Below are 48,828 nucleotides of genomic sequence, written 5' to 3'. Positions count from 1 at the left end.
CACGACCTCATCCACCACTCCCACTGGCAGATCCAGATGATCAGCGGCCTACCGCACTTCCGGCCGCCCGCGTTCATCGACCCACAACGAAAACCCCGGCAAAACCGAATACACACCGCCGCGTAACCACGACCCGGCGCCAACCACCACGCCCCCGCCCGGCGCCCCGCTACCGCCCACAGCCGGCGCGCCCACCGCTCACAGCCCTACCGCCCACAGCCCTACCGCTCACAGCCCGAACCCCTTGACGCGGACAGGCACCCAACCGCGCTGGCCAACCTCCAGCACCACCCAGCTCAGCCACCCCGAGCGCGTCAGGCCACCCAACAGCAGTGCACCTGCGGGGCACGTCACCTGGCCGCGCCCCCGTCGGCGAAAATCGCTGTCGCGCCAACGCCGGCGATGGTAGACAGCCGCGGTGCAACTGATGTTTCCCGACTTCCTGCGGCTGATCGGCGAGCGAACCGCCGCCTTCTGCGCCGCGGTCGCCGCGTCCGACCTCGACGCGCAGGTGCCCAGCTGTCCTGAGTGGACGCTTCACGACCTCGTGCAGCACCTGGGTGACGGACGCCGCAAGTGGGCCGCGATCGTCGGCGCGGGGCCCGCCTCTGCTCCCCCGGACAGGACTCCCTCGGTCGCCCCGCGGGAGCGCGATGCCGCTGTGGCGTGGATGACCGAGTCCACGCGGGAGCTGCTGAACGCGCTGGAGGAGGCCGGTCCGGAGCGCGGTTGCTGGACTCCCTGGGGCGACTCGCGGTCACCGCAGACCAGCGGTGCCGCCGCCCGGCGCCAGCTCCAGGAGATCTCGATGCACACCTACGACGCGCAGCTCACCGCGGGCGATCCGCAGCCGCTGCCGGCCGAGATCGCGCTCGACGGCGTCGACGAGTTCCTGAGCACCTGCGTCGCCACCACGAGCGCCTGGCCGCACGAACCCGCCGTCATCGACTACCACGTCACCGAGGGGCGTTCGTGGCGGCTCTGGCTCGATGCCGACGGTGCACGGGCGGGCGCCGTGACCGAGGCCGAGCCCGATGCCACCGGGCGCGGCGCGGCCGCCGATTTTCTGATGTGGTTCTACGGCCGCACGCAGGGGGAGTCGTTGCAGCTGGACGGGGACCTGCGGGTGCTGGACCGGCTCGTTGAGTGGGAACCCGCCTAGTGGAAGGCCGCCGGAGCCTACGGCTTCGGCGGCCTCACACGCGCGCTAGACGGCTTTGAGGCCGTCGGGGGTCTGCTCGTGCCTCGTACCGCATTCCGGGCACGACAGGTCGTCTGAGAGCCGCGCACCGCACGCGCAGACCCAGCCCTTCACCACCGCCGGGTTGCCCGCCACGAACGCGTGTGCGGGCACCGAGCGGGTGATCACCGAGCCGGCGGCGGCGAACGCGTACGAGCCGATCTCCGTGCCGCACACGACTACCGTGCCAGCGCCGAGCGTCGCGCCGCGGCGGACCAGGGTGGTCTCGAGGGCGTCGCCAGTCTTCTTGATGTGTGCGCGAGGGCGCAGGTCGTTGGTGAACAGCACATTCGGGCCGAGGAACACGTCGTCCTCGCACGTGACGCCGTCGAACACCAGCGTGCCGTTCTTGACGGTCACGTTGTTGCCCAGCACCGCGCGCGACTCGACGAACGCGCCGTCGCAGATGTTGCAGTCACGACCGATGCGCGCGCCTGGCAGCACGTGCGCGAAGGCCCACACGCGCGTGCCGTCGCCGACGTCGGTGGACTCGCACAGCCCGTGGGGGTGCACGCGCACACCGGTCATCGCGGCCTCTGTCACTTCAGGGCCTCCGTCAGCGCCTCCACCACGCGAGCCTGCTGCGACTCGGTGATCTCCGGGAACAACGGCAGCGACAGGATCTCCGCCGCGGACTGCTCGGCGACCGGGAACGAACCGCCCAGGCCGCTGAACGCGCCGGTCTTGTGCAGCGGCGTCGGGTAGTGGATGCCCGCGCCGATTCCCGCGGCGTGCAAGGAAGACAGCACGCGGTCGCGGTCCGGCACGCGCACGACGTAGAGGTGCCACACCGGCAGGTTGCCGTCGAGCACCGCGGGGACGCGCACCCGCTCCACGTCGGCCAGCATCTCGGTGTAGCGCAGGGCAGCCGCGCGGCGGGCCTGGTTCCAGCCCTCCAGCCGGCGCAGCTTCGCGGACAGCACGACGGCCTGCAGCGTGTCGAGGCGGCTGTTGAAGCCCAGCACCGGGTGCTCGTACTTGCGTGGCGAACCGTGCTCGCGCAGCAACCGCACGGACTCCGCCACCGCGTCCGACGTCGTCAGCACCGCGCCGCCGTCGCCGTACGCGCCGAGGTTCTTGCCGGGGTAGAACGAGGTCGCAGCCGCGACACCGAGACCGCCGACGGACACACCGTTGCGGCGCGCGCCCTGCGCCTGGGCGGCGTCCTCGACGACGGGCAGACCCTGCAGCTGCTCGACCGGCGCGGCCTGGCCGTAGAGGTGGACGGGCACAACGGCCTTGGTGCGTGAAGTGACCACAGAGGACACCTGGGACACGTCGATCAGCAGCGTGTCGTCGACGCAGTCCACCAGCACCGGCGTGGCGCCGCAGCGGGCCACCGCCTCGGCCGTGGCGATGAACGTGTTGGCGGGCAGCACGACCTCGTCGCCGTGACCCACGCCGAGCGCACGCAGCGCGAGCTCGATCGCGTCGGTGCCGTTGCCGACGCCGATGGCGTGCGGAACTTCCTGGTAGGCGGCGAACTCCGACTCGAACCGGGCGACCTGGGGGCCGTTGATGAAGGCTGTCGTCTTGAGCACCTCTGCCCAGCCGTCGGCCACCTCGTCGGCCACCTGCTCGTGCTGGGCACGCAGGTCCACCAGCGGAATCTCGATCACGCGCTCTCCCCACGCAACGGGCGGGCCGGCACGCCGGCCCACGTCTGGCCTGCCGGAACGTCCTGCAGGACAACGGCTCCCATGCCCACCACGGCACCGGCGCCGATCTTCACTCCCTCGCGCACCAAGGCTCCCTGTCCCAGGTACGCGGACTCCCCCACGAACACGCCCCCGCCGAGCGAGGCGCGGCCGGCGAACGTGACGCCGTCCGACACCTCGTCGTCGTGGGTGATCAGCACGTGCGGCATCGCCACCACGTGCCGGCCGACCGAAAGCGGGGTCGTGATCACGACACCCGCGAGCAGAACCGTGCCGGCGCCCAGAGAAGCACCGGACGTGACGGCCGCCGGATGCACGACGGTCGCCCACCGCTCGTCCGGCAGCCCGAGCCGGGACACCAGGTTCAACCGGGACAACGGCCGCCGCGCGTTCGCAACGCAACAAACGACGGCCGCGTCCGGATGTTCGTTCTCGAGAAGAGCAGGCAACTGTGCGAGCCCGCCCAGCACGGGCACCCCGTCGATCAGGGTGCCGTGCAGGGCAGCGGTGTCGTCCAGCGCCCCGACGGGGTTCCAGACGTCCGGGAGGAGGCGGACCGCCGCGAGCACCTCGCGGGCGAGTCCGCCTGCTCCGACGAGCAGCAGTGGCCGTGGAATCACTGGAACACCACGTCGACCCAGTAGTTGCCACCGTTGTAGGTCGTCGTCGGGAACCCGGACCCGGCCGTGAACACACCGGCCGACGCCGTGGCGCTCAGCGGCGGCGAGGTCACCGTGCCGAAGTAGCCGGCGTTCACCGCGTAGTGACCCGTGGTGGTCGTGTACGAGGCCACGTAGGTGGTCCCGGCCGTGATCGGCACCGGCGACGAGAACGTCAGCGTCTGCCAGCCCGACTCCGTTTCACCGGAGAACGTGCCGGTCGCCAGGCGGGTGCCGTCCGCGGACCAGAGCGACCCGGTGTGGGTGCCGGTGTTGCCGGCGCCCTTGTAGAACTTCACGCCGGTGATCTGGCCGTTGGCCGTGGACGTGAACTTCACGCCGAGCTCGTACGCGCCGCCGTCGTCAGCCGAGGTCACCGTGGGCACGGTCGCCGCGCTGAACAGCGAACACGGACAGGTCTGCGTCGTCGCCGAGGTGAACGACCACGTGACCGGGCCGGCCATCATGTTGCCGAACGTGTCCGCGACCCGGACGCTCACCGAGTACACGGTGGACGCCGCGAGCCTGGCAGCGGGCGTGAACGTGATCATCCTGCTGTCCTGCGACAACGCCAGCGTGCCCGCGATCCGCGCGCCACCGGGGTCGGTGACCGTGAACTGCGCACCACCCAGGTCGACCGGCTCGTCGAACGACGCGGTGACTGCCGACGTCAGGTCCACTTCGGTCGCTCCGGACAGCGGCGTGTGCGACTGCAGCACCGGGGCGTCGTTGTCCGCGTTCGGCTGGTAGACGACGTCGACCCAGTAGTTGCCGGAGCCGTACGTCATCGTCGGGAACCCGGAGCCCGGCACGAACACGCCGTTCTGCTCCTGCGGTGCCGTCAGCGGCCCCGAGTTCACCGGACCGGTCGAGAAGTACCCGCCGTTCACCGCGTAGTGGCCGGTGGTGGTCGTGTACGACGCGGTGTAGGTCTGCCCGGCGCTCACGACCACCGGCTGCGAGAACGTCAGCGTCTGCCAGCCGGTCGCTGTCTCGTTCGAGAACGTGCCGGTGGCGAGGCGCTGGCCGGACGCGCTCCACAGCGAACCCGTGTGCGTGCCGGTGTTGCCCGCGCCCTTGTAGAAGCGGACACCGGTGATCTGGCCGGACTGGGTCGGGCTGAAGCGCACGCCCAGTTCGTAGGCACCGGAGTCGTCGGCCGACGTCACGGAAGGCACCGTCGCCGTGCTGAACAGCGAGCACGGGCAGGTCGGCGTGGTCGTGGTGGTGAAGCCCCACTCCGCGGGCGTCGGCATCGCGATGCCGTTGACGTCCGCGATGCCCACGCGCGCCTGGTACCGCGTGCCGGGCACGAGCTTGCCGGCCGGCGTCCACGTCACCGTCTTCTGGTCCGCGGACAGCGACACCGAGCCGGTGAGCTTCCCGCCCTTGGGGTCGGTCAGCCAGATCTGCGCCGACGCCGGGTCGATCGGCTCGCTGAACGTCGCCGTCAGCGGGGTCTGCAGGCCCACGTTCGTCGCGTCGACGCCCGGCGTGCGGTTCGTCAGCGTCGGCGGCGTGGTGTCGCCGTTCAGACCGTTGCGATAGATGACGTCGACCCAGTAGTTCGTCGCGTTGTAGGACGCCGTCGGGAATCCCCCGCCAGTGCCGTAGCGGTAGACGCCGTTGCCGCCGTCCACGCCGTTCTGCAACGCGTGCAGCGACTGGTAGTCCGCGCCCTGGCCGTTGAAGTAGCCGGAGCTGACCGAGTACCGGCCGTTCGGGGCGTAGTACGACACGATGTAGGTCGTGTTCGCGTCCACCGCGACCGGTGAGTTGAACATCAGCTTCTGCCAGCCGGACGTGGTCTCGCCCGTGAACGTGCCCTGGGCCTTCAGCTGGCCCGACGCGGTCCAGAGCGAGCCGATGTGCGTGCCGGTGTTGCCGGTGCCCTTGTAGAAGCGGACGCCGAGCACCTCGCCCTTGCCGTCGAAGCGGACCTTGGTGCCGACCTCGACGGGGGTGGTGTCACCGGCGTCGACCACGGCGGGCGCCGCGAAGTCGTCCCAGATCGTGCAGGGGCAGGCCGCCGGTCGGGGCGAGCCGGTCGTGAACGTCCAGCTCGCCTGCGTGGACATGTTGTTCGACGCGTCCGCGGCCCTCATCGTGACCGTGTAGGACGTCGCGGCCGCCAGCGGAGCGGACGGTGTGAACGTGATCGTGCGGGCGTCGTTCGAGATCGACTTCGTGCCGGACACCGCGCCGGCCGGGCCGGTCACCGTGACCTGCGCGGAACTCAGCGTGACGTTCTCGTCGAACGTTCCGGACACCGTGGTGTTCAGCGCGACCGAGCCGGCGTTGGACACCGGGGACATCGCGGTCTGGATCGGCGCGCGGGTGTCGGGGCCGGGGTCCGGTGCCCACACCACGTCGACCCAGTAGTTGGTGTGGTCGAACGAGTTGTTCGGGAAGCCCGCGCCGAAGCGGAACACGCCGTTCGGCCCGTCCACACCGGACTTCAGGCCGGTGACCGGTTCCATGTACGCCTGCTGGCTGTAGAACCCGCCGGAGTCGTACGCGAAGTGCCCGGTCGGCGTGAAGTACGAGACCACGTAGGTCGTGTTGGCGTTCACGGCGATCGGCGACGGGAAGAGCAGCGTCTGCCAGCCCGTCGGCGACTCGTTGGTGAACGTGCCGGTGGCGAGCAGATCGCCGTTGGCCGACCACAGCGAGCCGGTGTGCGTGCCGGTGTTGCCGGCGCCCTTGTAGAACTTCACGCCGCGGACGTAGCCGCTGCTCGCGGCGCGGAACTTCACGCCGAGCTCGAGCTGCGAGCTGTCGTTGGCGGAGGTGACCTTCGGGACCTCCTGGCCGGAGAACATGCCGCACGGGCAGGTGCGGGCGGCCACGTTCGGCGAGGCCTGCACCGGCGTGGACAGGTTCAGCGAGTCGTCGACCGCGCGCACCCGCAGGGCGGCGGCGCCGGACTGCGACGGTGTGTAGGTGTAGCTCCACGTCGTCTGGCCGGCCTGCCAGTTGGCGTAGTGCCAGCGGTTGCCGCCGTCGGTGGAGACCTCGACGCCCGCCACGCGGCCGGACGCGTCGATCACCGTGCCGCTGAACGTGTACGGCTGGCCGACCGTCGCCTGCGAGGGCAGGTTCGTGATCAGCACGGCCGGCGCCGCGTTGTCGTTGATGGCGCCCGAGATCACCAGCTCGTCAGGTCCCCACAGCTGGTAGGGCTGCACGCCCATGTCCGCGAGGAAGTTGACGGTTGCCTGCTTGATCCGCTTGTCCGACGTCGGCGTGTTCGTGAGGAAGGCGTGTTCGTCGTCCACACCCCACGCCCACTGGACGGTGCCCGCGCCGAACACCAGCGCACCGGAAGGCGCGCGGTAGTAGGTGATCGCGTGCGTCTCGGTGCTCGAGCCGTACTCGTCGCCGTAGTTCTTCAGCGCGTAGTAACCGTCGAGGTTCACCGTGGTGCGTGACATCTGGGCCACGCCGGCGGGCTGGTGACCGTTGTCGTACACGGTGTTCCACTCGTAGCCCAGCGTGCCCGGCTGGAACGTGTACGTGGTGCCGGACGCCATGTTCTGCAGGTCGGTGTTGCGCCAGAGCCGCATCTTGCCGTACTCGGCGGGCACCTGCAGCGAGTCGTCCCGGCGTCCGTTGACGGTGAACATGTTGCCCAGCAACGCGTTCTCCGGCCTGCCGCCGTCCTGCGGCGGGCTGTAGCGCGGGTCGCGCCAGGTGCCGGTCCAGTCGTTCAGGCCGTCGTTCTGGGTGCCCTTGGTCTCCTTGAAGCAGGCGAGCGTGCGCCAGTCCGTCTGGGACGAGTCGATGCTCTTCTCCCAGCGGGTCTTCCAGAAGATCTCGTTGCCGGTCAGGAACGCCATGTGCACGCCCGCGTCACGAGCCGCCATCACGTTCGCCATCTGCTCGTTCGACCAGTACTCGTCGTGACCGACGGCCATGAACACCTTGTGGTTCTTGATCAGGTGCCCGCGCCGCGCGGAGTCCACATCGGTCGTGTAGCTGACGTCGTACCCGTTGCGCTCCAGGAACCGCAGCATCGGGTACTCGGCGTTGAAGATGAAGTTCTCGTCACCGTCACCGCCGGTGTACGGACGGTTGTAGCTGACCTTGTACGACGAGCCGCCCTGGCCGGGGCCGTCACCGAAGTAGAGGCTGTTGCCGCCGTAGCGGTTGTAGGCGACCCAGGTGGCGTCGGAGGTCTGGAAGAGGATCTTCGAGGTCGACGAGTCGTCGCGGACGACGAACACGATCTCGTTCTCCGCGCCGGTGTCGTTGCGCGTCAGACGGGCGTAGTACAGACCCGACACCGCGGTGGACGGGATGTTCCAGCTGACAGACACGGCCCAGTTGCCGCAGTCGATGAGCGCGGTCGGCCCGTCCCGCAGACACGGTGGCTGGTTCTGCGGGGTGTTGCGGCTGACCGTGTCCATGTACCGCGCGCCCTTGCCCCCGTACCAGCCGAGCCGGTAGATGTCGAGCTTGTAGGACGGCGCCGACGTCAGCATCTTGAAGCTGACGGTCTGGCCCGGCGTGTAGCTGATGTCCGTGGTGTAGCCGAGGATCGCGTCGTCGCGGTACTGGGCCTGCCAGCTGTCGGCACCGGGCCGGGTGTTCTCGCACGCGACCTTGTTGGTGACCGGGAAGTCACACGGAGCAGCGTGTGCGTTGGGGGCGTTGAACACCCCGAGCACGAACATCGTGGATGCGATTAGTGCCGTGATCACAAGCACCCGCACGAGACGCGACTGCTGAGCCACCATTGGGTTTCACCTCTCGGACGGAGTTACCGTGTGTGATCCGCGCACTACGCTGGACAGCACAGGGCTGCTACTCCGAACGTCGGCGATCTCATTGGAACCGTTACGTGGCAACACAAAAATGTTCCGGAACAACCTGAATCTTTATCTTTCAACCACGGACGGTCAGACGGGATGTGTGAAGAGTTTCCGACAACGCTGACACGACGGTGTCCTGCTCGTCGTTTGTCATGTCGTGGAACAGCGGGAGGATCAGCGTCCTGGCGGTGAAGGCCTCCGTCACCGGCAGCGGCGCGCCGGGGTGCCCCTCGTAGGCGGGTTCGAGGTGTGACGCCATGATTCCGCGCCGTGCCGACACTCCGCGTTCGGCAAGGCCCGCAAGGATCTCCTGACGGTCCGGCGCCTCTTCCGGCAACCAGACCCAGAACGACTGGTAGTTCGTGGTGCCGTACTCGGGGTCACCGACAGCGGTGACTCCGGGAACATCGGCCAGCAACTCGTGGTAGCGAGCGGCCAGCTCGCGGCGGCGGGCGATGATCGCGTCCAGTTTGGACAGCTGCACCAGGCCGACGGCGGCCTGGATGTCGGTCATCCGGTAGTTGAACGCGGTCTCCAGGTACTGCTCGATGACCGCGGAGCCGCCGTTGTGGCGATCCGCCGCGGACACGCTCATCCCGTGCTCGCGCAACCGCCTGAGCCGAACGGCCCAGTCCGGGTCGTCCGTTGTGACCATTCCGCCCTCACCGGTGGTGAGGAGCTTGCGCGGGTGGAACGACCAGGCCGCCAGCAGCGCGCCGGCGCCTACCGGCTTGCCCTGGTAGGTGGAGCCCGCGGCGCACGCCGCGTCCTCGATCACCGGGATGCCGCGGGGCTCGCACAACGCCTTGAGCGCGTCGACGTCCGCGGGCACACCGGCCTGGTGCACGACCATCACCGCACGCGTGCGGGCGGTGATGACCGGTTCCACTGTGGACGCGGTGAGGTTGCCGGTCGCGGCGTCGACGTCGGCGAAGACCGGGGTCGCGCCGGTGTAGCGCACCGCGTTGGCGGTCGCGATGAACGACAGCGACGGCACCACCACCTCGTCACCGGGGCCGACGCCGAGCAGGTGCACGGCGAGGTGCAGGCCGGTGGTGCAGGACGAGACGGCGACACCGTGCCGGGCGCCCACGGAGCCGGCGAAGGCCTCTTCGAACTCCCGGACCCTGGGCCCCTGCGCGACCCACCCGGACCGCACCGCCTCGGCGGCGGCGAGCGCCTCTTCCTCACCGAGCAACGGCCGCATAACCGGAATCACAGCTCTACTGCCTTTCAGTGGCGTGCGCCGGGGCGCACGTCGACCTGGCGGTCGGCGGTTCTGGCGTCCGCAAGTACCACCAACCGCGAAGCGGTGGTACTTGCGGACGCTCCAACTGGGGTGCGGCGCGGCGCCACGCGGACCTGGGGGTGTCAGCGGGCGCCGGCGCCGCGGCTCGGCGAACGCTCAGGCGTTCTGCTTCTCGGCGCGCCACCACGCGACGAGGTCGCGCAGCCCGCCGTCCATCTCGATCTCGGGCTTCCACCCGAGGTCGGTGGCCGCGGCGCTGATGTCGGCGAGCCGGCGGGTCACGCCGTTCACCTTGCGCTCGGGGCCGTGCTCCAGCGGCAGGTCGGAGTCCATCGCGGCAAGCAACGCGAGGGCGAGCTCCTTGAGCGAGGTCTCCTTGCTGGACGCGATGTTGTACACCGTGTCGGTCACCGGCGCCTTGGCGGCGAGGATGTTCGCGCGGGCGATGTCGTGCACGTGCACGAAGTCCATCGTCTGCGCCCCGTCACCGAAGATCAGCGGCGACTTGCCGTCGGCGATGCGCTCCATCCACCGGATGAGCACCTCCGTGTACAGACCGTGGACGTCCATCCGCGGGCCGTACACGTTGAAGTAGCGCAGCGCCACGTAGTCGAGGTCGTACATGGCCTTGAAGCTGCGCAGCATGCCCTCGTTGAACGCCTTCGCGGCGCCGTAGAAGGTGTCGTTGTTGTACGGGTGGTGCCGCTCGTTGGTGGGGAACTGCTCCGCGAGCCCGTACACCGACGCGGACGACGACGCGATGACCTTCTTCACGCCGGCGGCCGCAGCGGCCTCGATGACCGTGAACGTGCCGTCGACCAGGCACTCCAGCGCGAGGCGCGGTTCCTCCGCGCACTGGGTGATCCGGATGGCGGCGAGGTGGAAGACGAGGTCCTGGCCCTCGGTCAGCTCGCGGACGAGCGCCTTGTCGTTGATGTCGCCGTCGACGATCTTGACGACACCGGACTCCAGCGCACCTGCCAGGTTCTCCCGGCGGCCGCGCACGAAGTTGTCCAGCACGACGACCTCGGCGGCGCCCGCCTCGACCAGCTGGTCGACCACCGACGACCCGATCGTGCCCGCGCCACCCGTGACGAGTGCGCGCTGCCCCGAAATGGGCTGTGCCGTCATGCCGAAACCCTGCCTTCAACTTGTTGAACGGGAACGAAAACTCCGCCGGAGCGCAGCGACTCCGACGCCGCCTCCAGCACCGCCAGCACGCGCAGGCCCGCGCGGCCGTCGGTCAGGGGCGGGCGCTGCTCGGTGATGGACGCCGCGAACTCGGCCATCATCGTGCGCAGCGCCTCGCGCTCCACCAGCGCCGGCGCCACCATGTCGCCGGTGCGGTAGGAGATCTTCTGCTGCTCGACCGAACGATCGACACCGCGGTCGTAAATGGACAGTCGCTGCGCCGGATTGTTGTCGTCCCAGACGGCCGTGCGCTGCGAACCGCCGATGACCATCGTGCGAATTTTCGTCGGCGACAGCCAGTTGACGTGCACGTGCGTGATCGCCCCGTTGGACAGCCGGACCGTCAGGTGGCCGACGCACGCGACGCCCGCGCCGATCGGGTCGGAGCCGTGCGCCGCGACCTCCACCGGGGTGACGTCGTCGGGCAGGATCGCCTCGAAGATCGACAGGTCGTGCGGGGCCAGGTCCCACAGGACGTCCACGTCCGGCTGCACCAGGCCGAGGTTGATGCGCACCGAGTCGATGTACTGGATGTCACCGATCTCACCAGCGCGGATGATCTTGCGCAGGTGCTGCACGGCCGAGGTGTACGCGAACGTGTGGTCCAGCATCAGCGTGAGGCCGCGCTGTTCCGCGGTCTCGACGAGCTTCAGGCCGTCCTCGAAGGTGGCGGCGAGCGGCTTCTCCACCAGGACGTGCTTGCCGGCCTCCAGCGCCGCCAGTGCGACGGGCAGGTGCGTGGCGGCGGGTGTCGCGATCGCGACGGCCTGGACCCCCGGGTCGGCGAGCACCTCGTCCAGCGACGCCGTGGCGCGCACGGTCGAGTACTCCCCGAGAACGCGCCGGGCCTTCTCCACGTCGAGGTCGCACAGGTAGCGCAGGCGCAGCGTGGGCGTGGCCTGCGCGTTGCGCACGAGGTTCGGCCCCCAGTACCCGGCGCCGATGACGGCGATGCCAATCACAGGAGTGTTCTCCATCAGTAGGCCCCCTGGCCGCCGAAGACGGCGCGGAAGGTCTTCCACAAGATCACGGCGTCGAGGGCGAGCGACCAGTCCTCGACGTAGCGCAGGTCGAGGCGCACCGACTCCTCCCACGAGAGATCGCTGCGTCCGCTCACCTGCCACAAACCGGTCAAACCGGGCTTCACGAGCAAACGGCGCCGCACGTCCGAGGAGTACTTCGCGGTCTCCTCCGGCAGCGGCGGGCGGGGACCCACGAGCGACATGCTGCCCGCGAGGACGTTGAACAGCTGGGGCAGCTCGTCGATCGAGTACCTGCGCAGGAACGAGCCCACCTTCGTGATGCGCGGGTCCTTCTTCATCTTGAACAGCAGACCGTGGCCCTCGTTGGCGGCGGCGAGCCTGGTGCGCAACGCGTCGGCGTTCGTGACCATGGTGCGGAACTTGATGATCGTGAACGGCTGACCGCCCTTGCCGACCCGCTTCTGGCGGTAGAAGACGGGACCGCGGCTGTCGATCATCACGAACGCGGCGACGGCGAACATCAGCGGTGCCAGCGCGACCAGGAGCACGAAGGCGCCCACGCGGTCGACGACTTCCTTGACCAGACGGCGGAAGCCGCTCAGTGCCGGTTCGCTGACCCGCAGCAACGGCATGCCGAGCACGGCGCTCATGTGCAGGCGGGGTCCCGCGACCTCCATCAGACCGGGAGACACGACCATCTCCGCGCCGGAACCCTCGAGGGCCCAGGCGAGCTGCTGCAGCCGGCGGGGTGTCCAGTAGGCGTCGGGTGTCACGGCGACGATGCGGTAACCGCCGCGGCGGACGTGCTCGGCGAGCTCGCGCAGCTGGCCGACGACGGGCACGCCGTCGACATCGGTGCCGGAGCGGCCGCGGCCGTCGATGGTGCAGATGGCGTCCACGCGCCAGCCCAGGTGAGCGACGCGCTTGGTGCGGTGGATGAGGTCCTCGACCGTGTCGAGGTTGCCGGCGGCGAGGACCGGGAGCAGGAAACGTCCTTCACTGCGGCCGCGGTGCAGGGGGCGGCGCAGGAGGTAGCGCATGGGGAACGCGACCAGGGCGATCGCGGGTACCACGACGAAGACCCACAGGCGGGCGCCGGGGATGTCGACGGCGAGCGCTCCGAGGCCGAGCGCCACGACGGCACCGAACAAACCCCGGCCGAGTCTTCGGAACTCCTCGGCCCCCTGACCGAGAACCGTCGACGTCCACACGCGGTTGATCGCGAGCGAGCCGACGACCACGACCACTGTGAGTAGATCCAGCAGGACAAGGGAAAGCGGGCCGAAAGCGGCGTGGCGGATGCTCATGACGGCACCGACGGCGATGACGACCAGGGCGACGGTCAGCACATCGGCGGTGATCACGGCATAGCGGTAGCGGCTCTCCCAACGGGCAACAGGTGGGTGCGTCTGTCTGTGTTCCGACAGAGGATTGAGCGTGGAGCGCTTCCCATCTACGTCACGGGCAGCGCGGACCTGCTCACTCATCGTTCTGTTCTCCCCGGCTCAGCGGCGATTCCGGACGTGCTCGTACGCAGGTCACCCCGAGGACCTCGAGTCTTCGATCTCCGGCAACGCCTCATTCGGGCTCGGCGGCCGAAGCTCGCAACCGGTGATTCGCCCGTCCCGGCATCCGCGTTACAGGCCACGGAAAAAACCTTCCCGTTCGGCCGAACATCGGACGTGACGCGCGTCTCACCGTCTGGAAACCACAGTCCTGCAAGACGATTCCGCATGTCCACAAGGGACATGGTGGTTACGTATGCCGGGCGAGAATCGTTCAGAACAGGTCTTCAGACTCTAGTCGGATCGTCTGCACATGTGCATGTACTTACCGCTGAACGGAGTAATGCTCTACCTTCGCACAGAAATGCGCACTTCGTCACCCTCGACGACCACTACGTCACCGTCGCGCAGCTGGGCGCCGCGGCGCAGCTCCACAGCGCCGTTGACGTGGACTTCCCCGTCCTCGATCAGCTCCTTGGCGTGGCCGCCGTCCTCGGCCAGCGCGGCCAGCTTGAGGAACTGCCCTAGCCTGATCGGCTCTTCGGAGATCTCCACCGTCCGCATGAGCCACATCATCCCAGCAGGGCGCACCCCACCGCTTGCTCGGGGGCGCGCACCAGCGCATCCGGGTGAAGTCGTTGGCAGCCTTGCCGCATGAAAACTTCTTGGGGGTATGTCGCCTGGCTGGCGGTGTCCGGAGTGGTCTGCGTCGCGACAACGATCTTCGCCGCGAGCGCGTACGTGACGCTGGACATGGGCATGGCGCGGCCGGATCTGCACGGACCGGTCCATTACGGCCTGCTGGTCGCGCACATCTTCACCGGAACGGTGGCGATCCTGGCGGGTGTCTCGCAGTTCTGGCCCGGCCTGCGCGCGCAGCATCCACGGGTGCACCGAGTGCTCGGGCGCGTCTACTTCGGGGGTGTGCTGCCGTCGTCACTGCTCGGCGTCGTGTGCGCCCAGCTCTCATTGAACGGGCTGGCCGCGTCGGCGCCGCTGACGGTGCTGTCGGCGTTGTGGTTCGTGAGCGCCGTGTACGGGCTGCGGACCGCACGGCAGCGCAAGTTCGGCGAACACCGCATCTGGATGATCCGCGGGTTCGCCCTCACCAGCGCCGCCGTGACCGGCCGGCTGTGGGGCCTGCTGCTCGGCGGCCTGCTGCCCGACGAGAAGGGGATCGTCGTCTTCGCCACCGCGAACTGGCTGTCGTTCGTGGTGAACCTGCTGGTGGCCGAGTGGTGGATCCAGTCGCGGGGCTACGCCCGGACCTTGCCCTCCGCAGCGCTGAGGCCCAGCATCTCGAGCAGGTCAGCGCAGTCGAGCGCGTCCGTGGCGTGACAGGCCACGGTGCGTGCCGCCTTGCTGTTCTGAATCGTGCTGTGCTCCTTTTCCAGAGCCTTTGCCTCGGCGAAGGTGCCGGTTTCGGGCTCGGCGATCGCGGGACGCGCCCAAGTCATGTCGTGCCTGCTTCCGCATCGGGGGATGAGGTCATCATGACAACGGGGTGGCCGAAACACCAGCGCAGGTGCTTTCCGTAATCGGCCACCCACAGCGCGTCAACAGGGCGGACAAACTCAAAAAGCGTTTTCCCGGCCTCGAACTTTGATCGATCGCCGGGAATGGCTTCACCGTCCGTACCGCAGCACCGACTCCACTTCGGTCACAAATGCGACGAGCCTTTCGTCGTCCACGTCGTCCGGTGTGGGACCGTCCACCGCGAGCCGTTGCAGTGCAACGGAAGTGGTGGCGTTCTCCCTCGCCAGGCGGCGGAACCCGAACGTGGCCTCGTAGAGCGACACCGCGGTGGCCAGTGCGGCGAGCGCCGTGGCGGCGAAGCCCCACAACGCCCTGCGCGGCCCGTCCGCCATCCCCACCGCCGCCACGGCGGCCGCGGCGATGAAGAGCGCGGCCGAGATCGCGACCGTCCACGTGCGAGCGCTGGAGTACCGCTTGCGGCCGCGTTCGAAGTGGTCGAGACGGTCGGAGAAGCGGTGCCGCAGGTAGGCATCGACGAACTGCGCCTGCCGCTGCTTGACGGTCGCCGCCGTCGGGCCCGCGGGAGCGACGCCGACGGTCTCCTGGCGCTCGACCTCGGTCGGCGTTGTCATGTCCTGACCACCTCGTGCTTGCGGTCGCTGACCGCGGCTTCCAGATCGGCCACCTTGTCCTGCCGCTCCTCCTCCGTCACCGGCGCGGGGGCGGCGAGGTGGGCGAAGTACAGGGCCCTCAGGCGTTCCGCACGCGACCGCGCGGTGAGGTACTTGTCGAGCGACTCCCGCTTGCGCGCCACGATCGTGATGGCGGCGGCGAACGCACCGCCCGCCACGACGAGAACTCCTGGCCACGGCGTGTCCTTGAGCCACGTCTGCAGCGCGCCGAAGACCGTTGTCGTCAGTCCACCGGCGATCGCCAGCACCGCCATGAGCCGGTAGCGGTTCTGCTCGACGTCGGCCTGCGCGTCGAGCTCGTGGAACGCCGGCGCGACCACCGCGTTGGCGTCGTGGATGGCGTCGGCGAGCAACGGGTACGCGACCACGAAACCGGGATCGATCAGCGGCCGCGGTTCCGGTGCCCGGTAGCGGACCTTGGGCCAGATCCTCGGCGGCTTGGCGGGCTTCTCCTTGCCCAGCAACCGTTCCAGCGCGGTGACGACCTTGCCTGGCCCCTCGTCCACGTGGACGATGAAGATCTTGCCGCTGCGCACCAGCACCGCGAGGTCGCCGGTGAGGTCACCGGTCGCGATGCGGTCCGCGAGACCACCCGTGCCGGCGAGCACCAGGAGTGCGTTGTCGCCGCTGAGGTGGTCGACGACTTCCTTCTCGTTCTCGCCTCCGACGACGAGAGCGACCACGGGCTTCTTGTGGCGGATGGCGTCGGCCGCGCGGAACAGCACGGGGGTCGCGTCCGTCCACTCCGAACCGGGCACGATGACGGCGACGCTGTGGTTGGGTTCCAGCGCGACCTGACCGTTGGTGGAGGTTTCGGTGAGGTCGTGCACCTTGCTGCTGGGCGCGACGCCGACCACGAAGGGCCAGCGCTGCTCGCACGCCTGCAAAGCCAGGCCCAGCAAGTGGACAACGCCTCTGTCGGTGCCTTCGGTGACGAACACCGCGCCGTTGCGGGCCGCGGTCACCACGACGGATCTGAGCACCGGCAACAACTTCGCGGCGAGATCCGTCTCGATGTCTTCTGTGGAGCCGAAGACCGAGATCACCGTCCGCCCCCTGGGCAAACCGAGGGCCTTGGGTTTGATGTCGGCGTCCGGCTGGGACAGCCGTTTGACTGTCGGGCCGCCTGCTGTGGGCATGCCGCGCACGATAACGCCGTGATCCACGCCAGACCAGAGCCCGTTAGACCTCAACAGCGCCCGTCAAAACTCGTCCTCTTCGTCCATGGGGACTTCCTGCAGCTGTTCGTAGGCGTCCGCCTCGTTCGCCTCGAGCGGTGCGTCCGGCGTCTCAGGTGGTTCGTGCGGGACGACTTCGCGCTGCTGCTCCTGCACGTCCGCGTCGGGTGCTTCGGGGTTCATGCGGTGCGGTTTCCCTGCGGGGCGTTCCTCCACACCTGCCTGGTCAGTTCGTCGAGGTCACTGAGGTCTGGGAGGACCACGGTCGCGCCGGCCAGGCGGAGGTCGTCCGCGCTGCTGCGCCCGGTGGCGACGGCCACCAGCCGCACGCCGGAGGTCACCGCTGCGTGGACGTCGTGCGGGGTGTCGCCGATGAGCACCACTTCGTCATCTGTGAAAGGGCGGAGGTGCCGCGCGCGGCTGCGGGCGAAGGTCACCAGCTCCGCGCGGTCCGCGTGGTCGTCGCCGAACGCGCTCACGTCCCAGTCGACGAGGTGCGCGAGCCCGAACGCCTCCAGCTTGATCCGCGCGACGCTCGCCAGGTTCGCGGTCAGCACGCCCTGGTGCACGCGGGGGTCGTCCGCGAAGTGCCGCAACGCGCGCAGTGCGCCCGGCAGGACCTCGGCGTGACCGGGCAGGTCGCCGCGCCGGCTCTCGAACGAGTTGGCGAGCGCGGTCGCCAGGAGCTGCGAGGCCTCCTCCGTGTGCTCGATGTCGTGCTGACGCAGGATCTCGCCGATGACGTCCAGCTCCGTGCGTCCGCCGAGGTCCAGCGAGCCCGTCAGCTCCCTGCCGAACGCGTCCAGGAACGCCTGGCGGTACATCAGCTTGCCGAAGCCGCGCGCCGAGATCAGCGTGTTGTCGATGTCCCACAGCACCAGCAGTTCGGGCCCCGTCACCGGACCACCACCCCTCAACCCGTAAAATGCCTGCTCATGACCTCGATCGACCCCGCAGAGCTGGAAGTCTGCCTGCGCGTGCTTGCCCAGGTCGAGGACCTGCCCGCGGAGCACGAGGACGCGGTGCGCGTCCGCCGGGCCACCGCGAAGATCTTCAAGGCCGCGAAGAAGTTCCGGAAGTCCGAGCGCAAGGCCGCCATCACGGCCAACGACCGGGCCGTCACCGCGCTGACCGCCACCGGGTCACCCGACCGCATCGACGACGAGACGCAGGGCCTCCCCCTCGTGTCGAACGCCCAGGGCGCCACGGCGGGCACGCTGATGCGCGCGCGGTCCTGCTACACGTGCAGGCAGCGGTTCGTCGAGGTGGACGCCTTCTACCACAACCTCTGCCCCTCGTGCGCCGCGTTCAACCACGGCAAGCGGGACGCGCGCACGGACCTGACCGGCCGGAACGCGCTGCTGACCGGTGGCCGCGCGAAGATCGGCATGTACATCGCGCTGCGCCTGCTGCGTGACGGCGCGCACACCACGATCACCACCCGGTTCCCGAAGGACGCCGCGCGCCGGTTCGCCTCCATGCCCGACGCGGCGGACTGGATCGACCGGCTCAAGATCGTGGGCATCGACCTGCGCGACCCGGCCCAGGTGCTGGCACTCGCGGACGAGGTGGCCGCGCACGGCCCGCTGGACGTCCTCATCAACAACGCCGCGCAGACCGTGCGCCGCTCCCCCGGCGCCTACGCGCCCCTCGCCGCCGCCGAGCACGAGGCGCTGACCGGGGACGCGTGCAGGCCGGAGCTGATCTCGTTCGGCGGCCACGGCCAGCTCGCCCTGCCCGGCACCGCGGTGCCCGAGGCGCACTCGGTGACGACGCTCGCGCTGATGGCGGGCTCGAAGGACATCGACGCGGGCGGCCTGGTGCCGGACACCGCCGCGACCAACTCGTGGGTGCAGAACGTCGACGAGGTCGACCCGGTGGAACTGCTGGAAGTGCAGCTGTGCAACTCGACGGCGCCGTTCCTGCTCATCTCGCGGCTGCGCGCGTCGATGGCGAAGTCCCAGCACCGCCGCAAGTACGTGGTGAACGTGTCCGCGATGGAAGGTCAGTTCTCCCGCGCCTACAAGGGTTCCGGGCACCCGCACACGAACATGGCCAAGGCGGCGCTCAACATGCTGACGCGCACCAGCGCCGAGGAGATGCTGACCAGCGACGGCATCCTGATGACTGCCGTCGACACCGGCTGGATCACCGACGAGCGCCCGCACCCGCTGAAGATGCGGCTCGCCGACGAGGGGTTCCACGCGCCGCTCGACCTGGTCGACGGGGCCGCGCGGGTGTACGACCCGATCGTGCGCGGTGAGGCGGGCGAGGACCTGTACGGCTGTTTCCTCAAGGACTACGCTCCGGCCGCCTGGTAGCTCCCCCACAGGCGGCGCACCCGCCCCACCACCAACGCCGCCCTGGCGGCGCACGTGTCCGAGGTACCCGTCGGACGCATCCGAACGAGCCCTTTCGTCACCATGCGCGCCTATTCGACCACGCGTTCGAGTACCCATTTGTCATGAGAACTGTGTGGCGGGGAGCACTTCGGTTCGGCATGACGACGATGACGGTGCGGCTGGTGGCCGCGTCGACGGAACACCGCGGCAGGGTGCACCTGGTGCACCGCGAGGACAGCGGCCGCGTCCGGCATCAGCAGGTGTGCGGCGAGTGCTCGCTGCGGCTGACCCCGGACGACATCGGCCGCGGCTACGAGCTCGAAGACGGCCGCATCGTGCAGATAGACCCGCGCGACCTGCCGGCACCGGAGGACGGCGTCATCGACGTCCAGCAGTTCGCGCCGCAGACCGACCTCGACCCGATCGCGTTGCACCGCAGCTACTACGTCGAACCGGACGACCTGTCCGTGCGCTCGTACGTGCTGCTGCGCGAAACCCTGGAACGCACCAAGACCGCCGCCATCGTGAAGTTCGGCCTGCGCGGCAAGGAAACCCTCGCCGCTCTACGCCCCCAGCACGGCGTGATCGTCCTGCACACGCTGCTGTGGCCGGACGAGGTCCGCGAGCCGCACTTCCCGTTCCTGCACCGCGACACCGAGGTCCGCACCGGCGAACTGGCCGCCGCGGCGGCGCTGGTGCGTGCCCAGACCCGGCCTTTCAGGCCGCACGACTACCCGAACACCGGCCACGAGGCGCTGCTCAAGCTCGTCGAGGCCAACGTGTAGCTCCTGGCGGTGCGGGCGGACGGCCCGCGTACCGGGGATGAACGCGGGTCGTCCGCCCGTGCCACCAGGCTCACAGGTCGCGCAGCGAGATCCGGCGCACCAGGTTCTCGCGTGCAGCCCGTTCTCAGAGCTCGATGGGGCGGTAGGACAACGCCTCGTCGACGATCTCCTCCGCGCTCATGTTCTCCTTCCCGGGCTCAGGGTGAAAAACCAGATCGGACACGTGCGGGTTACCCGTGGAACGGGTCAGCGCGTCCAGGGCCGCAGCATCCTCGTCCTCCGGGAAGCCGGGCTGCAGCATTCGGTTCACCAGCGCGATCATCTGCGCACTTGTCAGCTTCTCCATCCCGCTCACCTCCTTCCGCAGTGGTGCTCGGGCGAAAGCGCTGTCCGATGTGGATGATCGGGTGATCGTCGAGGCGTTGCAACCGAGCATTCCACTGACCGGCGGTTCCATCGACCTGGCGACCCCGGAGATCGCCTAGCATCAGTGCCCATGCACGCCGGTCCGTCCGACCTCGTCGACCTGCTCGAGTGCGAGCACCGCAGCTACCTGGCACGCGCCGGACGGGACGGCGACTCGCGCGAGCTGCGGGAGGCCGCCGCCCGCACGGCCGCTGACCTGCGTGCCGGCGCGGATCTCATCGAGAACGCGACGTTCTTCGACGGCGTCTTCCACTGCACGGCGCAGACGCTCGTCCGCACCCCGAGCGGGTACGAACCGTGCGATGAGGTCCCTGAGGCGACGCCCCTGGCCGTGCTGAGCCTGACCGCCGCGGCACAGGCACTGGGATCCGAGCGGGCGCACCTGATCGTCGACGGCAGGCGCACGTCGTTCCGGGCGGCCGACTTCACGCCGCTGCTCAACCGTCTCAAGGCCCGGCTCGCACAACCGCCACCCGCGCCGAAGCGGTCGTGGGGCGACGTCAGGGCCGCCTGCAACGGCTGCCGGTTCGCCCGGCACTGCGCCGCGGGCCGCGAAGAGGCCCGTGACCTGTCGCTCGTCGCCGGGTTGCGGGCCGACCAGCGACGGAAGCTGGTTTCGGTCGGCATTGACACCATCGACGCGCTTGCGGCCACCGAGGAACGGCCCGCCACGCTCTCCCACGCGAGCTTCGCCGCGCTGACCGCGCAGGCCCGGTTGCAGGTGCAGCAGGAGCGCACCGGCGTCACGACCTACGAGGTCGTCGCGCCGGAAGCGTTGCAGCACCTGCCGGAACCGGCTGAGGACGACGTGTTCCTGGAGGTCGAGGGCGACACGTTCCGCACGCCCGGCTGGGAGGGCACGTTCCCAGAATTCGTCGACCGCACGCCGACGGGCACCGTGTACCACTTCACGCCGCACGACCTCGTCGCCAGGGCCGCGCGCACCGCCACCAGGGAGTCCGAAGTGGACGAACTGGTCCGGCGCTGCGTCGACCTCGGCGCACTCACCCGCCGGGCCCTGCGGGTGTCCACGCGGGAGTACACGCTCCAGGCCCTGAAACCGTTGCTGCGGGACGAGAACCCGACCCGCGGCGTCCGGGACCTGCTGCAGCGGATCAAGCGCGAGCACGGCGTCGAGACCGCGGTGAAGGAGGAACGCGACGAGGCCGCGCTGGAGAAGGCGGCGGAACGGGCGCGCCGGATGGCCGCGCTCACCGAGCCGTTGATGGCCGAAGGGCACACGTTGTTCGCGGCGACCGTCGGTTATCACCGGCGGGAGTCGAGTCCCGCGTGGGGCGACTTCTTCCGGCAGGCCAGCGCACCGATCTCCGACCTGGAGACCGATTCCAACTGCGCGGTGCCGATCACGCTCAAGGCCGAGGACTGGGTGCCGCCGAGCGGCCGGGTGCGGACGCACAAGCGGCAGGTGCACGCGCGGATCGACCCGGAGCGGCCGCACCCGTTCGGCAAGGACGAGCAGGTCCGGCTGCTCTACCCGGGCAACGTCACGCGCAACGCCGTGGTGGCGGACGACAACCCGTACGAGCTCGTGCTCACCGAGAGCACGTCGCAGGAACACGGCGAGCTGCCGGTCGCGGTGCTGCCCGGCAGCCCGGTTCCGGCGGCACCCAAGGACGAGGCGGTCGCGGAACTGGCCGAGCAGGCGGTCCACCTGCTGCCGCTGCTCCCCCGCAACCCCGGCATCGACCTGCTGCTGCGGACCCCGCCTGGGCAGCTGCCGCAGCACCCCGACGTCGTGCAGGCCGTGATCAAGGCCGTCGACCAGCTCGACGGCGGCACGCTCGCCGTGCAGGGGCCTCCCGGCGCAGGCAAGACGTACCTCGCGACCAAGCTCGTGCGGCACCTGATCGACCAGGGCAAGACGGTCGCGGTGACGTCCACGTCGCACAAGGCCGTCGAGAACGTCCTCTCCAGCGTCGATCCGGACATCCCGATGGCCAAGCGTCCCAAGGGGAAGCCGGAGGAGGACCTCCCCTGGGACCAGCCGAAGGACAACGGCGCGCTGGCGCGGTGGCGTGAGGAGCACCCGCAGGGACACCTCGTCGGCGGCACCGCGTGGACGTTCGCCAACGCCGTGATCAAGGCCCAGCCGTTCGACGTGATGATCATCGACGAGGCCGGGCAGTTCGCGCTGGCCGACGCCGTGGCGGTGGCGACGGCGGCCCGCAACCTCGTGCTGCTGGGAGATCCGCAGCAGCTGCCGCAGGTCGTGCAGGGCGTGCACCCGCCGGGCAGTGACGCCTCCGCGCTCGGCCACCTGCTCGGCGACGCGGACGTGATCCCCGAGCATCTGGGCTACTTCCTGGCCGAGACGCGCCGCATGCACCCCGCGGTCTGCAAGCCGGTGTCGGAGCTCTCGTACGCCGGACTGCTCCATTCGCACGAAACCGCCTGCCACCGCGGTATCGAAGGCATCGAGCCCGGGATCTACCTGCGTGAAGTTGATCACCGGCACAACATCACGTCGTCGACCGAAGAGGCAGACGCCGTGGTCGACACGGTGCGGCGGATCGTCGGTCGTACGTGGACGGACAACGGTAGAACACGCGAACTGACCGATGCGGACGTTCTCGTCGTGGCGCCCTACAACCTGCAGGTCAGGGTGATCCGGCGACGGCTCGCCGATGCGGGGTTCGACGAAACGCGGGTCGGCACGGTGGACCGCTTCCAGGGGCAGGAAGCACCTGCGGTCATCATGTCCATGACGTCGTCGTCCACCGTGGACCTACCTCGTGGCCTGGACTTTCTTTTGTCACGTAACAGATTGAACGTGGCACTGTCACGTGCCCAGGCGCTCGCCGTGATGATCTGCTCGCCACGGCTGCTGGACGCGGATGTCCGTGGCGTGGAACAGATGCGGCTCGTGGCAGGGATGCTCGGCCTCCTCGAACAGGTGAAGAAATTCCCTGTTTGACGAGTCAAGTGTTGCCGGACAGTGACCTTTCAACCTCTCTGTGTTGCTAGCGTGGCGCGGTTCACCCAGTCGGGTGATCAAGAAATCAAATGTGCTCGATCCGCCACGCACCAACCAGAGCAGGAGATGTCCGTTGGCTAGAAGAGTTCTCGGCGCGTTCGCGGTGACCGCCACCGCGACCCTCGCTTCGCTGGCACTGGCCACCCCGGCCAGCGCGCACACCCCGGTGTCGTCAGCGGACTGCGTCAAGGACAAGGCTGTGCTGAAGGTCAAGCTGACCCAGTACGCGGGCGGCAACAGGAACACCGTGCTGATCAAGGACGGGGACAAGGTTCTGGCCGACGAGAAGTTCGGCCAGAGCTGGGAGAAGAAGTTCGAGGCCGACGGCACGGTCGCGCACACCTTCACCATCACGGTGAAGGCGTCGGATGGCGACAGGTTCAACTACGAGAAGACGCACAAGACCCCGGAGTGCGTCAAGACGCCGCCGACCAAGCCGAGCGAGCCGACCAAGCCGCAGGAGCCGAAGCCGAGCACGCCGTCGGAGGCGCCCTCGTCCTCCGAGACCCCGCCGCCGTCGTCGTCGACTCCGAACGCTCCGGCTCCCGGTGGCAGCACGCCGGAACCGCCGCTCGCGGCGACCGGTGCGTCCCCGATGTGGCTGCTGTTCTCGGGTCTGGGGCTCGTGGGCGCCGGTGCCGGCACCCTGCTGTTCCTGCGCCGCCGCCGCAGCGCGTGAACTAGCTGAGCAGAGGTACGACGGGGGCGGTCCCGCGGGCCGCCCCCGTCGTGCTTTCAGAGGTCCAAAGTGGTCTCCGGGCCGTGGCCTTCGCGGATGAACCACTCGGTGCCGAACGCGTACGCGAACGTCTCGTCGTCGAGCGACAGGAAGAACGACTGCTCGGGGATCTGCGAGGCGTGCGCCCGCATCGCCGCCCGCTTCACGTCCAGGTACTTCGAGACGTCGACGCCGACGTTGATCTCCGACTCGGGCACGGCGTCCTCCCCCAGCGGTGGCGGCTCGGCCTCCCCCGCGCGCCGCATCGCCTCTCGGAACTCGGATTCCCTCACCATCGCCTGGTAGACCGCGGGCGTGCCGGCGATCTCCGCCGCGCGTTTGCCCACCCGGTGCACCTGGATGTGGTCCGGGTGGCCGTAGCCGCCGAACCTGTCGTAGATCGTGAGCGTGGAAGCGTCCTCCTCCTGGAGGATCGCGGCGAGCTTGCGCGCGGCTTCCTCGACGTCGGCCGTCCAGAACGAGCCGGGACGCGAGTTCAACGGGTCGCCCATCATCCCGGAGTCGAGGTACCCCAGGAACTCCACGCGCGCCACGCCCAGCAGGTCGGCGGCCGCGTGCGTCTCCACCACCCGTCGCTGCCAGAGTTCCTCGCCCGGCTCCAGGAAGTCCGGGATCTCGCCGGCCTCACCGCGGGTCGCGACGACGAGCACGACCCGGTGTCCCTCCTCGAACGCCTTCCGCATCACGCCGCCCGTGACGATGCACTCGTCGTCGGGATGTGCGTGGAACGTCACCAGTGTCGCCATGTCCGCGACGTTACCCGCGGATGGAACTTCGCCATTCCCGTGTGCCCACCGGGCTTCCTACCGTGAGGATCTACGCCCGCAGGGGAGGTTCGTCGTGCGCAGTCGCGTTCTCGGCTGCCCACGCACGGGCCACACTCCCCCTCGTGACGATGCTGAGCGAGCTGGGGCACGAGGTGCTGGTGGCAAGGGCCCGGTTTCGGTCCTGCGCGGCTTCGCGGACGAGTCAGTGCGCTGTGCCGGGGTGTTGCCCGAGGTGTGCGACGGGCTGGCCGATCTGTTGCAGGGCGAGGTGCTCGCGCTGCCACCGGACTACGACCCGTTCGCCGACGAGATGATCGTGGAGTTCGCCGCCGGGCCGCACATCACCGCCGCGGTGAGGGCGCTGCTGCCGGTGGCCGCGGACCTGCTGGTGTCGCACGGCGGCTACCACTCGATCCGCGAGGCCGTGCGGGCTGGTGTGCCCGTCGCGGTGCTTCCGGTGCTGCACGACCAGATGCACAACGCGCACCGCGTCAATGAGCTCGAGCTCGGCGTGCGGGTGCAGGACTTCACACCGGGCGCGGTGGCTTCTGCGTGCCGACAGGCGTTCACGAGCACAGGGATTCAGCACAGCGTGCGCAGGACCCGGCGGCACCTCCTCGGACTGCCGTCGATCCGCGCGGTGGCCGGCTGTCCGGAACGGATCGTGCAGCGCAACCGGAAGCTCGTGAGCATGTGAAAGGGGCGGTGCCTCCCCCAGGTAGGAAGGCACCGCCCCTCGGCGAACCCGCGGAGCTATCGCAGGGTCAGGTTCCAGGCGTTGATGTAGCCGGTGTCACCGGAGTACACGTCCTGGACCCGCAGCTTCCACGTGCCCGCCGCGACCTCGGACGAGGCGTTGACCGTGTAGGTCGCCACCACGTTGTCGGCGCTGTCCGAAGAGGACGAGTTCTTCAGCCGGTAGGCGGTGCCGTCCGGCGCGATCAGGTCGATCACCAGGTCACCGCGGTAGGTGTGGACGATGTCCACGCCGACCTTGGTGGTGGAGGACGCGTTGCCCGTCACCGTGGAGCTGATCGAGGACGTGACGGTGCCCATGTCCGTGATGGGGACGTCGGTCGTGTTCTCCAGGCCACCGGAGGGCGGCGGAGTCGTGTCGACGGCGTTCACGGTCTTGGTGGCGTCGGCCAGGCCGGCACCGCAGCCACCGGAGCACGTACCCGGCAGGGCACGGGCGTTCGTCTTGATCAGGTCCTTGATCTGGGCCGGCGTGAGTGACGGCTTCTTCGCCACCAGCAGTGCCGCGAGGCCCGCGATGTGCGGGGCGGCCATCGACGTGCCCTGGTACGGCTTGTAGTTCTCGGCACCGGGGGTGGTGGTGCCGGCGTTCAGCGTCGACCAGATGCCGTTCTCCGGCGTGGTGATCGTGCCGGGGGTGTCGGTGCCGCGACGGGTCTCGCCGCCGGGCGCCGCGATGTCGATGCGGGTGCCGAAGTTCGAGTAGAACGCCTTGTTGCCCTCACGGGACGACGCGGCGACGGTGATGACGCCGCTGCAGTTCGCCGGGGTGAAGTTGGCGACGTTCATGTTCGAGTTGCCGGCCGCGACGACCACGGTGGTGCCGCGGTTGATCGCGCCGTTGATCGCGTTCTGGTAGGTCGTCGAGCAGGACGACTGACCGCCCAGCGACATGTTGATGACCTTGGCGGGCGTGGCGTTCGCGGGGACACCGCTCACCGTGCCGCCAGACGCCCAGGTGATCGCGTCGGCGATGTCCGAGGTCGCGCCACCGCACTTGGCGAGCACGCGCAACGGCTGGATCTTGGCGTCGTAGGCGATGCCCGCGATGCCCTTGGCGTTGTTCGTCGACGCGGCGATGGTGCCGGCCACGTGCGTGCCGTGCCAGGACGAGCCCTGGTCGGCGGCGGGCACCGGGTTGCCGTTGGCGTCGGTGCCGCACTCGCCGCGAGCGACCCAGTCGCCCTCGTCGGCCGGGTTGGAGTCACGGCCGTTGTTGTCACGGGCACGCGAGGCGTCCGACACGAAGTCGTACCCCGCGACGACTCGGGCCGAGAGGTCGCTGTGCGCGACGTAACCGGTGTCGATCACGGCGACGGTCACACCCGCGCCGGTGGTGCTGGACCACGCGCCGGGCACGTTCATGCCCGCGGTGGCCTCGAACAGGTCCCACTGCCGGGAGTAGTCGGTGTCGTTCGGGTCGGCGAACGGCTGCATCAGCAGGTCCGGCTCGACGTAGGCGACATCGGGATCGGCCTTGAAGGCCTGGATGGTCGAGTCGGCGTTCGAGGTCTTCGAGCCGAGGTCGACGACGACCGCACCACTCGCCATGCGGCGGTGCAGCGACTTGCCCTTGTTCTTCACATCGTCCGAGGCAGCGGAGTCGGACGAGGCTTCGGCGGTGCCCGGCTTGTAGCCGACGATCAGTCGCTCGAAGGGACGGTTCACCTGGGTCGAGTCCGGCTGGGACTGAACCTGGGAGGGAGCGGCGTTGACTGGTGAGACAACGCTGAGCACGGCGGCGGAAACTGCCGCGGCGCACAGACTCGTGCGTCGCAATCCGTTCACGAGAGGTCCTTCCACACAGGGCCACCGCATGCCGTGGAGGGCGTCAGGGTTCTGAACCGGCTGCGGAGGTGCCGAGGACCGTAAGCAGCGGCGGACCGCCTTAAACAGTTTTTAAGACGGCCGAATAACGACACTGACGTGTTCACGACAGGGGTGTTGCGCTGAATGGCGCACAATGTGGCCGTGTTCGGACATCTGGGCGTCTCGCCGGAGCTATCTGCCGTATACGAGCTGCTGGTAACGGGAGGCAGCCGTACCACCGCCGAGATCGGCGTCGCCCCCGAGCTGCTCACGCGGCTGCACGAACTCGGCGTGGTCCGCCACCTGCCGGGCGACGTGTGGCAGGCTGTCGCGCCCGACCTCGCCGTGGAGGCGCTCATCGCGGCCCGTGAGGAGCAGAACCGCAGGGCCCGCGCCGACGTCGGCCCGCTGATGGAGCTCTACCTGCGCAACCGCGACGAGGAGCAGGCCGACAACGCGTTCGTCGAGGTCGTGAGCGGGCTCGGCGCCGTCCGCGAACTGTGGAACACGCTGCTCAACGGCGCCCGCGACGAGGTGTGCGTGCTCGACCAGCCACCGTACGTGACGCCGCTGGGCGAGCACGTCGCGCTCGAGGACGCGACCCGCCAGCGCGACGTGCAGTGGCGCGTCGTCTACGACCGGTCCGCGGTGGACCTGCCCGGCCGCGTCACCGAGATCATCGAACTGGTCGCGGCCGGCGAACGTGCCCGCGTCACGCCGACGCTGCCGTTCAAGCTCGCCGTGATCGACACCCACGCCGCGGTGCTGCCGGTCGCGAACGGCGACGTGGTCGACAAGGTGCTGCTGATCCGTCCCTCGGCCCTGCTGGACGTGCTGCGGTCGACGTTCGAGCTGTACTGGGACAAGGGGATCCCGTTCAGTCCGGGAGGGATCTACGCCGCCGCGGCCGATGTGGACCCGAACCTGCTCGGGCTGCTCGCCGCCGGGCTGACCGACGAGTCGATCGCGCGGCAGCTCGGGCTCGCGCCGCGGACCGTGCAGCGGCGGGTGCGGCAGCTGATGGACCGGTGCGGTGCGCAGACCCGGTTCCAGGCGGGTGTTCAGGCGATGCGGCGAGGTTGGCTTTAGCCGGACGAGGGTGCAACCAGCCGGCCGTCCGAGAGCGTGTCTCTCCGCGCAAGCGAGAACTCACAGATGGGATCCACATGCGCAAGGCAATGGCGGCTGCCCTGACGGGCCTGGCACTCGCCGGACTCGCGGGCACGGCGTCCGCTCAGGTCACCCAGCAGGACTTCCCGTGGCCGCCGAGGGACACGACGCCGATCCACAAGACCAAGGCGGAACTGCAGAAGCAGGCCGACGAGTTCACCGCGCACCAGCTGCGGACCTACCCGCGGATCTTCGCCGGCGCGAAGTTCGTCACGCCGGGCCTGTGGGGTGGCCTGCGCGACGGAGCGTTGGACGACGGCATGCAGTACATGGCCAACGAGGTCCGGTTCAGGCAGCCGGGCGCGGAGCAGGGTGTGTGGGCCAGTGTGATCACACAGGTCAACGCACCCGGCTTCTTCACCGACTCGCCTGAGGAGTTCTGCGCGCAGACCACGTGCACCGGCACGGTCAGCGACAACCAGGGTGGCGTGATCGTCTTCTCCGAGGACGACAGTTACAACGACAGGTCGGCGCACAACTTCCGCCCGAACGGCGAAGTGGTCTTCACCCAGGGGTCCCGGCAGGACGACCCGGTCCTGCTGGGAGCGGTGGCCTCCGACCGCGCCTACACGTTCACACGTTAAACACCGTTGTGAGAACACGAAAAGTCGCGTGCAACCTCTGGTGATCTTGCGGCGTCTCCTACTGCGCAAGCACAAACTCGCTAGTGGGGGATCAATGCGCAAGGTAATGGCGGCTGCCCTGGCAGGCGCGGCACTCCTCGGTCTCGCGGGCACCGCGTCCGCCTCCACGGACTACCCGTGGCCGCCGAAGGACGTCACGCCCGTTCACAAGACCAAGGCGGAACTGCAGAAGCAGGCCGACGAGTTCAGCGCACGGCAGGAGAAGACCTACCCGCGCGCCTTCCGGGGCGCGCAGAACGTCGAGCCGGGCCCGTGGGGCGGCGAGGCGGCAGGCGTGTTCGACGGCATGCAGTACATGGGCAACACCGTGACGTTCACCTACAAGGGCCAGGACGTCACGACGTACACGCAGGTCAACGCACCGGGCATGCACGAGTGGTCGCCGAAGGAGTACTGCGAGAAGTACGCCACGTGCACCAGCACCGTGAGCGACCACAAGGGTGGCGTGACCGTCTTCAGCAAGGACGAGCGGTTCGGCATCGTGGAAGCCCGCAACTTCCGCCCGAACGGTGAGGTGGTCTGGGTTCAGAGCTGGACGCAGGGCACCGAGGCACAGCTGGCGGCTCTGGCCACCGACCGCGCTTTCACGTTCACCAAGAAGTAGCACCACAGGAGCGGGCGCTGCCGGTCGTGGAGTCACCGGCAGCGCCCGCTCTTTTCAACCGGTGACCTTGCGCGCGGCCACCAGCTGCCCGTCCGCGAAGCCCTCGACCCGCACCTCGTTCCCGGTCGCGCTCAACGTCGCGGTGTGCGCGCCGTCGGTCACGTCCAGCGAGGTGGCCGGGCGGCCGTCGACGTAGATGTCCACCCGGTCGAGGTTCACGGTGTCCAGCGAGACGGTCGTCCCCGCGACCGCCACTCCCAGCCGCCGCACCGGCAGCGCGGCGAGCAGCGAGCCCGCCTTCGCCAGCAGATCGACGTTGCCCTGCAACAGATCCGCCCGCGTCACCCTGTGCTGGTGCGTCGGCCGCACGCCGAGGTCCTCCACCGGCGTGCCGGCGAGCTTGCCCACGCGCAACGTGCGGCGGATCGAGACGCGCATGTTCGCCTTGTTGGGCAATGACTTGTACGGCGACTCGGTGTCGCCCGGCGCCGGGATCTTCAGCAGCGTCATCAGCAGTCCGTGCGTCCACACGTTCGCGCCGCCCGCACCGGTGTTGTCGTCCACGCCGAGGATCGGGCCGAGGTCGTGGTCGGCCCAGCCCGCGGCGAAGATGTCGGTCGCGGAGTAGCACCGCGCGTCGGTGATCAGCACCACCGGGCCGTGGTAGGTCTGGCCCACGGCGTTCGCGCCGGCGACCGGCGTGATGGTGTGGGCGCAGGAGAACGCCTGCCCGGTCTCGGTCGACGAGTCCAGCGATGGGAACCACGGGCCGAGGTCGATCTGGCCGGTCGGGTCGTCCGCGTGGCGGCGGCAGATCCGCAGGTTCAGCGGCGTGCTCAGGAACTGCACCGGTTCCGGCTCGATGCGCCGCGGCGTCATCGTCTGCAGCAGGAACTCCGAGGCGAAGATGTGGCCGCCTCCGTTGTCGCGCACGTCGACGATGAGCCCGTTCTGCGGCAGCAAAGCCGCGAGCCGCACGAACTCCTTGAGGAACGCGTCCGGGTCGTCGACGCTGAACGTGAAGATCCGCAGGTGGCCGAACTCGCCGGACGGCGTGGTGACCGGGCGGGCGCGGAACACGCCGGGCATGGTCGTGGGGACGTCCTGCGAGGACATCGCGACGGCACCACCGACGGCCTCGGCCTGCACGACCTTGGGGGCGTGCAACAACTTCTTCGCGCGGGCCTTCTCGTCGGAGTCCAGGTCGACGCCCTGCGCGGACGCGGCCGGTGACAGCGAGTCGGTGTCGGTCATCGGGGGCAGGTTGTCGGTCACCTGCCAGTCGACGCGGATGTCCTCGGACGCGCCGTTCTCGTTGCGATACGTCACGACGACCCAGTCCTCGTCGGGCGGGAGCTGGATCACCAAGGGGCGCAACGTGAGCGACTCCAGGCCGCGGGCGAGGTTCGCCGCGGTGTTGCTGCCCGCGAAGATCGCGCCGTTCAACGCGACCGCGCGAGAGATCGGCGTGCCGTTCCAGTGCGTGACCTCGGCGCCCACCGCGATACCGTCGAAACCGGCGACCGTGCGGGCGACGAGGTACTGCTCGGTGCCGTCCGCGTCGAAGCAGCGCTCCAGCTGGAACGGCAGGAAGGCGATCTTGCCCGCGAACGGCGCGGGCAAGAGGTAGTTCGTGTGCAGGTCGCGCACCGAGTGGAAGGTGCTCGACAGCTCGCGGTGGAACTGCCACTCGGGCTCCGCCGTGGCGTCGGTCTGCCGTTCGAGTCTGGCTCTCAGGACCCTGAGTCTTTGCACGGGGTTCACCGCGTGCATGGCGACTTTCAACGGCAGGTGCGCGTAGTTCTGTTCCAGCAGGATCAGCGCCTGGTCGACGATGAGCTTGCGCTGCGCCAGGGTGAGACTGCCCGCGGTGGCCAGGAACTCGGCGAGTCCGACGGAGTTTGCGACGTTCGGGTGAGCGGTTGTGGTCATGGTGCGCCTCCTTGCCAAGTAGAGGCTTTCCAGGGCGCCTGGATACACCTTTTTCACCCGTTCGGCCGCTAACCGGAGCAGCTGACAGGACGACAACCGGAGTAAAGGGAGGCCGGCGATGAGTCCACGCACCCTCGAACTGCGCATCCACGGGGTCAACAACACGCCCCCGGACGCGATGCTGGCCCTTCCCGACCACGCCGTCGAACAGTTCCGGGGAGATCGGTTCGGCAGCTTCTGGCGGCCGAAGCCGGACAAGGTCGCCGAACTGCCACCGGTGCACGCCGGACGGGTGCCCGGCGGCGTGCGTCGCGAGGCGTACTCGTGGGGCGGCATGGCGCGCAGCAGCCCGGGCGTGCCGGGCAGCGGGGTGCCGTCCGTGCTCGCGAACGCGTTGGGGCGCATCGGATGGGCGTTGCTGCTGCCGTTCGGGCTCGCGAACGTCGCCTACTGGTCCCGCAAACTTCCCGACGACTCGATGCCGGCGACCAGGCGGATGGTGTGGTGGAACGCCGGGCGCGGTGCCGCCAGCACGCGGCTGTTCGGGCTCGGGCTCACGGTGCTGCTGGTGCTCGCGGTGTGCGAGGTCGCGATCGACGTGTACGCGATCCAGTGCTCGTTGCCGGGCACCACCTGCAAGCGGCTGCCGGAGTTCATGGACCTGCTCGGCGATCCCGCGCGGCACGTCAGGGTGCTCGCCGCGTCGGCCGTGCCGATGTTGCTGCTCTTCGGCCTGCTGGCGCTGACCTCATTGTCCCGCAGCAGGTACGAGATGGCGACGATGCGGCGCACGCCGGTGCGGCGGCCGGGCGTGATGCTCAGCCGGTCGTCGATGTGGGAGGGCAGCCCGCGGATCCGCCGGCTCACCCGGCTGCACCTCGCGGCCGGGTGTTGCGTGGTCACGCTGGTGACGAGCGCCCAGCAACTACAGCACGCGTTCTTCCTGGTGCTCACCGTGTTCGCGGCCGGTCTGCTGGCGGTGGTCGTGGGCCGGGTGGTCGTGACGGCGACGGACTGCCCGGACGTGCCGTCGACCGAGAAGGGCGGCCTGTGGTCGTGGCTGCTGGTGGTCGCGGCCGTGCTCGTCCTGGTGGTGCACGGGTTCGGGCTCTACGGGTTCGCACCCGTTTTCGAAGGGCCGCTCTGGCTGGCCTCGTGGGGACCGCCGGTCGTCACGGTGGCGCTGCTCGGCTCGGTGCTGGCGGCGTGGTCGTGGCGGCGCAACGACGCCAAGGGCCCGTTGGCGCTGCTCGTGCTGTTCGTGGCGTTCATGGTTGCCACTTACTGGTTCCCGCTCGCCTGGATCGGCGCCGTGGTGGCCGGCGGGGTGCTCGCGTGGCGGGCGCGGCCGCGGTCCGGCGACGAGTGGCAGGCCTGGCGCGGCGCCGGACCCGGCGTGCTGCTGGGGTTGTCGCTGACCACGTCGGTGATGCTGGCGGCGGTGCTGGTGCTGACGTTCCGCGGCTGGGTGGGGACGGGACTGCGGGTTCCGTCGTTCTACTCGTGGTTCAGCGCGGCCTTCGCGGTGGCACTGGTTCCGCTGGTGCTGCTGGTGATCGCGCAGGCGCTGGCGTTGTTGTCGCGGCTGACCAAGCCCGCCCTGCTCGACGACGAGGCCGAGGTGCTCGTCGTGCGGGTGCGGCACGTCGTCGCCGTCACGCACCGGGCCGAGAACGTCGTCGGTGTGCTGTCGACGCTCGGTGTGCTCGCGTTGGTCCTCACGTGCTACCTGACGTTCGCCTCGCCGTCCTGGACGGGGTGGTGGGGCGTCACGTGGATGGTGGGCAAGGGCGACTGGGTCACCGGGCTCGCCGGAGTCGCGGTGATCGGCTCGTTCGTCGGCGCCGGCATGCTGACCAACCGGCGCCCGCTCGGCCTGCTGTGGGACCTGATGTGCTTCCTGCCGCGCACCGCGCATCCGTTCGCGCCGCCCTGCTACGCGGAACGCGCGGTGCCGGAGATCGCCGACCGGACCCGCGAGTTCCTGGACGAGTCGCCGGACAACCGGGTGGTGCTGTCCGCGCACAGCCTGGGCGCCGTGCTGGCGGTCGCGGCGCTGTACGCGTTGCCGGAGGGGTACCTCGAACGCACGCAGCTGCTGACCTACGGCGTGCAGCTGCGGCCGTACTTCGGGCGGATCTTCCCCGAGCTGCTCGGCCCGGCCGTGCTCGGCACACCGGAAGTGCGTGCGGGCGCGATGTTCTCGCGCGACCCGTGGCGGCGGAGTCCCGGTGCCACACCGGATCGCGGGCTGAGCGCGCTCCTCGGCGCGAGCTGGATCAACCTGTGGCGCCGCACCGACTACCTCGGTTTCCCGGTGCACGGCTGGGAGTCCAACCCGCTCGACCGCCGCGCGAGCGAGACGAACGGGTCTCCGGACAAAGTGGAGACTCACGGCGGCTATCACCTGTGCGCGGCCTATCAAGACGCGTTCCGCGACCTCGTCTCGATTGATCTGAACCGGTCACCCGATGGTGGACGTGGTGGGGGTGGGAACCTGGAACGCAGCTGACACAAGGAGAACCATGCGCACGACCGTCGCGGCCCTCGTGGGTGCCGCCCTGCTCACCGGTGCGACCGCCTGTTCCGGCGAGACCCCCGCCGCTCCCGCCGTCAAGCCGGTGGCCGAGACCGAGGTCGCCGGCCCGGCCGCGTCCGGTGACCAGCCGAAGGGAATCACCTACGACGTCAAGCGGATCCCGTTGGGCGCCAAGCTCTCCACCGGCTCTTCCGTCGCGGGTGGACGGACGACGGTCGAGCTGAAGGTGTCCGGCCTGCAGCCGGGCACGAAGTACGGCTCGCACGTGCACACCAAGCCGTGCGGCGCCAAGCCCGCCGACTCCGGTCCGCACTACCAGAACGAGAAGGACCCGGTCACGCCGAGCGTGGATCCCAAGTACGCCAACGCGCAGAACGAGATCTGGCTCGACTTCACCACCGACGCGCGGGGTGCCGCGACCGCCACGGCCACGGTGAACTGGGAGTTCCGCAAGGGCGAGGCGAACGCCGTCATCATCCACGCCACGCACTCCAGCACGGAGCACGGCAAGGCGGGCACCGCCGGCGACCGCCTCGCGTGCCTCACGGCGCAGTTCTAACAAGGCCAGGTCAGGGCCACACCCCCCGCGGAATGTGGCCCTGACACCGGTTCCAGCACCGCCGCGCGCACGAGGTTGAGCACCTCGTACCGGCGTCCGGCGCGGCGAACCAGTCCACGCACGCTCAACGCGCGCGTGACGTGGTCGTCCTGCCCTTCACCCCGGCCGGCCATCCGCGTCAGCGCGGCGCGTTCCTCCTCGTCCAATGTGGACAGGGACAGCCGCAGCGAGTCGCGCAGGTGTGCGGAGGTCGGGTCGAGCGGGTTGGTGCGCAGCCGCTCCAGCAGGTGCTGCGGCGAGTAGACCATGAACCACCCGGCGGCGAACTCCAGCGCGGACGGCAACCCGTCGAGCTCCCGCACGAGGCCCATCAGCGCCGCGGAGTTCCCGGCCTCCTGCCGGAACCCCGGCCGCACCCGCCGCACGTTCATCACCAGCAGCCGCACCGCGGCCTCGTCGGCCAGTGGCGCCAGCGGGAAGACGTGCTCACCCACGATCCCGGCCGGTGCCAGCGAGGTGACGATGACCCGCAGCCTCGGGTGGCGGTCCAGCAACGCCGTGTCGGGGAGGTGGTCGGTGACGAGCACGGTGTCCTGGCCGTCGTCGATCTGCGGTGTGCGCGAGGACGGCAGCCAGGCCACCGACCAGCCGAGCCGGAAGTGCAGCGCACCCACCACCTCCAGCGCTAGCCGCGTCTTGCCGACCCCGCTGACACCCGTGATCGTGACCAGGCGCCCTCCGTCGGCGAACAGGTCGAGCAGCGCGGCCTGCTCCGCCTCGCGGCCCACGATCGCCGACGACGGCGCGGGCGGCGCCACCGACACCGGTCCCGCCGGCCGGCCACCGGCTTCCCGCAGGTTCGCGCGGCTGTCGTCGTCCAGCCGGAGCCCGTCCGCGAGCAGGCGCACCGTCTCGGCGCGCGGTGACCTCGTGCGGCCGCACTCCAGGTCGCGGATGGCCCGCACGCTCACCATCGCGAAGTCGGCCAGCTGCTGCTGGGTGAGCCCGGCCCGGATGCGGTGCGTGCGCAGTAGTTCCCCGAACTCCCTCATGCCCGATCCCTCCCTCGGTCCCCGAGTCTGGAGGCGGGTGGAGCGGCGGAACATGGGGTGCGGTCCCCCATATTCAGGTCCCGCCGGAGTCCAGCGCAGAATCTGGGGGCTCGGCCCCCATGTGCTCTCCGCACGCGCGTGCGAGGTTCTGCCGGTGACCTCACCGGCGGAGACCAGCACCAGCGAGAGCTGGACGGCGGCTTTCGCCCACGCGTTGCGCCCGCTGATCGACGCCGCCCGCACCGAGGTCGCGCCGCCGTTCGACGCCTCGTTCGCCGAGCAGCTCGGCCGCCGCCTGGTGGCGATCGCGGCCCGCACGCTGGTGCTGGAGCTGCACAAGGCACGTGGCACCCTGGCCGGGGACACCGGCGCGCAGCGGTTCACCTCCTTCACGCGGACCTTGGACCTGCCGGCGTTGTTCGCCAGGTACCCGGTGCTGGCGCGGTTGCTCGCGCAGGCCTGCGAACAGGCCGTTTCCGCCCATCACGAGCTGTCGTCGCGCTTCACCCGTGATCGCCCGGAGATCGTGCGGGTGATCTTCGGCGGGCGGGATCCCGGCACGCTGGCGTCGATCGAGACGGACCGGGGCGACGCGCACCAGCAGGGCCGCACGGTCGCGGTGCTGACCTTCGAGTCCGGGGACCGGCTGGTCTACCGGCCGCGCCCGGTCGGGTTGCACGAGCACTTCTCCGCCCAGCTCGACTGGCTTTCCACGCGAACGGGAATCAGCTTCCGCTCGCCGCGGCTGCTCGTCCGCGACGGGTACGGGTGGCTGGAGTTCGTGAGTTGCGAACCGTGCGCGGACGTGGCCGGCGTGGCGGAGTTCTACCGGCGACTGGGGGCGTTGCTGGCCCTGCTCTACGCGGTCGACGGCACGGACATGCACTACGAGAACCTCATCGCGTGTGGCGACCAGCCGGTGCTGGTGGACGTCGAGACGCTGTTCCACCCGACACCGGCGACGTCCGACGATCCGGCCGCGCTGGCGCTGGCCAGGTCCGTGCACCGCACGGCGCTGCTCCCCCACGTGCTGCTGGGCGACAACGGCGTCGCCGACGTGTCCGGTGTGGGCGGCGACCACGGCGTGTTGTCGCCGTTGAACGTCGTCGACTGGGCCGACGCCGGAACGGACCGGATGCGGCTCGTGCGGCGTCCTCGTGAGTCGTCAGGGGCGTCGAACCGGCCGGTGCTGGGTGGTGTGCCCGCCGAGCCAGCCGACTACCAGGACTCGCTGATGGCCGGGTTCCGCGCGGGCTACGACGCGATCGTGACGGGCAGGGACGAGCTGCTGCGGCTGGTTCGCGCGTGTGCCGACGACGAGGTGCGGTTCGTGGCGCGTGCGACCCGTCAGTACGCCGTGTTGCTGGACGAGTCGACCCATCCGAGCGTGCTCGCCGACGCGATGGACCGCGATCTGGCGTTCGGCGTGCTGGTCATCGACGACCCGTTGCTCGACCGGCTGGTTCCGTTCGAGGTCGCCGACCTGTGGCACGGTGACGTGCCACTGTTCACGTGTCGGCCGTCGTCGCGAGACCTGTGGACCACGTCCGGGCTCCGGCTGCCGGGGATGCTGCCGGAGCCCGGGCTGCGCGCCGTCGAACGCAAGATCGCGGCGATGAGCGAGGTCGACCGGCACGACCAGCAGTGGGTGATCGCGGCGTCGCTGGCGTCCCGGCCGCGGCCGGTGTCCCATCACAGCGGCGGTGCCCTGCCCGGCCACGTCGCCGCGGTGGACCCCGATCCGGCGCGGCTGCTGGTGGCCGCGTGCGGGATCGCGGACCAGATCCTCGCGCACGCCGTGACGGGCCGGGACCGGGTGAACTGGCTGGGGCTCGAGCTGGTCGACGACCGGCACTGGACCGTGCAACCGCTCGGCGCTGGTTTGTCCAACGGCTACACAGGTGTCGCACTGTTCCTCGCCGAACTGGGTGCGCTGACCGGGGCCGCCCGGTACGTCGACTTCGCGCGGGACGCCGTCCGCCCGTTGCGGTCGTTGCTCTCCTCCTTCGCCGCGTCGCCCGGGCTGGTCGCGGCGGTGGGTGGCGGGTTCCACGGCCTGGGCGGGATCTGCTACGGCCTGGCGCGCCTGACGCCGTTGCTCGGCCTCGACCCCGGCCTGCTTTCGACGGCGGTGTCGCTGATGCCGCTGGAGGACTCGTCGTTCAGCGTGGTGGACGGTGTCGCGGGATCCCTCGCGGCGATGCTCGCCGTGGGCACGCCCGAGTCGCTGGCTCTGGCCGATCACTACGCATCGGTTCTACGTGGCGCGATTTGCCGGGCGAATGGGTTCGCCCGGGGCCATGCGGGAATCGGATGGGCTCTGCGGCGTTACGCGGCAACGGTTTGTGACGAGTCAATTGATGTGGCAGGACAAACCTTCCTGGAGAGCGACGCCATCGACCCCACCGACACCGGCTGGTGCTCCGGCCTGGCCGGCGCCGCCATGGCAAGCGACGACGACCGCCTGTGCACCGTGCTCGCGTCCAGGGAGCCGTTGCGGGACATGAGTCTCTGCCACGGCGAACTCGGCGTCGTCGAAGCGCTTTCCGCCCGCCACCCCGGCGCCGCGACCCGCCGCACGGCGCTGTTGCTGGGAGCACTGGACGAACACGGCGCCCGCTGCGCCACCCCCGGCGGCGTTCCGTCACCGGGCCTGCTCACCGGCCTGGCCGGCATCGGCCACGGCCTGCTGCGCCAAGGGTTTCCGGTGCCCTCGATCCTGCTGCTCGAACCTGTCGCCAACCGATGAGGAGTACATCCGATGAACGAGTCCCTGCACCGCCCGGCCGCCCTGCCAGAGCCGGTCGAGCACGTGATCGGGGAAATGGAGCTCGCGCCGAAGTCGTCCGCCGGTGCGAGAGCCCGTGCCCTGGCCGGACTGACACTCGCGGCGGGTGCCTTCGCGTCCCTCACCCCCGCGCTGTCGGACACGACCGTCAGCGTGGTGTGAGGCCCGAAACCGGTGGAGGGGCCGGGCGGTGCCCGGCCCCATTGCCCCGGAATTACGCCTGAGCAGCCGATCCGGACGGCGTCACGAGGCCGTTAAGGTCCAGCCATGCAGACCCGAGCGCCCCACGTGGTCGGCCGAGATCGAGAGGTCACGGCTCTCGTGGAGGCACTCGATCGCACACGCGCCGGCCGGGGAGGCGCGATCTTCCTGACCGGCGAGGCCGGTATCGGCAAGTCGCGGCTCGCCCGGTACGCCGCCGGCCACGCCTACGACGCGGGCGTCAGAGTGCTCAAGGGGCGCGGCACGAGCATCGGCCCGATGGTGCCGTTCCGCCCGATCGCCGAAGCCCTGCTCGCCCTGTTCCGCGGCGAACCGCCCGACGACTCCGCGCTCGGCCCCTACAAACCGGTGCTGGGCACTCTGATCCCGGAGTGGCACGACCACCGGTCCACAACCGAATCCGTGGTGGTGCTGGCGGAGGCGGTGCTCAGGCTGCTGGCGAGCGTCGCGCGCAAGACCCCGTGCCTGCTGGTGCTGGAGGACCTGCACGACGCCGACGCCGAGACGCTCGCGGTCATCGAGTACCTGGCGGACAACCTGGAGGACCAGCCGGTTCTGCTGCTCGCCACGATCCGCACCGAGCCGGGCAACGCGCTGGAGCTGATCCACCGGATCGCGCAGCGCGGCGCGGCGGCCCAGCTGGACCTGCGCAGGCTGACGCGGGCGGAGGTCGAGCGGATGACCGCCGCCTGCCTGGAGAGCGAGCGGATCCCGGCGGAGCTGTGCGCTCGCTTGTGGACGGACAGCGCCGGAAACCCGTTCCTCGTCGAGGAACTGCTGCACGGCATGGTGAGCAGCGGCCTCCTCGTCTCCGGCGCGCGGGGCTGGCAGGTGCTCGGCGAGCTCAAGCTGCCGGTGCCGGCGGCGTTCGTCCGCAGCGTCGCCCACCGCATCGACCGGCTGGGGCCGCAGGGCCGTGAGGTGCTGTCCATCGCCGCGGTGCTGGGCCACCGGTTCCCGCTCTCGGTGGTGCAGCGGGTGACCGGCACCGGCGACCGGGCTCTGCTGAGTCATCTGCACGCCGGGGTCGCCGCGCAGCTCGTGACACCCGACGAGCCCGCACCGGACTGGTACGCGTTCCGCCACCCGCTCACCGCGGACGCGTTGCTCGCCCAGCTCACGCCCACCGAACGTGCGGAACTGTCCAGGCGTGCGGCGGACGCGGTCGAGGATCTGCACCCCGGCCTGACCGGCGACTGGTGCCCGCTCGTCGCGAAGCTCAGGTTCGACGCCGGATCGCCTGCCGAGGCGGGACTGCTGTTCGCCGAGGCCGGTGAGCGCGCGCTGGGCAACGGCGCGGCGGGGTCGGCCGTCACGTTGCTCGACCGGGCGCAGCGGCTGCTCACCGGCGAGGCGCGCGCCGACGTGCTCGACAGTCTCCTGCCCGCGCTGGCGGAGACGGGCGAGTTCGAACGCGCCTTCGAGCTGGAGAGGGAGATCGCGGATCTCAGCGGCCTGGACGGGCCGCGCCGCGCGAAGCTCCACACGCGACTCGCGCGGGTCGCCTACCTGGCGGGCAGGTTCACCGACGGAGTGGAACAGGTCCGCGCCGCCCGCTCACTGCTCGGCGCCGGGGCGCCGGACGAGCTGACCGCCCAGCTGGACGTCAACTCGGCGTACCTCACGCTGAACATCTCGAGCGCCGACCGGATCGAATCCGCTGCGTGCCTCGCCAGGAAGGCGGCGGACGCGGCGGCACGGGCGGAGCTTCCGGTGGTGGCGTGCGAGGCGTGGCAGCTGCTCGGCATCATCGCGCGCGAGCAGGACCTCGACGAGGCCAACAGGTGCTTCGACAAGGCCCGCGCGCTCGCGGACGCGCACCAGATGCCGATCCAGCACATCTACGCGCTGGTTCGCCTGGCGGGCAACGACTGGCTCGCGTCCGGCTGCACGGCGGCGCTCGGCCGGGTGCGCGACGAGGCGTGCCGGGCGGGCGCGATCACCGTGGCGTACAACGTCGACGCCATCATGGCGTTGCAACACGTGCTGACCGGCGCCTACGAGACGGCCGGTGAGCAGATCGACAGCTGCCTGCAGGCCACCGCGCGGCTGCAGTTCCACGCGCTGACCCGTTATCTGCTGATGGTGAAGGCAACGCTCGCCGGGCACCGCGGCAACCGGCAGGAGACCGACGACGCCACCGCGAGGTTCGAGGAGGTGGCGAAGGGCGGCGCGCAGGAAATCCCGCTGTGCCACGGGCTTGCGCGCGCGTTCTGCGCCCTGCTCGAAGAGGACCACGCGCTGGCGGCGCAGGAGCTCGACGCCGCCGAGGCGAAGGAGTCGCAGAACCCCACCACGTTCCACCTCTCCGGCACGCACGGCATCCGGGTGCTCCTCGCGGTGCTGGACGGCCGCTTCGGCTGGTCCGACTACGAGGTGCTGGCGAAGTCGAGTGCCGCCGGCATGCGCTGGAACCGCCAGTTCGCCGGCCTCGCCCGCGCCGTCCTGCTCGGCCGCGACGGCAGGGGCGCCGAAGCGCTGGAAGCGTTCGAGAGCGCCCAGGAGGCCGCTGCCCTCTACCCCATGGCACGGCATCTGGGACTGCGGCTGATCGCGCAGGAGGCCTCGGCGTGGGGTGATCCGGTGACGTGGCTGCGCACCGCGGAGGAGTACTTCCACGAGGCGGGGATCCCGGCGGTGGCATCGGCGTGCCGGGGCCTGCTGCGGCAGGCGGGCGCGCCGGTGCAGCAACGCCGCAGCGGCACGGACCAGGTGCCGAAACAGCTGCGCGGGCACGGTGTGACGGTCCGCGAGTTCGAGGTCTTCGTGCTGCTCGCCGACCGGATGGGCAACAAGGCCATCGGCACCCGCCTGCACATCTCGCCGCGCACGGTGGAGAAGCACGTCGCCTCGCTCATCGCGAAGACGGGTCAGCCGGACCGGGAGTCCTTGTCGGCGTACGCCGCGGCCGTGTCCTACAAGTCCGTTCGATGAGCCTCTCGGACGCGACTATCGCGGACGAGACTTGTAGGACACGGCCGCGCTGAGCCGCTGACGTTCCTGTTTGAGGCGCGCTTCGAGGTCGTGGCGCCTGCCGTCCGCCAAGGCGTCCCTGGCGGCGCGCTCGACCTCGCGGAAGCACTCGTAGTACGTGTCGTCGTACTCCTCGACGATCTCGAAGGTCCACCGTCCCGGCAGCACGTTCCTGCCGAGCAGCTCCCCCTGCACGCGGTCCGCGTGCTCGTGGTGGCCGGCCTGGCGCAGCAGCGCGACCGCCTCATCGAGCATGAAGTCCGCCGTGCCGGTGAGCTGGTGGAACGAGTAGAGGTGGCCGCGTGCCCGTTCGGTGGTCTCCAGGGCCGCGCTGAGCTTGCCGAGCGCCTGGATCGTTACCTCGTCCATACCGACACGAATACCCGCCGAGGGTTTGCGTCCACCCCCGCCGGGTAGCCCGTCGATCGACCACGTTCACGACCAAACCACGAGGTGAGTTCGATGGTCGACGTCTCCACCCGCACGAGGGTCCAGCAGGCAGCCCTGGTCGTCGCGGCCGTGTTCGCACTCGTCGGAGTGCTCGGCTTCATCCCGGGCATCACCACGAACTACGACCAGATGACCTTCGCCGGTCATGAGTCCGGTGCCATGCTGCTCGGGATCTTCATGGTGTCGATTCTGCACAACATCGTGCACTTGCTGTTCGGCGTCGCGGGCTTCCTGGCCGCACGCTCGGCCGCCGGTGCGCGAGCCTTCCTGATCGGCGGCGGCGCGATCTACCTCGTGCTGTGGCTGTACGGACTCGTGATCGACAAGACCAGCTCCGCCAACTTCGTGCCGCTCAACACCGCGGACGACTGGCTGCACTTCGTCCTCGGTCTCGGCATGATCGGATTGGGAGTCGCGCTTGGCCGGCGTGCCGCAGTGCGCTGACACCGTTGGCGTAGAAGAAGAGTTCCTGCTCGTCGACACGGCGTCCGCCCGTACCGCGGTACGGGCGGACGCCGTGCTGGCGCGCGTGCAGGACACCGACCTGACGAAGTTCCACGCCGAGCTCGCGAGCACGCAGGTGGAGGCGGCGACCGGTCCGTGCACGAGCGTCGCCGAGCTGGGCCATGCGCTCCGGCAGGCGCGTGCGATGCTCGCGAAGGCGGCCGAGGAGACCGGCCTCGGGCTGGTTTCCCGTGGCACGCCGGTGAAACCGTCGCTGCAGCCGATCGTGTCGCACGACAACCCGCGGTTCCGCCGGGTTCTCGACACCTACGCGGGTGTCGTCGAGCACTACGAGGCCTGCGGCTGCCACGTGCACGTCGGCGTGCCCGACCGGGAGACCGGGGTGCGCGTCCTCAACCACCTCCGGCCGTGGCTGCCGACGTTGCTGGCGCTGTCGGCGAACTCCGCCGGCAACGGCTACGCGAGCTGGCGCATGGTCGAGCAGTCCCGCTTTCCCGGTTCCGGGGTGGCCCCGGTGTTCGCGGACGCCGCCGGCTACGACGCGCACGTCGCCCGCATGGTCGCGTGCGGCACCCTGGTGGACCGCGCCCAGTCGTTCTGGCTCGCCCGGCTGTCCCCGAAGCTGCCCACCGTGGAGTTCCGCGTGGCGGACGCGGCGGCCACCGTCGAGGACGCGATGCTGCAAGCGGCTCTGTCTCGCGCTCTCGTGCACACGGCGGCCGTGGCCGATGAACCACGCCCGGTGCGTGACGACGTGTGCGCAGCGGCCGTCTGGGCGGCTTCCCGGTACGGCTTGGACGGCGCGGGGGTGGATCCGTGGCGGGAGTGCCGGGTGCCCGCGACAGCGCTGCTGGAGGCACTGCTGGAGCACGTCACACCGGCGTTGGCGGAACGTGGCGAGCTCGAGCTCGTGCATGACCTCGTCGACCAGCGGGTATGAGAACGTGGTGAAGCTTCCCTCGCCCCGCGGGCCGCTGTCCGAGACCGTCATCGACACCTTGGGCGGTCCGCCGAACGGCCGTTCGATCCCGTACACCGACGCCGACCCGTACGGCGAGGACCTCACCATCGCCCTGCACGTGCTGTACGAGCTGCACTACTGCGGTTTCGACGGCGTGCACGAGGCCTGGGAGTGGGATCCGGAGCTGCTGAAGCTCCGCGCCCATGCCGAAACGGCGTTCCTGGCGGCGTTGCGGTCCGATGTGGACGGCGGGGACGACCTCGACGCGGCGCTGGACGCGTTGCTGGTCGAGCACCTCCCCGGCAGCGGGGTGTCACATCACCTGCGGGACCACGGGACCTGGGACGAGATGCGCGAGTACTTCGCGCATCGCTCGGTGTACCACCACAAGGAGGCCGACCCGCACGCGTGGGTGATCCCGAGGCTGCGCGGCACGGCGAAGGCGGCACTGGTCGCGGTGGAGTTCGACGAGTTCGGCGGCGGCCGGGCCGACCGGATGCACTCCCGCCTCTACGCCGACCTGCTCGAGGGCGCCGGTATGTCCTCGGACTACCTGCACTACCTCGACGACGTGCCGGCACCGGCAATCGCGATCGTCAACATGATGTCGCTCTTCGGCCTGCACCGGTCGTTGCGCGGCGCGCTGGTCGGCCACTTCGCCGCCGCGGAGATCACCACCGCCCCGAGCGCGATCCGCCTGGCCCAGGCGCTCGAACGCCTGGAGGCCGACCCGCGCTGCGTCGAGTTCTTCACCGAGCACATCGAGGCCGACGCCGTGCACGAGCAGATCATGCGGCGTGACGTCATCGGCTCGCTGCTGGAGCAGGAGCCGAAGCTGCGCGCCGACGTGGTGTTCGGCATCCAGGCGACGGAACTGCTCGAAGCACGCCTCGCCGATCACCTGCTGTCGTCGTGGGCCGCCGGCGAGTCGTCGCTGCGCACGCGCCTGCGATGGCTGGTGTCGCAGAACGGGTAGCGCTTGCTGCGGCGGCACGCGCACACCGCGACCACGAACCGGTCGCTGGTGTGCGTCACGCCGTCCTCGGTGACGAGCTCGACCGGTCCCTCGACGAGCACCGGCCCGTTCGGCACCACCGTCACCCTGCGCTCACGCCGGTTGGGAGCGTTCTGGCCGGTCACCGCGGATCACCACCAGTTCCTCGTGCCGCTGGCCCGGCTCGATCAGGCCGTGCCGCTCCAGGAAGCCGATCCTGCCGTTCATGACGGGCCCGAACGGCACCCGGCGGCGTTGCACGATCGAAGCCTTCAGGCCGTTGTCCCGCAACTGCCGCAACGTCGTGTCCACTCCGCACAGTGCGGAGTGGACCATCAGCAGCACGCCGCCCGGCGCCAGAAGGCCGAACATCCCTGCGCACAACGGGTCCAGCAGCTGTCGTCCGTCCAGCCCCGCGTCCCACGCCCGCGCGGGCCCGCGCGCCGCACAGGAACCGGCGGCCGGGACGTACGGCGGGTTGGCGAGCACCAGGTCGAACTGCTCGTCCGCCACGACCTCGAGCGCGTTGCCGAGCCGCACGCGCAACGGCATCCGCCGCAGCGCCGCGTTGACCCGCGCCGTCCACACCGCGCGCCGCGACACGTCCACACCGGTCACTTCGGCGGCTCCCGCGCGGATCGCCGCGATCGCCAGCGCTCCGCTGCCGGTGCCGACGTCCAGAACACGCGCGCCCACCGGGATCGCCGCGGCGTGCATGGCCTCGACGAGCAGCGCGGTGTCGTCCTGGGGCGCGTACACGCCCGGTGCTCTCAGCAGCCTCACCATCCGGGAATCGGCTCGTGGTAGGACCTTGAAACACCGCGTTTCCCGGTGTTTCCCACGGGTACACCGGGATGTGCTGTCCACTGTTTTCCGCCTGATCGCCCGGGTGAGGAACGACCGCGCGCTGCATCCGCGCGGCGTCCAGCTGACCGGTGAGCTGACCGGCACCGAACCGTTTCCCGCAGCGGCCACCGTGACCGCGCGCCTGTCCAAGGGAGCGGGCACCGGACCGGGAAAACCGGACGTGCTCGGCCTCGCGTTGCGGGTGCCGACTGCGTCCGGTGACTGGGACCTGCTGCTGTCCAGCACCGGCACCGGCCAGCGGACGCGCTTGCTGCCGAAGTTCGTGCGGCACTGGCGGGACGCCAGGCTCGGCACGCTGGCGCCCTACCGGTACCGCGACGAGCTGCTGTGGTTCATGGCCGTGCCGGACGACGGCGAACTGCCCGGCCGGTTCACGCTCCACGTGTCGGGCAAGGACGCCGAGTGGCGCCGAATCGCGGACGTGACGCTCCATCACGAGAAGCCGGTGACGACCCCGGTGGCGTTCGACCCCGTGCTCAACCGGCCGCCGGAGATGGAGATGGCGCCGCACTGGCTCGCCGTGCTGCGGGAGCAGGCCTACCACGGGAGCCGGCGCGGCCGCCACCAGCCGGAGTCATGACTTCAGCTTGTCGTACACGAGGTTCAGCGCGTCGGACGCCGCGACGGCCGTGAGCGCCGTCGCCACCAGCCGCGTGACCCGTGGCGCGAACACGAGACCCGCGGTGAGCCCGCTCGCGATCCACACGCCGGCGCAGAACGGGCACGTGAGCAGCTCACCGATCGCGTGCCGCGCCGGATCGTCCGACCGGGGCGACTCCTTGAGCTCCGCGTGCCCCGCCGGTTCCTCATAACGGGTGAACGGAGCCCGCAGCGGGCTCGTCACCGCCTCTTTGGTGAGCAACCGGCTCGCCTTGTGCGTCGCGACACCGACGAGCGCCGTGTCGCCCAGCGAGAACCGTTCGGGCAGCCGGACGCCCGTGAGGCGCCCGACCGCCGATACGACGCCGGCCAGAGCCGCGTATGTGCCGATGGCGAGGAGGTAGCCGGGCAGCGGCCTGCCCTCGCCGTACGCCTGCCAGATCCGCCTCACGCTCCGGAAACCTCCGCGCTGACGCCGTTCGGGCCGTTGTACTCGCGTTCCGGCAGCTTCTCGAGCGCGGTCAGGACGTCCTGGCCGGCCCCGTTGTCGCGGGCCTTCTCCAGCAGCTGCCGCTTGCTCACCGGGTAGTCCACACCGGAGAGGTACTTCTGGATCTGAATGGGATTCGATTGGCTCATGGCGCGCGAGTACCCATCAGGAGCCGGCCGAACCAGGCTCTGTCATCGTGCGCATCATCTTCGCCTTCACCGGGTCCGGTGCGACCCTCCCGGCGATCGCCTGGACCTTGTTCATCAACGAGCCCGCGACCACGTGGTCGTCACCCTTCATCAGCGCGTCGAAGCCCTGCTGGGCGACCTGCGCGGGGTCGTCCTTGTCCCCCGTGGCGACCTTGGTGTCCTGCATGCCCGCACGGTCGAAGAACTCGGTGTCGGTCGGTCCCGGCATGAGCGTCGTCACGGAGACCCCGGTATCACGCAGCTCTTCCCTCAGCCCCTGCGCGAACGACGCCAGAAACGCCTTCGAGGCCGCGTAGACCGAGTGGAACGGGCCGGGCGCGGTCGCGGCCACCGAGGACGTGAAGAGCACCTTGCCCTCCTTGCGGTCCACCATGTCGCCGATCAGCCGATGGGCCAGGTGCACGGCCGAGCGCACGTTCAGGTCCACGATCTCCAGGTTGTCGCCGAGCGAGGTGTCGCGCAGGAAGTCACCGCCGACGCCGACGCCCGCGTTCACCGCGAGCACGTCGACCGGGCGTCCCATCACGCGAACACGCGCGACGAGCGACTCCACGCCCTCGAAGGACCGCAGGTCGGCGATCACCGGTTCGACGTGCACACCGCCACTGCGCAGCCTCAGTTGCGCGGCCGCCTCGTCGATCCTTCCGTCCTCAGCCACGACCACCACGTCGAAGCCGTTGTCCGCGAAAACTTTCGCGAGCTCGTAACCTATTCCACTCGACGCACCGGTCACCACGGCAAGCGCATTCACAGGTCCTCTCCTTCCGGTCAACACCCGGATACCCGTGGCCACCAGGTCGATGCGACATCGGCCGAAAGTCCGATGCAACCTCCCCGTCTCTTCGGGTGTCCTTATCGGTAGGTTGGTCGAAACGACATGGGGGACATTCGTGCGCAAAATCGTTCTCGCGCCGCTGTGCGCGCTGGTCACGGTCGCCGTGGCGGCGTGCAGTCCGTCAGGTCCGGAGAAGACCAACCCGGAGCTGGCGCCGCGCGGCACGACGATGACCAAGGTCAAGCCGACCAGGCAGGACCTCACCACCAAGCTCAGCATCTCCGGCAAGGTCGAGATGAACCCGACGTTCGGGCTCGTCGCGCCGGTCGCCGGTCAGGTGCGGTACTTCGACCTGCAGGCGCCCAACGGCACTCCGACCAAGCCCACCAGGGTCGCGACGGTGTGGAAGGACGGGGCACCGAACTACGTCGAGATCCCGGCCGGTGCCACGTTCGGCGGCAGGCTCGTCGACGACAAGGCGACGGTGACGGCGGGCATGCCGATCGCGTCGGCCAAGCACGTCGGCTACGCGATCGTGGGCGACATCGACGGCGCCCAGGCGTACAAGATCAGCGGCGCGCTGACCGACGTCACCGTGCAGATCAAGAACGGGCCCGGCCCGTTCCCGTGCACCGTGCTCGGCACCATCGCCGCGCTGCCGCAGGGCACCATCCCGGAGAAGCCCACGCCGACCCCGGACACCAAGAACCCGCCGACGGACCAGCCCAAGCAGCCCGAACAGCCCAAGCAGCCGGAACAGCCGCAGCAGCCGAGCTCCTCCACGGGCCTGCGCATCGTGTGCACCGGACCGGCGGACGTGCAGATGATCAACGGCGCCAGCGCGTCGATCGAGGTCACCACCGGCAAGTCGGCGCAGGCGCTGGTCGTTCCGGTCGAGGCAGTGGCGGGTCAGCAGGGCAAGGGCAAGGTCGACGTGATCCAGCCCGACGGCTCGCGCCGCACCACCGACGTCACGCTCGGCCTCACCGACGGCAAGGTCATCGAGGTCAAGTCCGGCCTCACCGGTGACGAGGAGCTCGCCGTGCCCGGCCCGAACCTGCCGGAGGGCCAGCAGCAGGGCGGCGACCAGCAGAAGCCGACGGGACCGTGATGACGGCGCCCGTGATCCAGGTTCAGGCACCGCTGCTGCAGCTCAACGGCATCACGAAAGTGCTGAAGGGCCAAGAGGAACCCCGCACGATCCTGTCCGGTGTGGACCTCACCGTCCATCCAGGACAGAGCGTGGCGATCCTCGGCCGTTCCGGCTCCG

At 69.8% G+C, this 48,828-nt stretch carries 45 protein-coding genes (1 of these 45 running past the window's edge); 21 read left to right on the top strand and 24 right to left on the bottom strand.

Annotated features, from left to right (window positions below; translation table 11 throughout):
- Positions 1–427 precede the first annotated feature (427 nt).
- Positions 428–1,162 (top strand): maleylpyruvate isomerase family mycothiol-dependent enzyme, encoded by a 735-nt coding sequence (locus tag C8D87_RS22605; protein ID WP_112228289.1) that lies wholly within the window; start codon positions 428–430, stop codon positions 1,160–1,162.
- 45 nt (positions 1,163–1,207) lie between these two features.
- Here C8D87_RS22605 and C8D87_RS22600 read toward each other — a convergent pair whose 3' ends face one another.
- The 9 genes from C8D87_RS22600 to C8D87_RS22560 form a co-directional block, all read right to left on the bottom strand.
- Positions 1,208–1,783: an acyltransferase gene (locus C8D87_RS22600; protein WP_233442235.1), complete on the bottom strand. Its 576-nt coding sequence runs from the start codon at positions 1,781–1,783 to the stop codon at positions 1,208–1,210.
- The gene (locus C8D87_RS22595; RefSeq protein WP_112228287.1) at positions 1,780–2,859 is read right to left on the bottom strand and encodes a DegT/DnrJ/EryC1/StrS family aminotransferase; all 1,080 of its coding nucleotides are present in this window, start codon (positions 2,857–2,859) and stop codon (positions 1,780–1,782) included. The genes C8D87_RS22600 and C8D87_RS22595 overlap by 4 nt, the downstream gene beginning before the upstream one ends.
- Positions 2,856–3,518 carry an acetyltransferase gene (locus C8D87_RS22590; RefSeq protein WP_112228233.1) on the bottom strand — a complete coding sequence of 221 codons (663 nt, stop codon included), beginning with the start codon at positions 3,516–3,518 and terminating at the stop codon, positions 2,856–2,858. The genes C8D87_RS22595 and C8D87_RS22590 overlap by 4 nt, the downstream gene beginning before the upstream one ends.
- Complete coding sequence (locus C8D87_RS22585) at positions 3,515–8,296, bottom strand: DUF4082 domain-containing protein (RefSeq protein WP_112228232.1); 4,782 nt, start codon at positions 8,294–8,296, stop codon at positions 3,515–3,517. The genes C8D87_RS22590 and C8D87_RS22585 overlap by 4 nt, the downstream gene beginning before the upstream one ends.
- A gap of 148 nt (positions 8,297–8,444) precedes the next feature.
- Positions 8,445–9,578 carry a DegT/DnrJ/EryC1/StrS family aminotransferase gene (locus C8D87_RS22580; RefSeq protein WP_112228231.1) on the bottom strand — a complete coding sequence of 378 codons (1,134 nt, stop codon included), beginning with the start codon at positions 9,576–9,578 and terminating at the stop codon, positions 8,445–8,447.
- A 198-nt stretch (positions 9,579–9,776) separates the two neighbouring features.
- Complete coding sequence (locus C8D87_RS22575) at positions 9,777–10,751, bottom strand: NAD-dependent epimerase/dehydratase family protein (protein WP_109638670.1); 975 nt, start codon at positions 10,749–10,751, stop codon at positions 9,777–9,779.
- Positions 10,748–11,788 (bottom strand): Gfo/Idh/MocA family protein, encoded by a 1,041-nt coding sequence (locus C8D87_RS22570; protein WP_112228230.1) that lies wholly within the window; start codon positions 11,786–11,788, stop codon positions 10,748–10,750. Before C8D87_RS22570 ends, C8D87_RS22575 begins: the two co-directional genes overlap by 4 nt.
- Positions 11,788–13,281, bottom strand: coding sequence for a sugar transferase (locus C8D87_RS22565; RefSeq protein ID WP_109638668.1), 1,494 nt, complete (start codon positions 13,279–13,281; stop codon positions 11,788–11,790). Before C8D87_RS22565 ends, C8D87_RS22570 begins: the two co-directional genes overlap by 1 nt.
- A 366-nt stretch (positions 13,282–13,647) precedes the next feature.
- On the bottom strand, positions 13,648–13,863 hold the full coding sequence (locus tag C8D87_RS22560; protein ID WP_407656971.1) for an RNA-binding S4 domain-containing protein: 216 nt from the start codon (positions 13,861–13,863) through the stop codon (positions 13,648–13,650).
- A gap of 90 nt (positions 13,864–13,953) precedes the next feature.
- Between C8D87_RS22560 and C8D87_RS22555 the strand changes: the two genes are divergently transcribed.
- Positions 13,954–14,637, top strand: a complete 684-nt coding sequence (locus C8D87_RS22555; protein ID WP_112228229.1) for a DUF2306 domain-containing protein — start codon at positions 13,954–13,956, stop codon at positions 14,635–14,637.
- A gap of 287 nt (positions 14,638–14,924) precedes the next feature.
- Here the strand turns inward: C8D87_RS22555 and C8D87_RS22545 are convergent, their stop codons facing one another.
- From C8D87_RS22545 to C8D87_RS22535, 4 genes are all read right to left on the bottom strand, one after another.
- On the bottom strand, positions 14,925–15,407 hold the full coding sequence (locus tag C8D87_RS22545; RefSeq protein WP_112228228.1) for an SLATT domain-containing protein: 483 nt from the start codon (positions 15,405–15,407) through the stop codon (positions 14,925–14,927).
- Positions 15,404–16,606: a DUF4231 domain-containing protein gene (locus C8D87_RS22540; RefSeq protein ID WP_112228286.1), complete on the bottom strand. Its 1,203-nt coding sequence runs from the start codon at positions 16,604–16,606 to the stop codon at positions 15,404–15,406. The genes C8D87_RS22545 and C8D87_RS22540 overlap by 4 nt, the downstream gene beginning before the upstream one ends.
- 63 nt (positions 16,607–16,669) lie before the next feature.
- Positions 16,670–16,828, bottom strand: coding sequence for a hypothetical protein (locus tag C8D87_RS46070; protein ID WP_170155077.1), 159 nt, complete (start codon positions 16,826–16,828; stop codon positions 16,670–16,672).
- The gene (locus C8D87_RS22535) at positions 16,825–17,544 is read right to left on the bottom strand and encodes an HAD family hydrolase (RefSeq protein ID WP_112228227.1); all 720 of its coding nucleotides are present in this window, start codon (positions 17,542–17,544) and stop codon (positions 16,825–16,827) included. Before C8D87_RS22535 ends, C8D87_RS46070 begins: the two co-directional genes overlap by 4 nt.
- A 36-nt stretch (positions 17,545–17,580) precedes the next feature.
- Between C8D87_RS22535 and C8D87_RS22530 the strand changes: the two genes are divergently transcribed.
- Both C8D87_RS22530 and ku read left to right on the top strand, forming a co-directional pair.
- On the top strand, positions 17,581–18,966 hold the full coding sequence (locus C8D87_RS22530; RefSeq protein ID WP_112228226.1) for an SDR family oxidoreductase: 1,386 nt from the start codon (positions 17,581–17,583) through the stop codon (positions 18,964–18,966).
- A 143-nt stretch (positions 18,967–19,109) separates the two neighbouring features.
- Complete coding sequence (gene ku, locus C8D87_RS22525; RefSeq protein ID WP_109638661.1) at positions 19,110–19,772, top strand: non-homologous end joining protein Ku; 663 nt, start codon at positions 19,110–19,112, stop codon at positions 19,770–19,772.
- Between the two features lie 124 nt (positions 19,773–19,896).
- Here ku and C8D87_RS22520 read toward each other — a convergent pair whose 3' ends face one another.
- Positions 19,897–20,118: a bacteriocin immunity protein gene (locus C8D87_RS22520; protein ID WP_170166536.1), complete on the bottom strand. Its 222-nt coding sequence runs from the start codon at positions 20,116–20,118 to the stop codon at positions 19,897–19,899.
- A 150-nt stretch (positions 20,119–20,268) separates the two neighbouring features.
- Here C8D87_RS22520 and C8D87_RS22515 point away from each other — a divergent pair, with 150 nt between their 5' ends.
- Both C8D87_RS22515 and C8D87_RS22510 read left to right on the top strand, forming a co-directional pair.
- On the top strand, positions 20,269–23,133 hold the full coding sequence (locus tag C8D87_RS22515; RefSeq protein ID WP_112228224.1) for a bifunctional RecB family nuclease/DEAD/DEAH box helicase: 2,865 nt from the start codon (positions 20,269–20,271) through the stop codon (positions 23,131–23,133).
- Between the two features lie 133 nt (positions 23,134–23,266).
- Positions 23,267–23,872, top strand: a complete 606-nt coding sequence (locus tag C8D87_RS22510) for an LPXTG cell wall anchor domain-containing protein (protein ID WP_146231665.1) — start codon at positions 23,267–23,269, stop codon at positions 23,870–23,872.
- 56 nt (positions 23,873–23,928) lie between these two features.
- On the opposite strand, the gene C8D87_RS22505 is transcribed toward C8D87_RS22510, so the two are convergent.
- The gene (locus C8D87_RS22505) at positions 23,929–24,678 is read right to left on the bottom strand and encodes a PIG-L family deacetylase (protein ID WP_109638658.1); all 750 of its coding nucleotides are present in this window, start codon (positions 24,676–24,678) and stop codon (positions 23,929–23,931) included.
- Between the two features lie 94 nt (positions 24,679–24,772).
- On the opposite strand from C8D87_RS22505, the gene C8D87_RS22500 reads away from it, so the two are divergent.
- Complete coding sequence (locus tag C8D87_RS22500; RefSeq protein WP_215732426.1) at positions 24,773–25,396, top strand: glycosyltransferase; 624 nt, start codon at positions 24,773–24,775, stop codon at positions 25,394–25,396.
- Positions 25,397–25,452: 56 nt separating this feature from the next.
- On the opposite strand, the gene C8D87_RS22495 is transcribed toward C8D87_RS22500, so the two are convergent.
- Positions 25,453–27,243, bottom strand: coding sequence for a S8 family peptidase (locus C8D87_RS22495; protein ID WP_215732425.1), 1,791 nt, complete (start codon positions 27,241–27,243; stop codon positions 25,453–25,455).
- A 183-nt stretch (positions 27,244–27,426) separates the two neighbouring features.
- Here C8D87_RS22495 and C8D87_RS22490 point away from each other — a divergent pair, with 183 nt between their 5' ends.
- The 3 genes from C8D87_RS22490 to C8D87_RS22480 all read left to right on the top strand — a co-directional run bounded on the left by C8D87_RS22490 (position 27,427) and on the right by C8D87_RS22480 (position 29,682).
- Positions 27,427–28,353, top strand: a complete 927-nt coding sequence (locus C8D87_RS22490; protein ID WP_146771831.1) for a LuxR C-terminal-related transcriptional regulator — start codon at positions 27,427–27,429, stop codon at positions 28,351–28,353.
- Between the two features lie 77 nt (positions 28,354–28,430).
- Positions 28,431–29,018: a hypothetical protein gene (locus C8D87_RS22485; protein ID WP_146771830.1), complete on the top strand. Its 588-nt coding sequence runs from the start codon at positions 28,431–28,433 to the stop codon at positions 29,016–29,018.
- 94 nt (positions 29,019–29,112) lie between these two features.
- Positions 29,113–29,682 (top strand): hypothetical protein, encoded by a 570-nt coding sequence (locus C8D87_RS22480; protein WP_146771829.1) that lies wholly within the window; start codon positions 29,113–29,115, stop codon positions 29,680–29,682.
- 54 nt (positions 29,683–29,736) lie between these two features.
- Here C8D87_RS22480 and C8D87_RS22475 read toward each other — a convergent pair whose 3' ends face one another.
- On the bottom strand, positions 29,737–31,614 hold the full coding sequence (locus C8D87_RS22475; protein WP_112228219.1) for a S41 family peptidase: 1,878 nt from the start codon (positions 31,612–31,614) through the stop codon (positions 29,737–29,739).
- Between the two features lie 118 nt (positions 31,615–31,732).
- Here C8D87_RS22475 and C8D87_RS22470 point away from each other — a divergent pair, with 118 nt between their 5' ends.
- Together C8D87_RS22470 and C8D87_RS22465 are read left to right on the top strand one after the other, a co-directional pair.
- Positions 31,733–34,126, top strand: a complete 2,394-nt coding sequence (locus C8D87_RS22470; protein WP_112228218.1) for a hypothetical protein — start codon at positions 31,733–31,735, stop codon at positions 34,124–34,126.
- A gap of 13 nt (positions 34,127–34,139) precedes the next feature.
- Positions 34,140–34,712, top strand: coding sequence for a superoxide dismutase family protein (locus C8D87_RS22465; RefSeq protein WP_112228217.1), 573 nt, complete (start codon positions 34,140–34,142; stop codon positions 34,710–34,712).
- Here C8D87_RS22465 and C8D87_RS22460 read toward each other — a convergent pair.
- On the bottom strand, positions 34,709–35,764 hold the full coding sequence (locus tag C8D87_RS22460) for a helix-turn-helix domain-containing protein (RefSeq protein ID WP_112228216.1): 1,056 nt from the start codon (positions 35,762–35,764) through the stop codon (positions 34,709–34,711). The two genes, C8D87_RS22465 and C8D87_RS22460, sit on opposite strands and share 4 nt — an antisense overlap.
- Before the next feature lie 154 nt (positions 35,765–35,918).
- Here C8D87_RS22460 and C8D87_RS22455 point away from each other — a divergent pair, with 154 nt between their 5' ends.
- The 3 genes from C8D87_RS22455 (at position 35,919) to C8D87_RS22445 (ending at position 41,708) form a co-directional block, all read left to right on the top strand.
- Positions 35,919–38,513 (top strand): type 2 lanthipeptide synthetase LanM family protein, encoded by a 2,595-nt coding sequence (locus C8D87_RS22455; protein WP_233442234.1) that lies wholly within the window; start codon positions 35,919–35,921, stop codon positions 38,511–38,513.
- A 12-nt stretch (positions 38,514–38,525) separates the two neighbouring features.
- Positions 38,526–38,714, top strand: coding sequence for a hypothetical protein (locus C8D87_RS22450; RefSeq protein ID WP_109638647.1), 189 nt, complete (start codon positions 38,526–38,528; stop codon positions 38,712–38,714).
- A gap of 105 nt (positions 38,715–38,819) precedes the next feature.
- Positions 38,820–41,708: a helix-turn-helix transcriptional regulator gene (locus tag C8D87_RS22445; protein WP_112228214.1), complete on the top strand. Its 2,889-nt coding sequence runs from the start codon at positions 38,820–38,822 to the stop codon at positions 41,706–41,708.
- A gap of 15 nt (positions 41,709–41,723) precedes the next feature.
- Here the strand turns inward: C8D87_RS22445 and C8D87_RS22440 are convergent, their stop codons facing one another.
- Positions 41,724–42,116, bottom strand: a complete 393-nt coding sequence (locus tag C8D87_RS22440; protein WP_215732423.1) for a hypothetical protein — start codon at positions 42,114–42,116, stop codon at positions 41,724–41,726.
- Positions 42,117–42,209: 93 nt separating this feature from the next.
- Between C8D87_RS22440 and C8D87_RS22435 the strand changes: the two genes are divergently transcribed.
- Genes C8D87_RS22435 through C8D87_RS22425 form a run of 3 tightly spaced genes read left to right on the top strand, consistent with a single transcriptional unit; the run spans position 42,210 to position 44,599 of the window.
- Positions 42,210–42,641 (top strand): DUF4383 domain-containing protein, encoded by a 432-nt coding sequence (locus C8D87_RS22435; RefSeq protein WP_109638644.1) that lies wholly within the window; start codon positions 42,210–42,212, stop codon positions 42,639–42,641.
- The gene (locus C8D87_RS22430; protein WP_233442240.1) at positions 42,625–43,602 is read left to right on the top strand and encodes a carboxylate-amine ligase; all 978 of its coding nucleotides are present in this window, start codon (positions 42,625–42,627) and stop codon (positions 43,600–43,602) included. The genes C8D87_RS22435 and C8D87_RS22430 overlap by 17 nt, the downstream gene beginning before the upstream one ends.
- Positions 43,577–44,599: an iron-containing redox enzyme family protein gene (locus C8D87_RS22425; RefSeq protein WP_112228211.1), complete on the top strand. Its 1,023-nt coding sequence runs from the start codon at positions 43,577–43,579 to the stop codon at positions 44,597–44,599. Before C8D87_RS22430 ends, C8D87_RS22425 begins: the two co-directional genes overlap by 26 nt.
- Here C8D87_RS22425 and C8D87_RS22420 read toward each other — a convergent pair.
- Positions 44,521–44,763, bottom strand: coding sequence for a CDGSH iron-sulfur domain-containing protein (locus C8D87_RS22420; RefSeq protein ID WP_112228210.1), 243 nt, complete (start codon positions 44,761–44,763; stop codon positions 44,521–44,523). The genes C8D87_RS22425 and C8D87_RS22420 overlap by 79 nt on opposite strands.
- A complete protein-coding gene (locus C8D87_RS22415) occupies positions 44,732–45,400 on the bottom strand; it encodes a HemK2/MTQ2 family protein methyltransferase (RefSeq protein ID WP_112228284.1) in 669 nt (222 codons plus the stop codon). Before C8D87_RS22415 ends, C8D87_RS22420 begins: the two co-directional genes overlap by 32 nt.
- 106 nt (positions 45,401–45,506) lie before the next feature.
- Between C8D87_RS22415 and C8D87_RS45245 the strand changes: the two genes are divergently transcribed.
- Entirely contained in the window at positions 45,507–46,064 is a 558-nt protein-coding gene (locus C8D87_RS45245) for a hypothetical protein (RefSeq protein ID WP_146771828.1), read from the top strand.
- On the opposite strand, the gene C8D87_RS22405 is transcribed toward C8D87_RS45245, so the two are convergent.
- From C8D87_RS22405 to C8D87_RS22395, 3 genes are read right to left on the bottom strand one after another with little or no spacing between them, the layout of a single operon-like run.
- Positions 46,059–46,535 (bottom strand): DUF1360 domain-containing protein, encoded by a 477-nt coding sequence (locus C8D87_RS22405; protein ID WP_112228208.1) that lies wholly within the window; start codon positions 46,533–46,535, stop codon positions 46,059–46,061. The two genes, C8D87_RS45245 and C8D87_RS22405, sit on opposite strands and share 6 nt — an antisense overlap.
- On the bottom strand, positions 46,532–46,723 hold the full coding sequence (locus C8D87_RS22400) for a DUF2795 domain-containing protein (protein WP_112228207.1): 192 nt from the start codon (positions 46,721–46,723) through the stop codon (positions 46,532–46,534). The genes C8D87_RS22405 and C8D87_RS22400 overlap by 4 nt, the downstream gene beginning before the upstream one ends.
- Before the next feature lie 16 nt (positions 46,724–46,739).
- Positions 46,740–47,534 (bottom strand): SDR family NAD(P)-dependent oxidoreductase, encoded by a 795-nt coding sequence (locus C8D87_RS22395; protein ID WP_112228206.1) that lies wholly within the window; start codon positions 47,532–47,534, stop codon positions 46,740–46,742.
- Positions 47,535–47,673: 139 nt separating this feature from the next.
- On the opposite strand from C8D87_RS22395, the gene C8D87_RS22390 reads away from it, so the two are divergent.
- Together C8D87_RS22390 and C8D87_RS22385 are read left to right on the top strand one after the other, a co-directional pair.
- Positions 47,674–48,669, top strand: a complete 996-nt coding sequence (locus tag C8D87_RS22390; protein WP_109638636.1) for an efflux RND transporter periplasmic adaptor subunit — start codon at positions 47,674–47,676, stop codon at positions 48,667–48,669.
- A protein-coding gene (locus C8D87_RS22385) for an ABC transporter ATP-binding protein (protein ID WP_109638635.1) crosses the window boundary here: on the top strand, positions 48,669–48,828 show its 5' portion. Its footprint extends 539 nt past the window's final position; only the first 160 of its 699 coding nucleotides appear in the window; its start codon is at positions 48,669–48,671; its stop codon lies beyond the right edge, outside the window. The genes C8D87_RS22390 and C8D87_RS22385 overlap by 1 nt, the downstream gene beginning before the upstream one ends.

It is taken from the genome of Lentzea atacamensis, assembly GCF_003269295.1.
Lineage (GTDB): Bacteria > Actinomycetota > Actinomycetes > Mycobacteriales > Pseudonocardiaceae > Lentzea > Lentzea atacamensis.
The sequence above is the reverse complement of the archived record's forward strand: the minus strand, read 5'-3'. Positions and strand labels throughout refer to the sequence as shown.

Coding starts and splice junctions, on each gene's coding strand:
- C8D87_RS22605 (WP_112228289.1), top strand. CDS start 428: ATGTTTCCCGACTTCCTGCGGCTGATCGGCGAGCGAACCGCCGCCTTC.
- C8D87_RS22585 (WP_112228232.1), bottom strand. CDS start 8,296: ATGGTGGCTCAGCAGTCGCGTCTCGTGCGGGTGCTTGTGATCACGGCA.
- C8D87_RS22580 (WP_112228231.1), bottom strand. CDS start 9,578: ATGCGGCCGTTGCTCGGTGAGGAAGAGGCGCTCGCCGCCGCCGAGGCG.
- C8D87_RS22575 (WP_109638670.1), bottom strand. CDS start 10,751: ATGACGGCACAGCCCATTTCGGGGCAGCGCGCACTCGTCACGGGTGGC.
- C8D87_RS22570 (WP_112228230.1), bottom strand. CDS start 11,788: ATGGAGAACACTCCTGTGATTGGCATCGCCGTCATCGGCGCCGGGTAC.
- C8D87_RS22565 (WP_109638668.1), bottom strand. CDS start 13,281: ATGAGTGAGCAGGTCCGCGCTGCCCGTGACGTAGATGGGAAGCGCTCC.
- C8D87_RS22560 (WP_407656971.1), bottom strand. CDS start 13,863: ATGCGGACGGTGGAGATCTCCGAAGAGCCGATCAGGCTAGGGCAGTTC.
- C8D87_RS22555 (WP_112228229.1), top strand. CDS start 13,954: ATGAAAACTTCTTGGGGGTATGTCGCCTGGCTGGCGGTGTCCGGAGTG.
- C8D87_RS22545 (WP_112228228.1), bottom strand. CDS start 15,407: ATGACAACGCCGACCGAGGTCGAGCGCCAGGAGACCGTCGGCGTCGCT.
- C8D87_RS22540 (WP_112228286.1), bottom strand. CDS start 16,606: ATGCCCACAGCAGGCGGCCCGACAGTCAAACGGCTGTCCCAGCCGGAC.
- C8D87_RS46070 (WP_170155077.1), bottom strand. CDS start 16,828: ATGAACCCCGAAGCACCCGACGCGGACGTGCAGGAGCAGCAGCGCGAA.
- C8D87_RS22530 (WP_112228226.1), top strand. CDS start 17,581: ATGACCTCGATCGACCCCGCAGAGCTGGAAGTCTGCCTGCGCGTGCTT.
- ku (WP_109638661.1), top strand. CDS start 19,110: ATGAGAACTGTGTGGCGGGGAGCACTTCGGTTCGGCATGACGACGATG.
- C8D87_RS22520 (WP_170166536.1), bottom strand. CDS start 20,118: ATGGAGAAGCTGACAAGTGCGCAGATGATCGCGCTGGTGAACCGAATG.
- C8D87_RS22515 (WP_112228224.1), top strand. CDS start 20,269: ATGCACGCCGGTCCGTCCGACCTCGTCGACCTGCTCGAGTGCGAGCAC.
- C8D87_RS22505 (WP_109638658.1), bottom strand. CDS start 24,678: ATGGCGACACTGGTGACGTTCCACGCACATCCCGACGACGAGTGCATC.
- C8D87_RS22485 (WP_146771830.1), top strand. CDS start 28,431: ATGCGCAAGGCAATGGCGGCTGCCCTGACGGGCCTGGCACTCGCCGGA.
- C8D87_RS22480 (WP_146771829.1), top strand. CDS start 29,113: ATGCGCAAGGTAATGGCGGCTGCCCTGGCAGGCGCGGCACTCCTCGGT.
- C8D87_RS22475 (WP_112228219.1), bottom strand. CDS start 31,614: ATGACCACAACCGCTCACCCGAACGTCGCAAACTCCGTCGGACTCGCC.
- C8D87_RS22470 (WP_112228218.1), top strand. CDS start 31,733: ATGAGTCCACGCACCCTCGAACTGCGCATCCACGGGGTCAACAACACG.
- C8D87_RS22465 (WP_112228217.1), top strand. CDS start 34,140: ATGCGCACGACCGTCGCGGCCCTCGTGGGTGCCGCCCTGCTCACCGGT.
- C8D87_RS22460 (WP_112228216.1), bottom strand. CDS start 35,764: ATGAGGGAGTTCGGGGAACTACTGCGCACGCACCGCATCCGGGCCGGG.
- C8D87_RS22450 (WP_109638647.1), top strand. CDS start 38,526: ATGAACGAGTCCCTGCACCGCCCGGCCGCCCTGCCAGAGCCGGTCGAG.
- C8D87_RS22445 (WP_112228214.1), top strand. CDS start 38,820: ATGCAGACCCGAGCGCCCCACGTGGTCGGCCGAGATCGAGAGGTCACG.
- C8D87_RS22440 (WP_215732423.1), bottom strand. CDS start 42,116: ATGGACGAGGTAACGATCCAGGCGCTCGGCAAGCTCAGCGCGGCCCTG.
- C8D87_RS22435 (WP_109638644.1), top strand. CDS start 42,210: ATGGTCGACGTCTCCACCCGCACGAGGGTCCAGCAGGCAGCCCTGGTC.
- C8D87_RS22425 (WP_112228211.1), top strand. CDS start 43,577: ATGACCTCGTCGACCAGCGGGTATGAGAACGTGGTGAAGCTTCCCTCG.
- C8D87_RS22400 (WP_112228207.1), bottom strand. CDS start 46,723: ATGAGCCAATCGAATCCCATTCAGATCCAGAAGTACCTCTCCGGTGTG.